The sequence below is a fragment of the Acidihalobacter sp. genome (assembly GCF_037381185.1).
Lineage (GTDB): Bacteria > Pseudomonadota > Gammaproteobacteria > DSM-5130 > Acidihalobacteraceae > Acidihalobacter_A.
This window is the reverse complement of record NZ_JARRQY010000023.1, coordinates 1-44,253: the sequence shown is the minus strand read 5'-3', so window position 1 is coordinate 44,253 and position 44,253 is coordinate 1. Positions and strand designations below refer to the sequence as shown.

Sequence of the window (44,253 nt, the reverse complement as noted above, 5' to 3'; positions counted from 1 at the left end):
CGCATTTCAAAGAAAAAATCGTCGGGAACGATTTTTCGCGCAAGCCCCGAAGGGGTGAGGCGCAGGGATGCGTCGAACAAATCGGCTCGGGCGCGTCACCTCGATCATGCGACCCCCCATGCCTCAAATCGCGCCCGAAACCGATCACCCAAGCCAGCAACTACGTCGCCTTCACTCACGCAAAATCGAAAACCTTGATCGCCGGTGTGCACCTGAAACGGACCCCATGATTTAGCGATTGGAGAAGAAACGCCCATTAGCGCGAGGGACAAACCTCAGCTCGGAAGAGCGCACAACCAGACATCGCCAATCAATCCAACCACTGCTCCACGGCCTTACGGTCCGGCACCCCGCCGGCATGCACCACCTGCCCGTCGATGACCACGCCCGGCGTGGACATCACGCCGTAGGTCATGATCTCGGCGATGTCCTCGACCTTGCCGAGTTCGATATCGACGCCCTTGGCCTTGGCGGTGCTTTCGATGAGCTCCAATGTGCGTTTGCAGTTGGCGCAGCCGGATCCGAGTACTTTGATCGATTTCATGTCTGTATCTCCATTGAACGATGGACAGGGGCGCTGGCGTTTGCGCATGGCATGTGTGTTCACCCGATCAGGTTGAAGCCCCAACCGACCAGGGTGAAGCTGGCGGCGAGGATGGCGCTGTAGATCGCCAGCGCGGGCCAGCGGATCACCTTGCGCAGGATCAGCATCTCCGGCAGCGACAGGGCGGCGATGCTCATCATGAAGGCGAGCGTGGTGCCGAGGGCCACGCCCTTGCCGAGCATGGCCTGGGCGACCGGGATGACGCCCGTGGCATTGGAATAGAGCGGTACGCCGATCAGTACGGCGAACGGCACCGACCACCAGCTATGGCCGCCCAGGTGTTCGCTGACCCAGGCCTGGGGTGCATAGCCGTGAAACAGCGCGCCGATGGCGATGCCGGCAAGCACCCATTTCCAGATGCGTCCGACGATCTCGCGCACCTCGCCCAGCGCGTAGCGGTGTCGTCCGGCGAAGCTGGTGTCGGGCTGCGTCTGGGTCGTCTCGCCCATACGGATCTGCCAGACATAGTCCTCGACCCAGCGCTCCGGGCGGAAGCGTTCCATGAGCATGCCCCCGAACCACGCCACCACAAGGCCTGCCGCGACGTACAAGGCCGCCAGCTGCCAACCGAGGATGCCGATCAACAGCACCACCGCGACCTCGTTGATCATGGGGCTGGCGATAAGAAAGGAAAAGGTGACGCCCAGCGGAATGCCGGCTTCGACGAAACCGATGAACAGCGGCACCGAGGAACAGGAGCAGAACGGCGTCACGGCGCCGAGCAGGACGGCGAGCATCCGCGCCATCCAAGTCGGTCGGCCGCGCACGTAGTCGCGGACGCGTTCCGGCGACAGCATCGCGCGCAACCAGCCCATGACGTAGATCACTGCCAACAGCATGAAGAATATCTTGCTGGCGTCTTCGATGAAGAAATGCAGCGCCTGGCCCAGATGCGAGGAAGAGGAAAGTCCGAGGAGCTGGTAGGTGATCAGATTGGCGAGTGTAGTAAACATGGGGCGACTTCTTCGCTGTCATATCTGATGCTAATAATATACGTAAATACATATATATTCAATACCAGATATAATGGCCACGCCGAGAGAAGAGGACCGATTCAGGCCCTGGATAGCGCTGCAGCGTGGCCGTTGGCGCGAAATGCCGCCTGTATGAACGGCGGCGTTCTTATGCGTCAGCCAAGCAGAGCCTTGCGCAGGAACTCGGGGGTTGCAGCGCAGGCGCGGTGTATGGCGTCGTTGTAGTAAAGCGTCTCAAACGGCCGTTCTTCGCAGGCCTCCTCGCGCGCGAAGGTGATCGGCAGGTCCTTGCCGGCCAGCGTGGCGGTCCACCAGCCGGAGGGATAGCTGGCCTGCGGGAAGTGCAGGGTGAGGGTGTCGAGGAATCCGGCCTTGCGCATCTCGTCGTGCATGGGACGGATGATGCTCTTGGTGTGGTAGAGCGGCGATTCGCTCTGCTGTGCCAGCAGGCCGTTGGAACCCAGGGCGCGCAGGCAGTCCGCGTAGAACGGCGCGGAGAACAGTCCGGCAGCCGGGCCGATTGGGTCGGTGCTGTCGACGATGATGACGTCGATCGAACCCGGCTCTGCGTCCTTGATCCACTGGATGCCGTCGCCGAAGAAGAACTCGGCGCGCGGATCGGCATTGGATTCGCACAGCTCGGGGAAGTACTCCTCGGAGAGGCGTGTCACGCGCTCGTCGATCTCGACCTGCACTACCGACTCGACTTCCGGATGCTTGAGCACCTCGCGCAAGGTGCCGCAGTCGCCGCCGCCGACGATGACCACGCGCCTGGGCGCCGGATGGCTGTACAGCACCGGATGACTCATCATCTCGTGGTAGACGAAGTTGTCGCGCGAGCTGAGCATGACGAAGCCGTCGATAGCCATGAGATTGCCGAACTGTTCGGTCTCGTAGATCTCGATGCGCTGATACGGCGTCTGCTCGTCGTGCAGCTTGCGTTTGATGCGCAGCGAGAATGCGCTGCCGGCTTCTTCGCACACTTCCGTGAACCAGTTCTGATCGAGCGCCATACCGGGAATCTCCATGAGCGGGCGGATGGAAGCGCTATTATACGGACACCACGAATCCAAGGAGCCCTCCGGTATGCCGGATTGGTCGATCGAACAGGCCCGCAAGCTGTACAACACCGGCGTATGGGGCGCCGGCCACTTCGACATCGGGGCCGATGGCAAGCTCTGCGTGCAGGCGCGCGAAGGCGCGAACCTGTGCCTGCACGAGCTGGTCGACAGCCTGCGCCGCCATGGCCTGCGATTGCCGGTGCTGGTGCGCTTCAACCACATTCTGCGCGAACGCGTCGATGCGCTGTGCGGCGCATTCGACCGAGCGCGCCAGACGCTGGACTACGCCGGGGGTTATACCGCGGTCTATCCCATCAAGGTCAACCAGCAGCGCAGCGTGGTCGAAGAGATACTGCGTCACGGCGGTGAGCGTGTCGGTCTCGAGGCGGGTAGCAAGCCCGAACTGATGGCGGTGCTGGCGCTGGTGCGCTGTGGCGGCGTCGTGGTCTGCAATGGCTACAAGGATCGTGAGTACCTGCGCCTGGCGCTGCTCGGGCGCTTGCTCGGGCACCGCATCTACGTGGTGATCGAAAAGCCCGCCGAGCTGGAACGCGTGATCGAAGCCTCGCGCGAACTCGGCGTGCGTCCGCTGCTGGGCGTGCGCGTGCGCTTGTCTTCCATCGGCAGCGGCAAGTGGCAGAACACCGGGGGCGAGAAGGGCAAGTTCGGCCTGTCGGCGGCGCAGGTCATCGCCGTGACCGAGCGCCTGCGCGAGGCTGGCATGCTGGATTGCCTGCAATTGTTGCATTTCCACATGGGCTCGCAGATCGCCAACATTCGCGACATTCAGCGTGGTGTGCGGGAGGCGGCGCGTTTCTACGTCGAACTGCGCCGTTTGGGCGCGGATCTGCAGGTCGCCGACGTGGGTGGCGGGCTCGGCGTGGACTACGAGGGCAGCGGCACGCGCAGTGACTGTTCGATGAACTACAGCGTCAACGAGTACGCCGCCAACATCGTGCGCACCCTGCGCGAGGTCTGCGAGCAGGAAGGCGCACCGCATCCGGAGATCTTCACCGAATCCGGCCGCGCGATGACCGCGCACCACGCTGCCCTGATCACCGAGATCATCGACGTGGAGCGCGCCGCCGACGACACTGCGGAACCGGAGCCGGGCGAGGACGCTCCGCTGATCGTGCGCGACCTCTGGGAGTTGCTGCAGGCGGTCGGGCGCCGCTCCCCCAGCGAAATCTTTCACGATGCCTCGTACTGGCTGAGCGAGGCGCACGGCATGTACACGCATGGCGTGCTCAGCTTGGCCGAGCGCGCCCGCGTCGAGGAACTCTACATCGCAGTTTGCCAGCGCCTGGCTGCGGGGCTGGACGGCCACGGCCGCAGCGCCCGCGAGATGCGCGAAGGCTTAGGCGATCGCCTGGCGGACAAGGTGTTCTGCAATTTTTCGGTGTTCCAGTCCACGCCGGATCTGTGGGCCATCGATCAGGTGTTCCCGGTGGTGCCGCTGCAGCGCCTGGACGAGCGGCCGACGCGTCGCGGCGTACTGCAGGACCTGACCTGCGACTCGGACGGGCACATCGACCGCTACGTGGTCGGCAGCGAGCTGGAGCACACCCTGCCGCTGCATGACTGGAAGCCCGATCAGGGCTATCTGATCGGCATTTTCCTGGTCGGCGCCTACCAGGAAATCCTCGGCGACCTGCACAACCTGTTCGGCGATACGGATGCGGTCAACGTCGACCTGCGTGCCGACGGCAGCTATGAATTGGCACAGCCGGAATTGGGCGACACCGTGGACGAGCTGTTGGGCTACGTGCATTTCGATCCTGAGGAGTTGCGGCGGGTCTATCGAGAGAAGGTCGCGGCCGCCGTGCCGCCGGAGCGGGCCGATGCGGTGCTGGCGGAGCTGAATGCGGGGTTGAGCGGTTATACCTATCTGGAGGACTAGCAGGCAGCTGAAATTCTACTCATGCGGCGCGATAGCGCTTCAGAATCCGGCGCTTGTGCTCATTTGCTCATTTACATCCCGTAAACCGCGCTTTTGGGCAGGCACATTCTTGTGCCCGCCCGATTTTTCCTTCTCTCACACTCGCTTGAGCGACTTTCAACAGCCTGCCGGCCGCCGCCCGCGCAGGATGCTTGCTCATTCGGCCGATGTGTCGGATGCTTCGCATCGGGGAAGAAGTACTTTATTCATGGGCTTCCGACGAGCGCGCAGAATGCGTCGCTGAGGAGTAAACATGTCGGATACGGTGTTGCTGCTCTTTCTGGCGGGATTCGCCGGTGCCGTCCTCGGCATTCTGATGCTCTATGGCGCGGCGTTTCGCAGCGGTTGGTTGTGGGGGATTGTCTGTCTGTTGCTGCCGCCGGTGCTGCTGCTGTTCATCCCCCTGCGCTGGCGGCGTTCGCAATTCGGTCTCTATATGCTACTGGCGGGACTGCTGGTGAGCGGCGCGGCGATGTATGCGGGAGCCGACGCGTCCGTTCAGGCTTGGCTGCAGCAACCGCCGGTGCAGGCCTACATCGCCCGCATCGGCTGGCACGGAGAAATCCGTCTGCCGTTCAAATCCTACCAGCCCCCGCAGTTGCCCAATGCCGCGGCCGCAAAGGCCATTCGGGCCGAGGACAAGGCCGCAGCGCAGGCTCCTCCTCCGGCGCCAGCCTCAAAACCGGCCGCTCCCGCTTCCCCCCAGGACGAGTTCCAGGCGGTCAGTCTGGATGCCTTGAGCAAGTACATCGGCAGCACTGTGCGGATCACCAGCACCGACGGCGGCAAGGTCAGCGGCCAGCTGACGCGGGTGGACAGCATGGGCGTGACGGTGGCGGCGCCGCAGAGTTCGGGTTCGGTCAGCTACCATGTCGCCTGGACACGGCTGACCAGGGTCGAGGTCTATGCCCCGCCGGGCAGCGTGCCGGCTCCGACACCGACTGCGGCGGCGCTGGCTCCCAGTACCTCGAATCCCCCTGCTTCGGTAACGGTCAGTCCCGCGCCGCAGGCGGAGCCGCTGCCCACGGCGGGCGCACAGGCGCCGGTCATGCCCGTCAGTCCGCCGGCTGCCGCGTCCCAGGCACCGTCCGGTGCCGTCGATACCACCACGACTTCCGGAACGCCCTGACATGATGTGTTACGTCTATCGCAGCGAACGCCGCCCCGATACGTATCTGTTCCTGCCCGCCGCGGACGACTTTTCCGGCGTGCCGGACGGTCTTATGGAATTGTTCGGCGAAGCGAGTTTCGCGCTCGAGTTCGAGCTGACGCCCGAGCGTAAACTGGCTCAGGCCGAACCGACCCAGGTCATGGTGAGTTTGCGCGAGCAGGGTTTCTATCTGCAGATGCCGCCGGCGAATCAGTCGCTGGCCTGAGCACGCCGCGCCACCGGACGCTCAGCCGCGCGCCGCGCCCAATGCTTTCGAGGCGGCGGCGGTGCGCGTTTCGACGCCGAGCTTTTCGAACACGTGTTCGAGGTGCTTGTTGACCGTGCGGGGGCTGATTCCCAGGATTTCGCCGATCTCGCGGTTGGTTTTCCCCAGGATGACCCAGTACAGCACTTCCGCCTCGCGGGTGGTGAGGTGAAGAGTGCGCGCCAGCGCCTCGGGTTCCGGCAGAGCCGTGTGCCGCTGTATCAGCAGCAGGCCGGGTTCGAGCTGACTGAACTGCAGGCGTTCACCGTTGTGCCACAGGGCGTAGGGTAGCTCGGCGGGCCCTTGCAGCCACTGGCGTATGGGCAGCGGCAGGCGGTCGTTGGCGTCCATGAGCGGCTGCAGCAGCCGCTGCGCCTGCGGCGTGGCCCAGTTGATGGTGTACTGATCGTCGAATGCGGCAACGGCATGCCCGGTCGAGTCGATCGCGGTGCGGGTGTCGACCAGCAGCCGCGCGGCCTGAACGTGTGTCTCGACGCGCGCCAGCAGTTCCTCGGCCACCACCGGCTTGGTGACATAGTCCACGCCGCCGACCTGGAAGCCGCGCACGATGTGTTCGCTGTCGTTCAGACCGGTCAGGAAGATCACCGGAATGTCGCGGGTGTCGAAATCCTCCTTGAGCTGGCGGCAGGTCTCGAAGCCATCCATGCCGGGCATCAGGGCGTCCAGCACGATCACGTCCGGCAGCTTATGGCGCACGCTCTGCAGTGCGGCGAAGCCGTCGGTGGCAACGCGAACGCTGTAGCCATTGCCGTGCAGAATCTCGTACAGCACGCGCAGATTGTCCGGCGCATCGTCGACCAACAGGATGGTGCCGGTGTCAGGCGCGGGCGGCATGGTCTTCTCCCGCGCGTTCGAGGCTGCGCAAGTACTCGTCGAGACGGAAGTTTTCGACGAAGGTGCGCAGACGGTCGACGAACAGGGCGAGCCCGGGTTCGCTTTCCTCGACCTGTTGCAGACGTTCGAGAATGTCGCTTACGTCGCCGATGACGCCGAGTCCGTGCAGTTCGGTGATGATGTCCGCCGCCGGCAGTATGGGGGTGTCGACGGTGTCCGTGGTGGTCGACACCAGTGCCTGGGACGCCTGCCGCGTATCCGATCGCTCCTCGTCCGGTATCGCGGGCGCTTTGCGTACCACCCATTCCAGATGTAGCTTGGCCGCGATGCGTATCAGCAGCGTATCGACGTCTACGGGCTTGGCGATGAAATCATGTTGCCCGATGCCGGCCTCATTGCTCTTGCCCTTCTCGTGGATGTCGGCGGAGATCACCAGAATGGGGGCGTCCGAAAGGCGATTGGCGCGCAGCAGGTTTGCCGTGTCCCAGCCGCTCAGATCGGGCATGTTGAGGTCGAGCAGAATGAGTTGCGGGCGGAACGTCGAGGCCTTGCGCAAGGCCTCGACGCCGGAGCCGGCCTGATCCAGTTCGAAGTCGAGCGGCTGCAGCATGCTGATCAGGAGTTCGCGATCGACCCATTCGTCATCGACCACGAGAATGCGTCGTCGCGGACCGGCGTAGCCGGTGATGTCCGCCGGCGGCAGGCTGAGTGGGCTGCTTGGGTCGTGCCGGGCTTCCGGCAGGTACAGCCGAAGCCGGAACATGCTGCCGTCTTCCGCGCGGTGGTGGGCGGTGAGTTCGCCGCCCATCAGCGCAGCCAGCATGCTGGCGATGGTCAGCCCTAGGCCTGCGCTGCTGCCGGCGTGGCGGCCGGCGTTGCCTCCGCGCTCGAAGGGCAGGAATATCCGTTTGCGATCGTCTTCCGAAAACCCGATGCCGGTGTCTTCGACCTCGAAGCGCGTCATCTCGCTGCGATAGAACACGCGGAAGGTCACGCTGCCGCGGTCGGTGAACTTGACCGCGTTGCCGAGGATGTTGATGAGGATCTGACCGAGCCGCTTCTTGTCGATGCGTACGCGCTCGGGCAGCTCGCCATGGGTTTCGTACAGGAACTGGACGCCTTTGTCGCGGGCCTGCAGCCTGAACATGTCGGCCAGCTGGCCGACGAACTGCGGAAAGCGCACTTCTTCCGATTCAATGCTCAGTTTTCCCGCCTCGATCTTGGAAATATCGAGCAGGCCGTCGAGCAGCGAGACCATGTGTTCGCCGCTACGGCGGATCACTTTCATGGCCTCGCGCCGGGCCGTGGGCACCGAAGGATCGTGTTCGACGATCTGGGCATAGCCGAGAATGCTGTTGAGCGGCGTACGCAGTTCGTGGCTGATGCCGGTCAGGTAGCGGCTCTTGGCCTGGTTGGCGCGTTCGGCTGTCTGCATGGACGCCTGCAGCTGGGCGTCGGTCTTCTGGTGCGCACCGATTTCGTTCATCAGCAGATGCGTCTGGCGGTTCGATTCGTCCTGCGCGACGTAGCGGCTTTCGATGGTCAGTACCAGCCACCACGAACCGATGCCGGCCAGCAGCAGGGTCACCAGGTACAACTCCAGCAGCATGGTGCGCAATGCGCTGAGCGCATCGGGGTCGATGCCGCTGCCTGCCTGTTGCAGGTAGAACAGCGTGAGGATGCCGCCGAGCACCAGCGCGGTGCTCAGCACCAGCAACGCGTAGTAACCCAGTCGCGTGTTGACGCGGGCCGACAGCGTCAGCGGCAGCAGCCGGCGCATGGCGGCCAGGAACTGATCGGCCAGGTTGGCTCCGGGTCGGCACAGGTCGTGGCAGCGGGCGTCCAGCGTGCAGCACAGCGAGCAGATGGCGCCGCGGTAGGCGGGGCAGTGCGCCATGTCCTCGGTTTCGTATTCTTTCTCGCAGACGACGCAGCGGGCGATCCCGCCGACGGGGTGGCTCGGTTCGCGTGCCAAGTAATAGCGGCCACGGGTGAGCCAAGCGATCAGCGGGGCGGTGAGCATCGCCGTGCCCAGCGCGATGAAGGCTGAAAAGGCCTCGGCCACCGGCCCGAAGGCGCCGCTGAAGGCGGCGATGGAAATCACCGAGGCGATCAGCAGCGCACCGGTGCCAACCGGATTGATGTCATAGAGATGGGCGCGCATGAACTGGATGCCACGCGGACTCAGTCCCAGTGGCTTGTTGATCACCAGGTCGGCGACCAACGCGCCGACCCAGCTGATGGCGATGTTGGAATACAGCCCGAGCACGTGGCTGAGGGCGGCGAAGATACCCATCTCCATCAGCATGAAAGCGATGAGCACGTTGAACACCAGCCAGACCACGCGGCCGGGGTGGCTGTGCGTCATGCGGGCGAAGAAGTTCGACCAGGCCAGCGAGCCGGCATAGGCGTTGGTGACGTTGATCTTGATCTGCGAGACGACGACGAACAGCGCCGCCACGCTCAGGACCCAGGCGGGCGAATCGAAGACGTAATTGAAACCGATCTTGTACATGACCGCTGGTTGCGTCGCCTGCGCTTCGCTGAATCCGGCGCGCAGCGCGAGATAGGCGAGCGTGGCGCCGCCGAGGAGCTTGAGGATGCCCAGCACGATCCAGCCGGGGCCGGCAAACAGGACGCCGGCATACCAGGCGCGGGAATTGGCGCGGTTGCCTTCGGGCATGAAGCGCAGATAGTCGACCTGTTCGCCGATCTGAGCGATCAGCGCCAGCGTAACGCTGGTGGCGGCGCCGAAGGCGAGGATATTGAAATGCGGTTGGGCGCCGTCTTGGCCGGAAAAACCGATCAGCTGATGCACCAGATTGGGTTCCTTCAGGAACACGCAGACGTAAGGCAGCACCAGCAGCACCAGCCACAAGGGTTGCGTCCAGATCTGCAGCCGGCTGATCAGGGTGATGCCGTAACTCGCCAGCGGCAGCACGATCAAGGCGCTGAACAGATAGGACGGCGTGATGCCGACGCCGAGATACAGATGCAGCGCCTGGGCCATGATGGCGGCCTCGATCGCGAAGAACAAAAACGTGAACGAGGCGTAAATCAGAGAGGTGATGGTCGAGCCGATGTAGCCGAAACCTGCGCCACGGGTCAGCAGGTCCATATCGAGGTTGTATTTCGCGGCGTACCAGGCGACCGGCAGGCCAGTCAGAAAGATCAGGAAGCCGGCCGCGAAGGTCGCCCAAAATGCGTTGATGAAACCGTATTCGATGGCGATGGTGCCGCCCATGGCCTCGAGCGCGAGGAACGAAACCGCGCCGAAGGCCGTATTGGAGACGTGCAGTATTGACCAGCGGCGGAAACTGCGGGCGGTGTAGCGCAGCGCATAGTCTTCCAGGGTTTCGTCGGCGACCCAGGTCTTGTAGTCGCGGCGGATCTTGATTACGCGCCTTGGTGGCGGGCGCTCTCCTTCTACCGTGCGATGACTCTTTTTGCGTGATACCCGTCTCACAATACGTCACCTGCGATCTGCGGGGCGGCCGGTAAAAATAGCTTTGAGTCGCCGTTCCTCGGGTCGGAGCATGTGTGGCTAGCGGCTGCATTCCTATACGTAGGATTGCGTATGTACGCCTCTAAAGATGTGTAAAACGTTCCATAAAGTTGTTTGTGTTCAATCGGTTGAGTTGCCGGCTCGGGCGCGGAGAGAGTCGGTCGAATGACGTATTCAGCTCCTGTCGAGCTGTCCGGTACTTTGTCAGCGTCAGACCGGACAGCTGTATCCGCGCGGATTCTCTCGAATCGGTTAAACAACCGATAGGCGCAATCCCGGTAGCGATGGTCTCGGTATCTGACCCCCAATTGCTGGTTGTGCGGCAACCCTATTTGTGAGGCAAGAAACATACCGAGGTACATGATTAATGAGCACACCATCTGCTGCTGTCGGCAAAGGCCGATCGTTCAACAAATTCGTCAGTAACCCGGTCCTGGAGGACTATTCGCTGCGCTATGCGCCTTCTTCGTTCCGCAAGTGGTCCGAATTTGCCGTGGCGTCGACCGCCCTCGGCGGCATCGCTTATCTGGCAGATCAGGCCATCGGCGGCTCCCTGGCAGTCCAGTTCGGTTTCGCCAACGCGTTTTGGGGCATCCTCGCGGCGGCGGTGATCATCTTTCTCACCGGCATTCCGATCGCCTACTACTCGGCGAAATACAACGTCGACGTCGACCTGCTGACCCGTGGCGCGGGTTTTGGCTATCTGGGCTCGACGATCACGTCCATCATCTATGCATCATTCACATTCATATTCTTCGCCCTCGAAGGCTCGATCATGGCGCAGGCCTTCGAAATCTACTTCCACATACCCTTGCCAGTGGGCTATGCGCTGGCCTCGCTGATCATCATTCCGTTGGTGGTCTTCGGCATGACCCTGCTGTCCAAGCTGCAGGTGTGGACACAGCCGGTCTGGCTGCTGCTGCTGTTCTCGCCACTGATCGCAGTGTTGACCGGCGATCCCAAGGCTATTTCGGATTGGACCTCCTTCGCCGGCCAATCGACCAGTGCAGGCTTCAATCCGCTGCTGTTCGGCACGGCCGCGGGCGTCGCGCTGTCGCTGATCGCGCAGATCGGCGAGCAGGCGGACTATCTGCGCTTCATGCCGACGAAGACGGGCAGTAACTCCAGGAAGTGGTGGTTGGCGGTCATGTTGGCCGGCCCGGGCTGGGTCATCCTGGGCGCCAGCAAGCAGCTGATGGGGTCACTGTTCGCCTCGGTGGCGGTGTCCAACGGTACCGCGTTGGCCAAGGCCAACGAGCCGATCCAGATGTACATCTCCGGCTTCCACTACATGTTCGGTAACGCCGCCATCGCGCTGACCATCGCCACCTTCTTCGTCATCCTGTCGCAGATCAAGATCAACGTCACCAACGCCTATTCGGGTTCTCTGTCCTGGTCGAACTTCTTCTCACGCACCCTGCACACCCATCCTGGGCGCGTGGTCTGGATCTTCTTCAACGTCGGTATCTCGTTGACGCTGATGGAGGCCAACATGTTCGCTGTGTTGGGTAAGATCCTGGGCTTCTACTCCAACGTCGCGGTCGCCTGGATCGGCGCGGTGGTGGCGGATCTCGTGATCAACAAGCCGCTGCTCAAGCTGAGCCCGTCCTATCTCGAGTTCAAGCGCGCTCACCTGTATAACTTCAATCCGGTGGGTTTCGGCGCGATGGTGATCGCCTCGATCATCTCGATCCTGGCCTTCTTCGGCTTCTTCGGTGCCTATGCCCAGGCCTTCTCCACCTTCATCGCGCTGGGTGTGGCCTTCGTACTGTCGCCGATCATCGCGATCGTCACCAAGGGCAAGTACTACATCGCCCGCGACCCGCACTACCACGCCGGCTCGCATCACGATGTGCTGAGCTGCACCTCCTGCGGTTTCGAGTACGAAAAGGACGACATGGCCTGCTGCCCGCACCATGAAGGCCCGATCTGCTCGCTGTGCTGTTCGCTGGAGTCGTCCTGCCACGACATGTGCAAGACGAGCAGCGAACTCAACGGGGTGCCCGTTGTCACCATGCCTGCCCGTTGCGGCTGAGCGGTTCACCTTAGACAAGCCGTTCTGGCGCACGCCGCGCATTCATCCGGCGTGCGCCCATCCCCCCGACGCCCTTCATTTCAATGAAGACGAGGAGAAGCTCCTGATGGAAACGCTTATCAAAGTCGACATCAACAAGTCCCCGGAAGAGCAGGCCGACGTACTGCATAACCGCTGGCATCCGGATATCCCGATGGTCGCCATGGTCAAGCCCGGCGCCGAGTTCCGCGTGGAATGCATCGATTGGACCGGCGGCCAGATCGGCAACAACGACAGCGCCAACGACGTTCGCGACGTGGATCTGACTAAGGTGCATTACCTTAGCGGACCGGTCGGCGTGGAAGGCGCCGAGGCCGGCGATCTGCTGGTGGTCGACATTCTCGATGTCGGCGTGCTGGAAGACTCGGCCTGGGGCTTCAACGGTCTGTTCGCGTTCGAAAACGGCGGCGGTTTCCTGACCGACCACTATCCGGAGGCACGCAAGTCCTGCTGGGACTTCCACGGCATCTACACGAGTTCCCGACACATCCCCAACGTCAGCTTCGCGGGCGTGATGCATCCCGGCCTGATCGGTTGCCTCCCCTCGCACGAACTGCTCGCGGAATGGAACAAGCGCGAGGCCGAGCTCTACAACACCGAGCCCGAGCGGGTGCCGGCGCTGGCCACCCTGCCCTACGCGGACACCGCGTTGATGGGACAGATGAGCGGCGACGCCGCGGCCAAGGCGGCGGCGGAAGGTGCGCGCACGGTGCCGCCGCGTGAACACGGCGGTAATTGCGACATCAAGGATCTCACCAAGGGCTCGCGCGTCTACTTCCCGGTCTACGTGGACGGTGCCGGGTTGTCGATGGGCGATATCCATTTCTCCCAGGGCGATGGCGAGATCTCCTTCTGCGGCGCCATCGAAATGGCCGGCTATCTCGACATCCGCGTCAACCTCATCAAGGGTGGCGTAGCGAAATACGGCATCAAGAACCCGGTGTTCAAGCCCAGTCCGCTGTCGCCCAAGTACGATGATCATCTGATCTTCGAGGGCATTTCGGTAGACGAGAAAGGCAAGCAGCACTATCTCGACGCTCACGTGGCGTACAAGCAGGCCTGCCTCAACGCCATCGAGTACATGAAGAAGTTCGGCTACACCGGCGAACAGGCGTATTCGATTCTCGGCACCGCGCCCGTGCAAGGGCACATCAGCGGCATCGTCGACATTCCCAACGCCTGCGCCACGCTGTGGCTGCCGACCGGCATTTTCGATTTCGACATCAACCCCGATGTCGAGGGGCCGAGCATCATGGTCGATCCGGGCGTCGACATGGCGAAGACCAGCTGAGGAGGTCCAATCCATGCCCCTGTACGAGTATGCCTGTACGAGCTGCGGCACGTTCTCGCAGTTCGCCCCGCTGACCCGCTCGGCTGAGCCGGCCGACTGCCCGGAGTGCGGAGAGTCGGCGCCGAAAGTGATCGGCGCCCCGGCGTTGGCGCTCATGCCCGCCTCGCTGCGCGCGGCCCACGCCAGCAGCGAGAAGAGCGCGCACGAGCCGCGGCGAGCCAAGCGCGGCTGCGGCTGCCACGGCGGAGCGCACACCTGCGGCACCGGCAGCAGCGGTGCCGCGAAGCCGGCGCTGAAGGCTCCTTCCTCCGCCGCCACGCGCCCCTGGATGCTTGGCCACTAGCGTGCGATACCTCTGCGGGACCGGTGTACGCGGTCACTGCGGGGGGCGTCGCCGAGACTTGCGAACCGCTATTTCAAACTCGATTCGGAGAGAGTTTTGTCATGAGACATGGTGATATTTCGTCCAGCGCGGATACCGTCGGCGTCGCCGTCGTCAACTACAAGATGCCGCGCCTACACACCCGCGCCGAGGTTCTGGAGAACGCCAAAAAGATCGCGGACATGGTGGTGGGCATGAAGCAGGGCCTGCCGGGCATGGACCTGGTGATCTTCCCCGAGTACAGCACCCACGGCATCATGTACGACGCCAAGGAGATGTACGAGACGGCATCCACGATACCCGGCGCGGAAACCGAAATTTTCTCCGCGGCCTGCCGCGAGGCCGGCACCTGGGGCGTGTTCTCGCTGACCGGCGAGCAGCACGAGGAACACCCCAACAAGGCGCCCTACAACACCCTGATCCTGATCGACGATAAAGGCGAGATCGTGCAGAAGTACCGCAAGATCATGCCCTGGTGCCCGATCGAGGGCTGGTACCCTGGGGGCAAGACCTACGTCACCGAAGGTCCCAAGGGCCTCATGGTCAGCCTGATCATCTGCGACGATGGCAACTACCCGGAGATCTGGCGCGACTGCGCGATGAAGGGCGCCGAGCTCATCGTACGCTGCCAGGGTTATATGTACCCGTCGAAGGAGCAGCAAGTCGTGGTCGCCAAGGCCATGGCCTGGATGAACAACAGCTACGTGGCCGTCGCCAACGCGACCGGTTTCGATGGCGTGTATTCCTACTTCGGCCATTCGGCCATCGTCGGCTTCGACGGCCGCACTCTGGGTGAGTGCGGCGAAGAGGAATACGGCATCCAGTACGCGGAGCTGTCGGTCTCGCAGATCCGCGACGCGCGCAAGCACGGCCAGTCGGAGAACCATCTCTACAAGCTGCTGCACCGCGGTTACACCGGCATGATCAATTCCGGGGACGACATCAACGGCGCGCTGGAATGCCCCTACGAGTTCTACACGACCTGGGCGACCGATCCGGCGAAAGCACGGGAGAACGTGGAGAAGATCACGCGGGCCACGCCGGGTACCGCACAATGCCCGATCAGCGGCATTCCCAACGAGGAGACGCTGGGCGAGCACAAATAGTCGGCGGCGCCGCAGCCGACCAGCGAGGAGAAGCCATGCCTCTGACCCTGCTCTCGATCGCCGCCTTCGCCGCGCTCGGCGCCTGGACGCGCTACGGCCAGACGCTGCTGGTGCAGGCGATGTTCGGCCGTGCCTTCCCCTGGGCGACGCTGTCGATCAACGTGCTGGGCTCCTTCCTCATGGGTTTTCTGTTCTTCGCCACGCTCGAGCGCGTCAACCTCAGTCCCGAGTTGCGCACCGGCCTGCTGACAGGCGGGCTGGGCGCCTACACCACGTTTTCCACGTTCTCGCTGGAGACCACGAATCTGTTCGAAGGCGGCGAAGCCCTGCGCGGCCTGCTCTACATCGGTGCTTCGGTACTGCTGTCGCTGTTCGCCGCCATGCTCGGCGCCTTCCTCTCGCGCAATCTCGGAGCTTGAAATGCCCGCCGCCAAACTGGTCCGCATCTATTTCAAGGAAGGCGACAAGACCGATGAGCATCACAGCCTGATGCGGGAGCTGTTCCAGTTGCTGCACGACGAACATCGGGTGCGCGGCGTCACCGTCTTCCGAGGGGTGGCCGGTTTCGGCGATCACGGCATCGTGCAGGCCGAGGATCTGTTGGGCTTGAACGTTCACCTACCGCTGGTGCTGGAGCTGTTCGACGCGCCGGACGTCGTCGATACGGTGCTACCGTTGCTATGCGAGCGCGTGCCGGCCAAGCACATCGTCTGTTGGGACGTGGAAGTCGTGGACGCTTGAGCCTGTGAGTGCCGTGCCACAGATGAACCGTGTTAGAGAGCGGGAGGTGCGGTCGGAAGCCGTCGTGTTTTTCGGCGAAATGCGGCGCCGGCTACAGCTCTATCTGACGGCATTGTGGGGGCGCTCGTTCGCGCTGGATGCGCTGGCTCCGGACGATATGGGGCAGGTGCGGATTCGAGGTGAGGTCGTTCTTTTCCCCGCGGCATTATCGGCGGAGGACGTGTCCGCCGCGCAGGCGTGCTATCGGGCGGCCGCTGCCCATGCGGCGGCGCACCTGATGTATTCGCAGCCGCTGAGCAGGGAGGCCCTCAAGCCCCGCCAGATGGCGTTGATCGAGCTGATCGAGGATGCGCGCGTCGAACATCTCGCGTTTCGCCGTTTCCCGGGCTTGCGGCGGCTGTGGCTGCCGCTGCATCCTCCGGCCGCCGCGGGCGGGGATTTCGATGCTCTTGCCGGGCGCCTGGCAAGAGCCTTGATGCAACCGGAGGATGCCAAGGACTCGAACGAGTGGGTTGCCAAAGGGGTGCGTTTGTTTCTGGAACATCGGCACGAGCTGGACGAGCCGGCCGTGTCTCGCAAGATCGGCCTGAAGCTCGCGCATGATCTCGGCCAAATGCGTATTCCGATGAACGAGGGCATGCGGCCGTGCGCCCCGTATCGGGACGACAACGCACATCTATGGCTGTCGCCGCAGGCCGAGCTTGCCGAGGATGAACCGGCGGCGCCTGCCACCTCAGGTCTGCACGAGACCGATCGGCTGGAAGAGGCGGGGCGAGGCAGAAGCGTGGCGTTCACCGAGTCCGCGGACGATCTGGGCGGGAGCGATGCGGGCTATCGAGTGGAAGACTGCGGGCAGTCGGCGCGGCTGAGCTATTTCCAGATGCGGCACGACCGGCAGGCAGTATGCACGGCGCACTACCCGGAGTGGCACGAACGCATCGGGGTCGCGCGTCAAGACTGGTGTACGGTGGTGGAGCGGTATGCCGAGCGCGGCACCCCCTGCGTCTTGCCGCCGGATAAGCAGGCGTTGCTGGCGAGCTTGCGGCGGATCGTCGCTGGGGTGAAGGTACAGCGCGTCGCGCGGCTGCGCAGACAGGAGGATGGCGATGATTTCGATTGGGACGCGGTCCTCACCGCGGTCACCGATCTGCACATCGGTCGCGAGCCCGATTTCCGCGTCTTTCAGCGCATGCGTCATCATGACGTGTCGCGGCTCGCCGTTTCCCTGCTACTCGATCTGTCGGCGTCCGCGAACGCCATCGACGACGCGACCGGCAGGCGCATTCTGGACGTGGCGCGCGAGGCCTGTCAGTTGTTGGCCCAAACCGCGGTCGAGCTAGGCGATCCACTGTCCGTCAACGGCTTTCGCTCCAATGGCCGCCAGCAAGTCGAATTCCTGCGGGTCAAAGGTTTCGCCGATGCCTACGACGATGCAGCGAAGGAGCGCCTGGGCGGGCTCGCGGCCGCCTACTCCACGCGCACCGGCGCTGCCATTCGCCACGCCGTCAGCGCCTTGGCTGAGGAGCCTGCCGAACACCGCCTGTTGCTGATTCTGACCGATGGCGAACCGGCCGACATCGATGTCTTCGATTCGCTGCACCTGCTGCACGATGCCCGCCATGCCGTGGCCGAGGCGAGCAGGCGTGGGATAAGGGTTTTCTGTGCCAGCCTGGATCCCAACGCCGAGTCGTACGTGGCGCGGGTCTATGGCAGAGGGCGCTATCTGATCCTCGACCGGCTGGATCGCTTGCCGGAGAAGTTGGCTCGATTGTTGTTGGCCTTGAACCGTGCGTATTCGGAGATCAGTTGATGGGGGTGACGAAAGGCTGGCATGCACGTCTTGAGCTCGGTTATGCGCCGAGTGCCGGACGCACCATGCCGGTGCATCGGCGCCATGTCGGCCCGCTGTTGGTGCAGCGGGCGTTCCACCCCGAGGGCGAAGTCTGTCACAGCTATCTGCTGCATCCGCCGGCCGGGGTGGTGCAGGGCGATACGCTGGAGTTCCGGGTCGATGCCGCGCCCGGCTCGCATGCGCTCGTCACCACGCCCGGAGCCGGCAAGTTCTACCGCGGCACGGGCGAGGCATGCGTCTTGCAGAATTTCCACGTCGCCGAGGACGCGGCGTTCGAGTGGCTGCCGCAGGAGACGATTCTCTACGCCGGCAGCCGCGCGCGTCTGGAAACACGGGTCAGCCTGCAAGGCACGGCGCGCTATCTCGGCTGGGAAATCGTCTGCCTCGGTCGTCCCGCGGCGGACGAGCGTTTCGAAAGCGGCCGCCTCGTGCAGCGCCTGAGCGTGGAGCGGGACGGCCGGCCGCTGCTTTCGGAGCAGTTGGTGCTCGACGGCGGTGGTGCGCAGCTCGACAGCCCGTGGGGGCTGCAGGGCCAGCCGGTGACGGCGACGCTGCTCTGCACCGTGGATTTCGATGCCGCAGCCGGCGAAGCCGTGTGGGATGCCGCGGGCGAGCCGCAGCAGGGTCTGGCCGGCGTCACCGTTATGGACGGCCTGCTGGTGGCGCGCTACCTTGGCCCGCAAGCGCGCTATGCGCGCGACTGGTTCATCCGTCTGTGGGCGGCATTGCGCCCGGCCACGTTTGGGCGCGAAGCGTGTGCGCCGCGAATTTGGGCAACATAAGGCGGGTATGCGGATTCGAGCGCATCGGCAGAATGGAGTGCAGTGATGGATCTGTTTTCATTAGCCAGCATCGCGCTGGCCTTCTTCGTGGTGGCGGTATCGCCGGGGCCGGCGAATATTTCCAATGCAACGCTTGCGATGAGTCGGGGCAGGCGCGCCAGTTTGATTTATGGCGCCGGCCTCTCGACCGGGTTGGTGTTTTGGGGCGTTATCGCAGCCAGTGGCTTGGGTGTCGTGCTTCAGCAATCGCTCCATTTGATGATGGTTTTGAAAGTCCTCGGCGGGCTTTATCTCATCTGGCTGGCTTTTCTGTCAGGCCGGGCGGCACTCGGACCCCGCGCCGACTTGCCGACGATCAACCCCGACTCGACCTCGTACTGGGATTTGTTCATCAAGGGCATCGTGCTCAATGTGTCTAATCCCAAAACGGTCATCGCATGGATGGCGGCACTTTCCATCGGTTTGGACGCGCATGCCAATACCCTGGCGCTCGTTTTCGGGGTGGGCGTTTGCATTGTCGTGGGCTTTGCCGTCAACGCCATGTATTCAATCGTTTTTTCGTTTAAAGGTGTGATGACTGGGTATCGACATGCCAAACGGTGGATCGATGGAGTCGTTTCGGGGCTGTTTGCCTTGGCTGGGGCGGGATTGATTCGCTCGGCATTTGGCCGATGAGCGAAATAAGCTCGCTCGGCTAAATGGACTGTGTACGCCCAAAAACCTCTACTCCGGATAGTCAATAGAACTCGGGACAGACGATGGAACTCACCCCCCGCGAAAAGGACAAGCTCCTGCTGTTCACCGCCGCCCTGCTGGCCGAGCGACGCAAGGACCGTGGCCTCAAGCTGAATTACCCTGAGGCGGTGGCCTACATCTCCGCCGCCATTCTGGAAGGCGCGCGCGACGGACGCAGCGTCGCCGAGCTGATGGACTACGGCACCACGCTGCTGGCGCGCGAGGACGTCATGGACGGCGTGCCGGAAATGATTCCCGAAGTGCAGGTCGAGGCCACCTTTCCCGACGGCACCAAGCTGGTGACCGTGCATCAGCCCATTCCTTGAGGAAATTCACATGACCCGTGAAGAAGTGACCGCTGCCGTCCTGGAGGCCAAGCGCGCCAAGGGTCTCACCTGGGCGCAGATCGCCGCGGCCGTCGGCCGCCATCCGGTGTGGACCACTTCCGCGCTGCTCGGCCAGCAGTCCATGAGCGAGGACGAGGCGACCGCCGCGGCCGGCCTGCTCGGGCTCGACGCGGCCTGCGTCGCGCCGCTGACCGACTGTCCGCTCAAGGGTTCGCTGGAGTCCGAGATTCCCGCCGACCCGCTGATCTATCGCCTGCACGAGATCACCCAGGTCTACGGTTCCACGATCAAGGCGCTGATCCACGAGGAATTCGGCGACGGCATCATGAGCGCCATCGACTTCGAGCTGGATATCGAGCGCGTGCCCGACCCCAAGGGCGATCGCGTGAAGATCACCTACAACGGCAAATTCCTGCCCTACCGCAAGTGGTGAGCCGCCGATGATTCCCGGAGAACTGCTGCCCGCCGAGGGCGAGATCGAGATCAACGCCGGTCGCGAGACCTGCATGCTGGAAGTCGCCAACCGCGGCGACCGGCCGATCCAGGTCGGCTCGCACTACCACTTTTACGAGACCAACGCGGCGCTGGAATTCGACCGCGACGCCGCGCGCGGCTTCCGCCTCAACATTCCGGCCGGCACGGCGGTGCGCTTCGAGCCCGGCCAGGTGCGCGAGGTCGAGCTGGTCGCGCTGGCCGGCGCGCGCTTCGTGTACGGCTTTAACGGCCGCATCATGGGAGGGCTGGACGCATGAGCCGCACGATCGACCGCCGCGCCTATGCGGAGATGTACGGACCTACCGTCGGCGACCGCGTGCGCCTGGCCGACACCGCGCTGGTGCTGGAGGTCGAGGAGGACCGCACGATCTACGGCGAAGAGGTCAAGTTCGGCGGCGGCAAGGTCATCCGCGACGGCATGGGCCAGAGTCAGCGCCCCGCGGCTGAAGTGGCCGACACCGTGATCACCAACGCGCTGATCCTCGACTGGTGGGGCGTGGTCAAGGCCGACATCGGTCTCAAGGACGGCCGCATCGCCGGCATCGGCAAGGCCGGCAACCCGGACATCCAGCCGGGCGTGGACATCGTCGTCGGTCCCGGCACCGAGGTCATCGCCGGCGAGGGCCAGATCGTCACCGCCGGCGGCATCGACGCGCACATCCACTTCATCTGCCCGCAGCAGGTCGACGAGGCGCTGATGTCCGGCGTCACTACCATGCTGGGCGGCGGCACCGGCCCCGCGGCAGGCACCAACGCGACCACCTGTACGCCCGGGCCCTGGTACATGCAGCGTATGCTGCAGGCCGCCGAGGAGCTGCCGATGAACCTCGGCTTTCTCGGCAAGGGCAACGCCAGTCTGCCGCTGGCGCTGGAGGAACAGGTCGGGGCCGGGGCCATGGGACTCAAGCTGCACGAGGACTGGGGCACCACGCCGGCGGCCATCGACAACTGCCTGAGCGTGGCCGAGCGCGAGGACGTGCAGGTGGCGATTCACACCGATACGCTCAACGAGTCGGGCTTCGTCGAGGACACCCTCGCCGCCTTCAAGGGCCGCACCATCCACACCTACCACACCGAGGGCGCCGGCGGCGGCCATGCGCCGGACATCATCAAGGCCTGCGGCGAGCCCAACGTGCTGCCGTCGAGCACCAACCCGACGCGGCCCTACACGGTCAACACCGTGGACGAGCATCTCGACATGCTCATGGTCTGTCACCACCTGAGTCCGGCGATCGCCGAGGACGTGGCCTTCGCCGAATCGCGCATCCGCCGCGAGACCATCGCCGCCGAGGACATCCTGCACGACCTCGGCGCCTTCTCCATGATCGCCTCCGACTCGCAGGCCATGGGCCGCGTCGGCGAGGTGGTCACGCGCACCTGGCAGAGCGCGCACAAGATGAAGGTGCAGCGCGGCAGCCTGGGCGAGGATCCGGCGCGCCACGACAACTTCCGCGCACGGCGCTACGTCGCCAAGTACACCATCAATCCGGCCATCGCCCACGGCATCGCGCACGAGGTCGGTTCGGTCGAGGTCGGCAAGCTGGCCGACCTGGTGCTGTGGAAGCCTGCCTTCTTCGGCGCCAAGCCGTCGATGATCATCAAGGGCGGGATGATCGTCGCCGCGCCGATGGGCGACCCGAACGCTTCCATCCCGACGCCACAGCCGGTGCACTACCGGCCGATGTTCGGCGCCTTCGGCGCGGCGCGCACGGCGACCCGGCTGACCTTCGTCTCGCAGGCTGCGCTGAATGCCGGTGTTGCCGAGGCACTCGGCCTGCGCTCGGGCGTTTCCGCGGTCAAGGGCACGCGCAGCGTCACCAAGCGCGACATGAAGCTCAACGACTACATGCCACACATGGAAGTCGACACGCAGACCTACGCGGTGCGCGCCGACGGTGAGTTGCTGACCTGCGAACCGGCCGAGGAGCTGCCGCTGGCGCAGCGCTACTTCCTGTTTTGATCCGTGTTGTTCGGACCGATCAGGGCGCAGGCCGTAGCGGCTGCTTCCAGCGCGCCCTCGAGGTAGCCGCCATGCCCGGCGGACGCCTCGCTGCCGGCGAACAGCAACCGGCCGTCCCATGCCGTTCGCAACGCCTCGGGCAGACCGTAGGCCGGATGACCGGCGGGCGGCACGGCGTCGGCCGCGGTGGCGGTCAGCGGGTCCTCGCTCCAGTCCTTGAGTTCCCAGCCGCGCGTTTGCAGCGCCGCGTCGCCGAACAGGCGCTGCAATTGTGCGAGGCTGCGCCCGGCCAGCTCCTTGCGGCCCAGTGTGCGCCGCGCGTGGGCCGGCAGGCCGAAGAAGCCGAACAGCGCGTAAGGGCCGCCGCGCACGGGCGAAGCATCGTAGATTTCGGTCAGCGGGCCGCGGCGGCTGAAGACCTCGCCGGACAGCCTGGCTTCGCGCCAGAACGGCGCGTCGTAGAAAGCGATGAACTTTGCGTGCGCGGCCATCCAGGTCGGCGTGGCGGCGAAGGATTCCGCGTGGCCAGCAGGCAGCGCGGGTTCGAAGCGCACGCTGTCGGCGAGCAGGCGCAGGGGAAGCGTGGAAACGACATGCGGCGCACCGAAGCTTTCCTCGCGCCCGTCGTCCGCGACGGTGCGCACCTCGATGTGGTCCGAACGCTGGTGCAGTTCGGCGATGCGTCGGCCGGTGCGGATCGTGTCCGGTGCCAGCCGTTCGGCCAGCGCCTCGATCAATCTGAAGGTGCCGCCGGCGATGCGGTAGGAATGCGCGTTCGGCGATTCGCCGTCGATGCGCAGCGGTGCGGGCTGGTTGGGATCTTCGTACAGCGCGGCGCCGCCGGTCTGCTGCGCGAACAGATCGATACCGAGCGTGCGCGTCAGCCCGGCGATCAACGGTTGGAATTCGGGCCAGAGCCATGTCGGGCCGAGGTCGAAGCGCGTTTCGTCGTCGTACGGACTGATGCCGAAGATGCGTCCGCCGGGACGCTCGCGTGCTTCGAGCACGGCGCAGCGCAAACCGCGTTGCTGCAATTGCAGGGCGGCGTACAGGCCGCTCAGGCCGGCGCCGAGAATGAGGCAGTCGTATTCCATGAGGCGTATAGAGTAGCAGGCGGTTCAGGTTTGCCCAGGTGAGTGCGAGAGATATGGAAGAGTCGGAGGGATAAGCGCAGGTGTATGAGCTGTGATCAGGCGTTGTGAACGTAATTTCGATGCCCAATCGCGCCACATGAGTAGAATTTGAACGGTCTGTTATGCAACACGGAGAGGGCAATGGGTCATTCGCGCATCTACATTGTTGCGGGACCACGTGCGTGCGGTAAGTCAAGTTTCATTGAACGATGCGCGGTAGGGGAAACGACTCATTTTCTTCCTGCGACACTTTTCGGGTTGGCAACGGCGCGCGGTCCGGTCTATTTCATGGACTTGGCCGATCAGGAACCCGCCGAAGCGGAAGAGTTACTGGTTCATGTCGATCTACTGACTCCGTTTGCAGATCAACCGATTTCATCTGAGGAGGAGTTGAGATCAACGGTTCAATCACGAGCATTTTCAGAATACCCGGGAACTTCGCTCTTTCGTGACTGCACAGAACTGGCAGTCCTCACATTAAGGGTTCCACGGATCACAACGTTGCGGCGATGGCTCCAGCGCAGTGCAGAGCAAGGCAGGACGAACGTACGCAGGACGGCAGCGCAAATATACTCTGATGCCTTTGCCGAAACAGGCTATTCGTTGCTCTACGACGCATGGGATGAGTATGTTGCCGGTTTGCCAAACGCCACAAACTGGAATGTTTTCGAATCGGCAGATGGTCGTAGCTACTCAGTTATTCGGGCTGACGCGGGGCAAAATATCGCGAATTCTGCAAGGGCTGAGCGTGTTTGTGACAGCCAGTAGGCGCCACGAATGTAATTGCTAAAAGAGGCACTATGAGCAAGACGATGTTGCGCGTCGGCGAGCGCGTGGAGGGCATGCCACCGGCGCAGGAAACGCTGACGCTGTCCTTCGAGTTTCGCCAGAAGAGCCGCTTGCTGACGCGGCTCGACAGCGGCGAGGAGATCGGCCTGTTTCTGCCGCGCGGACAGGTGCTGCGCGGCGGCGAACGGCTCCGCGCCGAGGACGGTCGCGTGATCGAAGTGTGTGCGGCGGCGGAGACGGTGTCGACGGTCAGCGGCGGCACGCCGCTGGAGCGTATGCGCGCCGCCTATCATCTGGGCAACCGCCACGTGCCGCTGCAGGTCGCCGAGGACTGGCTGCGTTACGTGCACGACCACGTGCTCGACGACATGGTGCGGGAGTTCGGCCTGGAAGTGACGGTCGAGCAGGCGTCGTTCGAGCCCGAAGCGGGTGCCTACGGCGGCGGTCACCACCACGCACATGCCCCCTGACGCGGCGCTGCTGCGCCTGCTGCAGCTCGCCAGTCCGGCGCTGCCGGTCGGGGCCTACGCCTATTCGCAGGGGCTGGAGTACGCGGTCGAGGCGGGCTGGGTGAAGGATGAGGCCGGTACGCTGACGTGGATTCGCGGCGTGCTGGGCGATGTGTCGGCGTGGACCGATCTGCCGATGCTGTTGCGGCTGCATGCGGCCTGGTCGGCGGGCGATGTCGCCCTGGCCGGAGATTGGAACGCGCGCCTGTATGCGCTGCGCGAGACGGCCGAGCTGCGCGCCGAGGACCATCAGCTGGGCAGCGCGCTGGCGCGTGTTCTGCACGATCTCGGCATCTCTGCTGCCGGCGATTGGCTGGAGGCGCGTCCGGCCTGCTTTGCGACGCTTTTCGGGCTGGCGGCAGCCGAGTGGGGTATCGCGCCGCGCGAGGCGATGCTGGGTTACGCCTGGGCCTGGGTGGAGAATCAGGTCGCCGCGGCGATCAAGCTGGTGCCGCTGGGGCAAGCCGCGGGGCAGCGTGTTTTGAGTGCCTTGCAGCCGGCTTTGACGGATGCGGTCGATGTGGCGTTGGCGGTTGGAGACGAGGATCTCGGGCGGTCGATGCCGGGGATGGTAATGGCGAGCGTGAAACATGCGCGGATGTATTCGCGGTTGTTTCGGTCGTGATGGATTTGTTGGAGTGGGAGGGAGGTTTTTTGGTTTGAGTTGGCGATCGGCGCTTTTGAGCTTGGGTGAGAGAAGGTGACGCACTTGCTGGCCGCGGTGTCTTGTTTCGTGCGCGAATCGGCGTTGGATGGCACTGGTCTTACGTGAGTGACGCGCCCGAGCCCCTTTCTTTGCACGCCCAAAGAAAGGTACGAAAGAAAGGCGCCCGAAAGGCCTTGTCCCTACGGGCAGACCTCGAGCGCCCACCCCGGCCCGGGGCACCGCAGGCACTTGCCATCCTGGCAAGGCCTGCGCGGGCGGCCTCCCTGCCGCCCGACCCCGCGCCGGGGCGCACGCTCGAGGCAAGGCCAAACGGGAAGCGGGGAGTCAAAACAGAACGCCTCCCAAACGCTTGGGCTACGTATTCGGCGATCGAAGCGTAGGTTGGGGTAAGCGAAGCGCACCCCAACGCGGGCGGTGCAGATCATGTTGGGGTTCGTTGCACTCACCCCAACCTACGGCAGCCGTGTTTTGACGTTGAGTCCCCCCCTGATCGCTTGCCTCGCGAACGCACGCCTGGGCGGGGACAAGCGATCCGCGGGGCGCGTTTCTTTTGCATCTTTCTTTGCGCGATCAAAGAAAGATGCTCGGGCGCGTCACTCCGATTGATCTGAGCCCCAAACGTCGAATCGCGTCCGAAACCGGTCGCCAAGGCTAATCATTCCGTCGCCTTCAGTCCCGCGAGCGCCAAAAACAGGAAAAGGCCCCACCGCATAGCCAACAGAAACCACGAACAATCAGCGAAGGCGATACCCACATCCAAATCACTCACAATAAGAACCAGACACTCGACAACAGCGATCTTCCAATGCGCATACCCCGTATCTACACCGGCCCCATCAACCTAAGCCCAGGCACGGAAATAGAACTCCCCGACAACGCCTTCCGGCATACCGTGCAGGTGCTGCGTCTGCCTCCCGAGGCGCCACTGGTACTGTTCAACGGCGACGGCAACGACTACCCGGCCACCCTCACCAAGGTCGAAAAACGCCGCGCCAGCGCCGCGGTCCGGGAATGCTTCCCGAACGCCAGCGAATCGCCGCTCGCGCTGCACCTGGTGCAGGCGATCAGCAAGGCCGAGCACATGGACGTCACCGTGCAGAAAGCGGTCGAGCTGGGCGTGCACGTCATCCAACCCGTACTGAGTACGCGAGGCCTGAAACTCCCGCCCGAACGCCTGACCAGAAAGCTGGAGCATTGGCGCGCGGTCGCCGTTAGCGCCTGCGAACAATGCGGCCGTAGCCGTATTCCCGAACTGCGTGTCCCCCTGAAGCTCGACGCATGGCTGCAGTCTCCAGCCGCCACAGGAGACCGAAGGCTACTACTCGACCCACGCGCGGAATGCGGTTTGGAAGCACTGCAGCCGCCGACAGGCGCAGTCGAACTTCTGATCGGCCCGGAAGGCGGCTTCGCGCCCGAGGAACTGGAGCAGGCTGCGCATGCCGGATTGCTGGGCTTGAGCCTCGGCCCACGCGTGCTGCGTACCGAGACGGCCGGTATCGTCGCCACCGCCCTGTTGCAGGCGCGGTGGGGGGATCTGCGGCGCTTCTAGCCCTCGAGTTCGGCCCGCTCGCGCAGCTGCTTCAGATACCCCCCGTCCCGGCGCAGCAGCCGGCGCAACTCGGCCTCCGGCATAGGACGGCTCAGCCAGAAGCCCTGGCCGTAGTCCACGCCCAATCCCTGCAGCAGGCGCCACTGCTGAACGTTCTCGATGCCCTCGGCGATCGTCTGCCGTCCCAGCGCCTTGGCCAGCGCGACGATGGCGCGCACGATTGCCAGATCCTCGGGATCGGTGTCGATGTCGCGCACGAAACTCTGATCGATCTTGATGGTCTTGGCCGGCAGCCGGCGCAGGTAAGCCAGCGAGGAATAACCGGTACCGAAATCGTCGATGGCTAGACTCAGACCGACCGCGTGCAAGCCATTCAACACGCCCAGACTGCGCTCGACGTCCTGCATGACCGCGGTCTCGGTCACTTCCACCTCGATACTGGCGGGCGGCACTTCCGAGGCACGCAACTCTCGCCGCAGCTTGCCGATCAGATCGGGACTGTTGAACTGGGCCGCGCTCAGATTGACCGACACGCGCAAATCGGAACCGGCCCGCCGCCATGACGCCGCCGCCTGGCAGGCTCGACGAAACACCCAATCACCGATTTCGCCTATACGCCCCGTCGATTCGGCCAACGGAATGAACTCGCCAGGCGGCACCATCCCCTTCTCAGGATCGTTCCAACGCACCAATGCCTCGACGCTGACGATCCTGCCGTCGCGCATGCGCACAATAGGCTGATAGTGCAACAGGAACTCATCACCGTCCAGCGCGCGCTCGATCGCATGCTGGAAGCTAACGCGTGCGTTGCTCAGGTCGCCGGAGGAAGGATCGTACAGGGCGATCGCCGACTTGCCCTCGCGTTTGGCGTTGTACAGCGCGCTATCGACCACGCGCAGCAAACCGGCGCTGTCCTGAGCGTCCTGCGGATAACAGCCGATGCCGATGCCTCCTTGCAGACGCAGGATACGGCCATCAATCTCCATCGGCGCCCCAAGCCCGCTCAACAAGGCACGCGCCAGGCCGTTGGCGTTGATCAGCGTGGCACCCGGCAGGGCAATATCGAACTCATCACCGCCTCCATGCGCTACGAAACCGCCCGCGGCCTGACCGATCGCAAGTATCCGCCGTGCCGTTTCCAGCAGGGTCTGGTCGCCGGCATGGGGACCGAGCGCGGTGTTGATGTCGTGAAAATCGGCCAGATCCACGCGCAGCATGACCAGCGACGAAGGTTGTTGCGCCAGACGCTCGTCTAGCCACTCCATCAAGGCGAAACGGTTCGGCAGGCCGGTCAACGGGTTGCGCCGGGCCCGTTCGGCCAGTTCCATCGCGTGCCTGCGTTCACGTACGACCTGCATGCGCGTGAGGCTGACAAGACCGATCAGACTCAGCAACCCCAGACCCAGGAATGGCGACACACTGCTCCACCAACGCAATATCACCAAAGTCCACGGAACGCTTGCGTAAGCGACCAGTGGAAAACCAGGCAAGCGCACGTACTCGCCGATCTGGTGTCGTCCGTCGACGTCGACCACGCCCTCGTAGGCGCCCGAGCGCTTCCGCGGATCGGTCCTCAGAATTTTTTCCAACGGCCCCGTCATCCTGGTGCCGTAGAGACGCTGCGGGTTCGGCGCCGGCACTCTTGCGATCTGCAGTCCGTCCACGCGCAGCAAACCGAGCGCCGTACTGGATAACTGGGGATCACGCACCCACTGGTCGATCAGGTAGCGGAGCAGCACGCTGGCCTGCAGAATCATGCGGGCATTGCCGTACTGGTCCCGAATGACGTAGCGCACCGGAATACGCCACTGGTGCAACACCAGTCCCCGCTGTGTCTGCCCGATCCACACACCCGGCACGTTGAGCGTATTCTGCAGACTCTTCAGAAACGCCGGATGCTCTCGCAGGTCCGGCAAGCCGATGCTGCAGCATGACCTGGCCGTGTTGAACAGCATTTGGCCATCCGTCGCAAACAGCACGAAGCTGGCCACATAGGGGTGGTGATCCTGGTAGGTCTTGAGCAGAGCATAGTCATCGGCCAGGGATGTCCCTCCATGGTCTCTGAGTTGCAAGGCTAGGTACGGCAGGTCGTCGGTCAGCCCCTGGAAAACGCTCCTGGCGCTATTGGCTGTAAGGCGCGCCTCGATGTGCAGCTTGTCGCGGATCTGCTGCTCGGTCTGCAGCCAGCCCCAATATCCGAAGCCCCCGATCACAAGCAGCCCGGCCGCCACGAAATACCAGATCACGCGCCGCCAGACACGAATGCTGTCGAATTCAGAGGACGGGCTATAGCGCATACTGCGTATTTCTCCAGCCAGCACCACCCAGGGCGCAATGAACGGAGGACTCGCTCACCAGGCAGTGTAGCGACCGGAGTGCGTTCTTATTCCTTAGAACTTTGTACACACCCCATGGCAGGTATCTGCCATGACGCAGCAATAATAGACTCTGGCACAAACGGAGCCAACCGACCCAGCGGTCTGAAGCCGATGTTTTGCGCTAGAATTCGCAGTCTACCGCGGACGACGGCAATGATCGCCCCGCCCCTGTCCGCAAAACCCCACACTTTTCGCTATAGGATGCGGAATGCCAATCGCCTATTCCTCCGCACTGCAACGCCTCGAGACGTTCCTGATCCACTGCGATGCGCGGCTGCTGCGAGAAAATGTCATAGGCCTTGAAAAAGAGGCCCTGCGCGTACGCCCCGACGGCGGCATCTCGCGCGCACCGCACCCCCAGGCATTCGGCTCGGCACTGACCCATCCCTACATCACCACCGACTATTCCGAAGCCCTGCTCGAGTTAATCACGCCACCCTGCAGCGGCGGCGAACCCGCGCTGGAATTTCTCTGCGACATTCACCGCTACGTCTACGACGGTCTGGGAGAGGAATCCCTGTGGGCGACCAGCATGCCTTGCGTGCTCAACGGCGAGGCCGGGATTCCCGTCGCCGAATACGGCCCGTCCAATCCGGGGCGCATGAAGCACATCTACCGCATCGGCCTAGGACTCCGCTACGGGCGCGTCATGCAGGTCATCTCCGGCGTGCATTTCAACTTCTCGATCAGCGACGAAGCCTGGCAGGCTCTGCACGCGCTGGACGGTGAACGCGGCCCGCTGCAGGACTTCATCTCTTCCCGCTACATGGGTCTGATACGCAACCTGCAGCGCATCGGCTGGCTGGTACCCTATCTGTTCGGCGCCTCGCCGGCGGTGTGCGAGTCGTTCTTCGTCGGCCGCTCCAGCAGCCTGCCTCGCTTCGACGAACACACGCATTACGAGCCCTACGCCACCTCGCTACGCATGGGTGACATCGGCTACACCAATGCCAAGGAAGGCGAGAACGGCATCAAAGCCAACTACGACTCGCTCACCTCCTATATCGACAGCCTCGAATGCGCGATCAGCACACCCTGCGCCCGCTATGCGCGCATCGGCGTCAAGGTCGACGGCGAATACCGCCAACTCAACGACCATCTTCTGCAGATCGAGAACGAGTACTACAGCACTATCCGACCCAAGCCCCTGCCGCAAGACGACGAACGCCCAACGGTGGCCTTGCGCCGACGCGGCGTGCGCTATGTGGAACTGCGTTCGCTCGACGTCAATGCCTTCGACCCGCTTGGCGTCAGCCGCGAACAGTTGCATTTCCTCGAAGCACTGCTGCTGTTCTGCCTATTTGCTGAAAGTCCCCCCATCAGCGTGACCGAGCGTGAGGCGATCGACCTCAACTTCACGCGCGTGGCGCACCGCGGCCGTGAACCTGGACTTAAGTTGCAGGAGAACGGCAACGAGCGCACCCTCACCGACTGGGCCAGGGAAGTACTGGAGAGCATGCAGGGATTCTGCGAACTGCTCGACAACGGCAGCGGCGGCGACTATTGCCGTTCACTGGCGCAGCAACATGACAAGGTCCGCGACCCCGAAACGACGCCGTCGGCCCGCATGCTGGCCGAAATGCGCGGACACGGTGAAGGTTTTCACGCCTTCGCGCGCCGCCAGTCACTGAAACATCGGGACTTCTTCCTATCCCGACCGCTGGCGCCGCAGCGACGCGCCGAATTCGAAGCCATGGCACGCGACTCGCTGGAACGCCAGCAGGCCATCGAAGCCGCCGACGACGGCGACCTAGACAGCTACATCCAGAGCTACTTCACCCAACAGGCCTGAATCAGCCCATACCCTGGCGCTCGCGACAGCGCCCGAAAGCCGCTGCGACCATTTCCGCCACCGCGAGCGCCAGGCCGACCAACCCACCGTCATAGCCCGGCGGGAACACCGGCTTGCTCGCCCACGACAGTTGCGCCAGTTTCACGATCAACCAGAACCCGGCCAGCAGCGTAAGTACGTAAGCGGGGATCCAGCGCGGCATGACGTGCAGCCCTCACCACAGCCAGACCGAAGGCATCGCCGAGAAAACCCATGCTAACGGTTACAACGACCGACGACAGCGAAAATCCCAGGCCATCGAGAACACAGCCCCGGGATAGCGATAGACCAGTCCTTCGACCTCGATCGCTGCGGCCACGGACGGACTCAGGATGGCGGCAGGGTGAGGTCGTCGAAAACGCCGCTGTCGGGATCGGCGATGGAGTCACCCGGCATTTCGAGAGTATCGCGCGTACGCGTCTTCTTGAGGTCCTTTACACCGCCACCGAAATGGACGCGCCACTCGAGATCGCCTCCCGAATCCGCGTTGTCCATGGCATCCTTGAGCGTGATCCTACCGCTGCGGTACAGCTCGTACAGCGATTGATCGAAGGTCTGCATGCCCGAGGTCGTGCCCTTCTCCATGACGTCCTTGAGCCCGCTGAAATCGCCCTTCTTGATCAGCTCGGCAGCATACGGTGTGTTGATCAACACCTCGACCGCGGGAATGCGCGAACCCTCGACCGAGGTCACCAGCCGCTGCGAAACGATGCCGCGCAGATTCAGCGACAGATCCATCAGAATTTGCTGCTTGGCCTCGATGGGGAAGAAGTTGATGATGCGCTCCAGGGCCTGGTTGGAGTTGACCGCATGCAGCGTCGACAGGCACAGATGACCGGTGTCGGCATAGGCCACCGCAGCCTCCATCGCGGTACGGTCGCGGATCTCGCCGATCATGATCAGATCCGGCGCCTCACGCATGGCCTCGCGCAGAGCGTTTTTGTACGACCAGGTATCCAACCCCACCTCGCGCTGACCGACGATCGATTTCTTGTGCGTGAACACGTACTCGATCGGATCCTCGATGGTGAGAATGTGGTTGGCGCGCGTCGCGTTGCGGTAATCGATCATCGACGCCAGGGTCGTCGACTTGCCCGCGCCGGTGGAACCGACCACCAGCACCAGTCCGGACGGATAGCTGACCAGATCCTTGAGCACGGGCGGCAGATTCAGCGACTCGATGGAGGGAATTTCCGTCTTGATGTAGCGCACCACCATCGAGACTTCGCCGCGCTGCAGGTAGACGTTGATACGGAAACGCCCGACCTCGGGCAGGGAAATGCCGAGATTGAGTTCCTTATCCTTCTCGAAATCGGTGATCTGCTCGTCGCCGAGAAGACTGTAGGCGAGTTGCTTGATGGTACCCGGCATCATCGCGTTGCGCCCCACCGGGCGCATCGCCCCCTCGATGCGTACCGTGGGCGGTGCGCCGGTGGTGAAGTACATGTCCGAGGCGTTGTGCTCGCCCATCAGACGCAGATAGGGGTCCATCTTCATCGGCGCACACCGCTGATGCGCATACCGCGCACTATTCGCTCTCCGCCATACTCAGAATCTGCGTGTCGCCCAACGGATCGGAATCGTCGACGCGCTTGCTTTCGAGCTTGATGCGCAAACGCAGGTCGTTGACCGAATCCGCGTTGCGCAGCGCATCCTCGTAGGTGATCAGACCACGTTCGAACAGGTCGAAAAGCGACTGGTCGAAGGTCTGCATACCCTGCTCGTTCGACTTGGCGATCAGGCCCTTCATCTCGTACACCTGGCCCTTGAATATCAAGTCCGCCATCAACGGCGTGTTGATCAGAATCTCCACCGCCGGTACGCGCCCCTTGCCGTCGGCGCGTGGAATAAGACGCTGCGAAATTACCGCCTTGAGATTGAGCGACAGATCCATCAACAACTGGTGCCGACGGTCTTCGGAAAAGAAGTTGATGATACGGTCCAGCGCCTGATTGGTATTGTTGGCGTGCAGCGTCGACAGGCACAGGTGCCCCGTTTCGGCGAAGGCGTTGGCGTACTCCATGGTCTCGCGGTCGCGGATCTCTCCGATCAGGATGACGTCCGGGGCCTGGCGCAGGGTGTTCTTCAGCGCGATCTCGTAGGAATCGGTGTCCACGCCCACTTCGCGCTGGGTGACCAAGCAGTTGCGGTGCGAGTGCACGTACTCGATCGGGTCCTCGATGGTAACGATGTGGCCGAAGCTGTTCTCGTTGCGGTAGCCGAGCATCGCCGCCAGCGAGGTCGACTTGCCCGAGCCCGTGCCGCCGACGAAGATCACCATGCCGCGGCGGGTCATGGCGATGTCGCGCAGGATCGGCGGCAGGCGCAGCTGCTCGAAAGTCGGGATCTCGGTGTTGATCACGCGCAGCACCATGCCGACGCTGCCGCGCTGTGTGAAGGCGTTGACACGGTAGCGGGCGACGCCGGGCAGGCTGATCGCAAAGTTGCACTCCTGACTGCGCTCGAATTCGGCGGCCTGCTTGTCGTTCATCACCGAACGCACCAGCACGCGGGTGTGCGAAGCGGACAGCGACTGATTGGTCAACGGCATCATCTTGCCGTCGACCTTGACCGACGGGGGTGCACCGACGGTAATGAACAGATCCGAGCCGCCCTTGCTCGTCAGCATCCCGAGCAGGTCGTGCATGAACCGTATGGCCTTTTCGCGCTCCATAACCTCACACCTCAACCGTCCGCCGACACGGCGAACCCTATATCAGCGCGGCCGAAAATGCCCGCGTATCCATCGTTTCCCGAGCGAGACCGCCCACTACAAAGAGTCCGGGTTGGTGGCCTTGCGCCGTGCGTCTTCCTTGCTTATCACGCCCTTCTGCAGCAGATCCTTCAGCGACTGGTCCAGGGTCTGCATGCCCAGGGTATGTCCGGTCTGGATGGCCGAATACATCTGGGCAATCTTGCTCTCGCGGATCAGATTGCGGATCGCCGGCGTGCCGATCATGATCTCGTGCGCCGCCACGCGCCCGCCGCCGATTTTCTTGAGCAAGGTCTGCGAAATAACCGCGCGCAGCGACTCGGACAACATCGCGCGCACCATTTCCTTTTCGCCCGCTGGGAAAACGTCGACGATGCGGTCGATGGTCTTGGCCGCCGAGCTGGTATGCAGCGTGCCGAACACCAGATGACCGGTTTCCGCTGCGGTCAGCGCCAGACGGATGGTCTCCAGATCGCGCAACTCGCCGACCAGGATCGTATCCGGATCCTCGCGCAGCGCCGAGCGCAACGCCTCGTTGAAGCCCAACGTATCGCGGTGCACCTCGCGCTGGTTGATCAGGCTCTTCTTGCTCTGGTGCACGAATTCGATCGGATCCTCGATGGTGAGGATGTGACCGTATTCATTGTCGTTCTTGTAGTCGATCATCGCCGCCAGCGTGGTCGACTTGCCAGAACCGGTCGGGCCGGTGACCAGCACCACCCCTCGCGGATAGTCGGAGATCTTCTCGAACACGCGCGGCGCGCCCAACTGCTCCAGAGTGAGCACCTTGGACGGGATCGTTCGGAACACCGCGGCGGCTCCGCGGTCCTGGTTGTAGGCATTGACGCGAAAGCGCGCCAGCCCCTTGATCTCGAAGGAGAAGTCCGTCTCGAGGAATTCTTCGTAATCCTTGCGCTGACGGTCGTTCATGATGTCGTACACCATGTCGTGAACCGTTGTATGATCCAGCGCCTCGACATTGATACGGCGAACATCGCCGTCGACACGTATCATTGGCGGTAGCCCCGCCGACAAGTGCAGGTCAGAGGCCCCGTTCTTTACGCTGAAGGCCAATAGCTGCGTGATATCCATTCGGCTTGATCTCCAGTGTGCCGACTCCGGCAACAGGTCCACGCTCTGCTACGCTGAGGCATGCCCGCCAACCATACGCCAGAATACCGGCCGGCCATATACACTAGGGCCTGTTATCGCAATTATGTTTGTTCGAATTTCGCTCCAAGGCCAATACCGGCACTGAACCTGGAAACATGTCCGACTATAGCACAGCACCATGACCGACACCTGCGACAGAATCCAGTCCGTACAGGACCGCATCGACACCGCCGCCCAACGCTTCGGCCGCCCGCCGCACGGCATCCAGCTGCTGGCGGTCAGCAAGACCTGGCCCGCCCAATCCGTGCGCGAGGCCTGGCGTTGCGGTCAGCGCGCCTTCGGCGAGAACTACGTCAACGAACTGACCGAAAAAGCCGAATTGCTCACCGACCTCGACATCGAATGGCACTTCATCGGGCATCTGCAGTCCAACAAGTCCCGCGCCGTGGCCGAAACCGCGGCCTGGGTGCACAGCATCGACCGCTACAGCATCGCCCAGCGTCTCAATCAACAACGCGGCAGCGAGCGTCCGCCGCTGCAGATCTGCCTGCAGGTCAACCTCAGCGGTGAGTCAAGCAAGTCCGGCGTACCGCCCGACGAAGTGCCCGGCCTGCTGCACCTGCTGCGCGATCTGCCGAACCTGCGAGCGCGCGGGCTCATGGCGATCCCCGAACGTGCCGCTGACTTCGCCGCCCAGCGCGCCGCTTTCGCCCGCCTGCGCGCACTGCTCGAAGATGCCAACAATGAAGGCCTCCATCTGGACACGCTGTCCATGGGCATGAGCGGCGACCTGGAGGCGGCTGTCGCCGAGGGCGCCACCATCGTCCGCGTGGGTACCGCCATCTTCGGAGAAAGACAACCGAGATGAAGCCCTCGCCCCGCCCAGCGCTTGCCGCGGAGTCCGCGGCTCGCTAGTGTAACTACAGATTTCATAACGAGATTACGTTTTCCGAAGCATCGCCCCGTCAAGGAAGCCCGCATGACCGAACGAACCACCATCGCCTTCATCGGCGGCGGCAACATGGCAATCAGCCTGGCCGGCGGAATGCTGGCCGACACCGCCCCACCGCAGGTGATCATCTCAGAGCCCAAACAGGAACAGCGCGACCGACTGGCCGCACGCTTCCCGGCCGCCGAACTCACCGGCGACAACGCCGCCGCAGCCGCTCGCGCCGACGTCGTCATCCTCGCCGTCAAACCACAAGCCATGCAGAGCGTGGCCGAGAGCCTCAAGCCGGCGCTGGACCACCACCCGCTGATCCTGTCCATCGCCGCGGGCATTACCGCCAAGCGCCTGGACGACTGGCTCGGCGGCGAACAGGCCATCGTGCGCGCCATGCCCAACACGCCGGCCCTGGTCGGCAGCGGTGCGACCGGCCTGTTCGCCAATGCCCGCGTCGACGCGAAACAGCGCGGCGCGGCCGAGCACATCATGCGCTGCGTGGGTCTGGTGCAGTGGTTCGACGATGAAGACGAACTCGACGCCGTCACCGCGCTGTCGGGCAGCGGCCCGGCCTACGTCTTCCTGCTCATGGAGGCCTTGGAGGAGGGCGGCACGGCGCTCGGCCTCGCCTCAAACGTCGCGCGCCTGCTCGCACTGCAGACTGTGTTCGGCGCCGCCAAGCTGGCGCTGGAGAGCGACGCCCTCCCCGCCACACTGCGCGAGCGCGTCACCTCACCGGGCGGTACCACACAGGCGGCTTTACAGGTCTTCGAGGACGGTAAGCTGCGCGAGCTGGTTGCCCAGGCCATGCAGGCCGCCGCCACGCGCGCGCGGGAACTGGCGGAGGGTCGGTCATGAATGCCGGCACCCAGATCGGCCTGCTGCTGATCAACGCGTTGTTCTCGTTCTACATCGTCATCGTCATGCTGCGGCTGTTATTCGCCCTGGTCCGCGCCGACTTCTACAACCCCATATCGCAATTCGTCGTCACGCTGACCAACCCGCCGCTACGCCCGCTGCGCCGCATCATCCCGCCCGTGGGGCGGGTCGACAGCGCGTCCATCCTGCTGCTGCTCGTACTGCAGCTCGCCGAGATCTACCTGATCAGCGTCCTGCAGGGTTTTGTGCCGCCGCCGCTGGCGGCCTTTATCTTCAGCATCCGTGAACTACTGATACTGCTGGTCTACATCTACATCGGCGCCATCATCATCCAAGCGCTGATGAGCTGGGTCGCAGCGGCCGGCAGCGGCTACAACCCCATAATGGGCTTGCTCGACAGCCTCACCCGCCCGATCCTTGCTCCGATCCGCCGCGTGATCCCGCTGATCGGCATGATCGATCTCTCGCCGCTGGTCGCCCTGCTCGCGCTCCAAGCAGCCCTCATCCTCCTGCGCAGCGTGTTCGGCGGATAGGCCGGTGGAAGCACCATTCCACCGCTGGCATGGCGACACCCTGGTGCTGCGCCTGCGCGTGCAGCCACGCGCCAGCCGTAACTCCCTGGGCGACCTTTTCGGCGACCGCATCAAACTCTATCTGACCGCACCGCCGGTCGACGGCAAGGCCAATACCGCCCTGATCGCCTATCTGGCGGAGGCCTTCGGTACGCCCAAGAGCCGTATCCGCATCCGCCGCGGTGAACTGGGAAGGGAAAAAGACATCGAAATCGAGGCACCGACCCGCCTGCCACCGGGCATACCGCCCGCAACCGCGCCCTGAGCAGCTCGGCAGCCGCACGGGACAACGACAAAAGAACGATCCGGAGATACCGAAAATGCCAGACAACACGCCACCGCCGTTTCGCAGGCGCTTTTTTCCCCGCGACGTACAGCAACGCCTGCACACGCGCCTCAACGGGCTTGCGGTGCTGGTCGGACTGATAGCGGGCCTGGGCGCGGTCGTGTTTCGCGATCTGATCGGCCTGTTCCACAATCTGTTGTTCTTCGGCCGCTTCGACCTGCATTACGACACCCTGAAGCACACCGTGGAAAGCCCCTGGGGCGTGGGCATCATCCTCGTACCCGTTATCGGCGCCCTGGTCGTCGCCTTCCTGGTGCAGACCTTCGCACCGGAAGCCAAGGGACACGGCGTGCCCGAGGTGATGCACGCGATCTACTTCAAACGCGGGGTGATCCGTCCCCAGGTGGCGCTGTTCAAGTCGCTGGCCTCATCGATATCCATCGGCTCGGGCGGCGCGATCGGCCGCGAGGGGCCGATCATCCAGATCGGTGCGGCCTTCGGCTCGGCGCTGGGACAATGGACGCGCATCCCCGAATGGGAACGGCTCGCGCTCATCGCCTGTGGTGCCGGCGGCGGCATCGCCGCCACCTTCAACACACCGTTGGGCGGCATCCTGTTCGCCGCCGAGCTGATGCTGGTGGAGATCAGCGCACGTACGTTGATCCCCGTGATGCTCGCCACCGGTGCGGCCACCTTCGTTGGGCGCATCTTCTTCGGCAACGAAGCCTCTTTCATGATCCCGCCGCTACCGTTGACATCGACCACCGCCACACCGCTGTCGGCCTACGCCGCCTATGCCCTACTCGGCGTGTTCACCGGACTGATGGCCACCGTCTACACCAAGTCGATCTATGCCTTCGAGGACGCCTTCGACCGCATGCCCGGCAACTACTACACGCGGCACGTCATCGGCATGGCGCTGGTCGGCGTGCTCATGTACGCGACCATGCAACTGTTCGGGAACTACTACATCCAGGGCGTGGGCTACGCGACCATCCAGGACGTCCTCAACGGCACGCTCAACTATGCCTGGCTGCTGCTTCTGCTGGTCGGGCTCAAGCTGCTGGCTACCTCACTGACGCTGGGTTCGGGCGCCTCCGGCGGCGTGTTCTCGCCCTCGCTGTTCATCGGCGCCGGCCTTGGCGGCGCTTTCGCCCTGGCGGCACGCTGGTTCGTACCCGACCTGCCGATCGACATGGCGAGCGCGGCGGTGATCGGCATGGCCTGCATGGTGGGTGCGAGTACCGGCGCCGCAGTCACCGCCGTGGTGATGATCTTCGAGATGACGCGCGACTACTACGTCATCATCCCACTCATCATCGCCGTCTCGCTCGCCTACGGCGTACGGCGCCTGTTGCTGCCCGAAAGCATCTACACGCTCAAGCTCAGCCGCCGCGGGCAACACCTCCCCTCGTCCATCCAAAGCCACCTGTATCTCATGCGCGGGGCGCTGGAGCTGATCCAGGAACCCTTCGTGAAACTCCCGGCGCATACGCTGCTCTCCGACACCCACATGCTGCGGCGCCGCCGCCTGCCCCACATCGTATTGGTCGAAGAGGGGAAAATCGGCGGCATTGTCCCCTCCAGAGTGCTGGAGGCGGCATTTACCCACACCGCAGGAGACACACCGCTGCTCAAACTGGCCGACACGCGCTTCATCATCGTTGACGACCACAGCTCGGTTTTCGACCTGATCGCACGCCTGCGCGGGGACGCCAGCGAAAGCGCGGTGATCGTCAGCGGCGAATCCCACGACAAGCCACAGGACATTCTCGGAGTGATCACCCGCGCCGATCTCATCCACTCGACCAACCTGCCGCCGGATCTCGCCACCTGCCGCAAGCAAGGCAACTGAACCGGCCGGCCCTGCGCACCACGATGGTGCGCAGGGTCACCTCCCCGCACCGTACGCCTCCCCCTCCCGCAGTCACGCCCGCACGGCGCCCCCGGAAACACGTGGCGGCATTTTTGGCACGCATCTTGTTGACGCACTCTCCCATCGATTTGCAGCAAAACCGGGGGTACGAACAACATCCTAGTATTACGCGCGGTTTAGAGATTGGACAACGACCGCTAAAACGTAGCCGTCGCCGGGCACAAAATAACAACCAGCGGCGCTACAGCTTCGATAGTGACAATTTAAGGGGGTACAACATGAAGTTCGCCAAGATCATGGCCGCCAGCGCGGCCATCGTAGGCCTGAGCGTGGCCGCCAGCGCCCATGCGGGCAAAACCTTCGACGCCGTGAAGGCCAAGGGCTACGTGCAGTGCGGCGTGAGCACCGGCCTGCCGGGCTTCTCCAGCGTCGACAGCTCCGGCAAGTACACCGGCCTCGACGTCGACGTATGCCGCGCCGTAGCCGCCGCCATGTTCGGCGATGCCAGCAAGGTGCACTACACGCCGCTGACCGCCAAGGAGCGCTTCACCGCCCTGCAGTCGGGCGAGATCGACATGCTCTCGCGCAACACCACCTGGACCATGACCCGCGACGCTTCCCTGGGGCTGACCTTCGCCGGCGTGAACTACTACGACGGCCAGGGCTTCCTGGTGAAGAAATCGCTCGGCGTGAAGAGCGCCAAGGAACTCGACGGCGCCACCTTCTGCATCCAGGCCGGCACCACCACCGAGCTGAACCTGGCCGACTACATGCGCTCGCACAACATGAAGTACCAGGCGGTCACCTTCGACACCTCCGACGCGACCTCCAAGGCCTTCGACAACGGCCGCTGCGACGTGCTCACCTCCGACCAGTCCCAGCTCTACGCGCTGCGCACCCAGCTCAAGAATCCCGACAGCGCAATGGTGCTTCCCGACATCATCTCCAAGGAGCCGCTGGGTCCGGTGGTGCGTTCCGACGACATCCAGTGGTTCAACGTGGTCAAGTGGTCGCTGTTCGCGATGAAGAACGCCGAGTGGCTGGGCGTGACCTCCAAGAACGTCGCCGAGATGAAGAAGAGCAACAACCCGAACATCCAGCGCCTGCTCGGCACCTCGGGCGAATTCGGCAAGATGATCGGCGTTTCCAACGACTGGGCCTACAACATCATCTCCCAGATCGGCAACTACGGCGAATCCTTCGAACGCAACGTCGGCATGGATTCCCCGCTGAAGATTAAACGCGGCCTGAACGCGCTGTGGACCCAGGGCGGTATCCAGTACGCTCCGCCGGTCCGCTGATCGAAATGCGTCTGCGGGGGCCTCGCGCCCCCGCAGTCCGTCTCAACCAATTTCTCGGACGCCATGAGCAACCATCGAGTCAACGACACTCCCTGGTGGCTGAACCAACGCGTGCGCGGTTTGCTCGCGCAGCTGCTGGTCATCGCCTTCGTCGCCGGATTCTTCGCGTATCTGGCCTACAACACGCATGTGAACATGCAGGCCCGCGGCATCAGCAATTCACTGAGCTTCATGGGCCAGGAAGCCGGCTTCGACGTGATCCAGTCGCTGATCCCGTACAACTCGACCTCGACCTACGCCCGCGTGTTCCTGGTCGGACTGCTGAACACCTTGTTCGTCGCCGCAATCGGCATCGTGTTCGCCTCCATCCTCGGACTGATCGTCGGCATCGCCCGGCTGTCGTCCAACTGGCTGCTCGCGCGCCTGGCCGGCGCCTTCATCGAAACCTTCCGCAACATCCCCCTGCTGCTGCAGATATTCTTCTTCTACTTTGCGGTCATGCAGGCACTGCCGACCGCGCGCCAGAGCCTGGACATCGGCGGACTGTTCTTCCTCAACAATCGCGGCGTCTACCTGCCGCGACCGGTGCCCGAGCCCGCTTTCTGGGCCGTGCTCGCCGCCTTCGTCATCGCCGCCGGCCTGACCGTCTGGCTGCGCCGCTGGGCGCACCGCCGGCAGGATCTCACCGGCCGGCCGTTCCCCATGTTCTGGGTCGGCCTCGGCATCGTCGTCGGGCTGCCGCTGATCGTGTTCTTCGCCGCGGGCATGCCGCTCGGCTGGAGCATTCCCCACCTGCGCGGCTTCAACTTCCAGGGCGGCTTCGCGGCCATCCCGGAATTCACCTCCCTGCTGCTGGCGCTGACCATATACACCGCCGCCTCGATCGCCGAGATCGTTCGTTCGGGCATTCTCTCCGTCAGCCACGGGCAAACCGAGGCCGCCCGCTCGCTCGGACTGCCCAACCGGCGCGTGCTGCAGCTCGTGGTGCTGCCGCAGGCGCTGCGCGTAATCATCCCGCCGGTGACCAGCCAGTACCTCAACCTGACAAAGAACTCCTCGCTGGCCACCGCCATCGGCTACCCCGACCTGGTTTCCGTATTCGCCGGCACGGCGCTCAACCAGACCGGCCAGGCCGTGGTCATCATCGCCATCACCATGGGTGTCTACCTAGCCATCAGCCTCACCATCTCGCTGCTGATGAACTGGTACAACCACCGCGTGCGGCTGATTGAAAGATAGGACACGATCATGAGCTACGTCCTCAAGGAACGTCATCCGGACCTGCCGCCGCCGCGCAGCGAGGTCGGCGTCATCGGCTGGCTGCACCGCAACCTGTTCTCGACCTGGTACAACACGCTGTTCACCCTGGCCGCGCTGTACCTGCTCTACCGCGCCATTCCGCCGTTCATCGACTGGGCCTTCATACAGGCGCACTTCACCGGCACCGGCCGCGCCTCCTGCCAGGGCGGCGGCGCCTGCTGGGTGTTCATCTCCGAGCGCCTGCCGCAGTTCTTCTACGGTTTCTACCCGGACGCCGAACAATGGCGCGTGAAGCTGGGCTTCGGCATCTTCGCCCTGTTGCTCGCCTACCTGCACCTGCCGCGCGTGCCCGCCAAGCTGTGGGTCGGCGCACTCACTCTGTTCGTCTATCCGGTATTCGCCTTCGGGCTGTTCTCCGGCGGCCCGCTCGGCCTGGCGCACGTACCCACCACCCAGTGGGGCGGCCTGATGCTCACCCTGATCCTGGCTTTCACCGGCATCGTCGCGGCGCTGCCGCTGGGCGTGCTGCTGGCGCTGGGACGGCGCTCCAAACTGCCGGTGCTGCGCAGCGTATGCGTGGTGTTCATCGAGGTCTGGCGCGGCGTACCGCTGATCACCGTACTGTTCATGTCCTCGGTGCTGCTGCCGCTGTTCATGCCCGCACACGTCGACATCGACAAGCTGTTGCGCGCACTGATCGCCATCGCCCTGTTCCAATCCGCCTACATTGCCGAAGTGGTGCGCGGCGGCCTGCAGGCGATTCCCAAGGGCCAGTTCGAAGCCGCCGATGCACTGGGTTTGTCCTACGCGAAGTCGATGTCTCTGATCATCCTGCCGCAGGCGCTCAAGATCGTGATCCCCGGCATCGTCGTGACCTTCATCGAGCTGTTCAAGGACACCAGCCTAGTCGTCATCATCGGCCTCATGGATCTGCTCGGCATCACCCAGGCCGCGCTCAACGACCCCAAGTGGCTGGGTTTCGCCGTCGAGGGCTACCTCTTCGCCGGCCTGGTCTACTGGATCTTCTGCTTCGGCCTGTCGCGCTACGGGCTTTTCCTCGAACGCCGTTTCCACACCGGACACCGACGCTGAGAACACCGTCATGAACCAAACTTCCGAACGACGCATCGCCGCCCAGGACCTCGTCATCCGCATTCAGCAGTTGCACAAATGGTATGGCGAATTCCACGTACTCAAGGGCATCAATCTCGACGTGGCGCGCGGTGAGCGCATCGTGGTCTGCGGGCCTTCAGGCTCCGGAAAATCGACCATGATCCGCTGTATCAACCGCCTGGAGACTCACCAGCAGGGCACCATCGAGGTCGACGGCATCGAACTCGGCGAAAACCTCAAGCACATCGAGACCATCCGCAGCGAAGTCGGCATGGTGTTCCAGCACTTCAACCTGTTTCCACATCTGAGCGTGCTCGACAACTGCACGCTGGCTCCTGTCTGGGTGCGCAAACAGCCCAAACACGAAGCGGCCGAAGCGGCCATGCACTACCTCGATCGCGTCGGCATCGCCGAGCAGGCCAAGAAATTTCCCGGCCAACTTTCCGGTGGCCAGCAGCAGCGCGTGGCCATCGCCCGCGCGCTATGCATGCATCCCAAGGTGATGCTGTTCGACGAGCCGACCTCCGCACTCGATCCGGAGATGATCAAGGAAGTGCTGGACGTCATGGTCGGCCTGGCCGAACAGGGCATGACCATGATCGTGGTCACCCACGAGATGGGCTTCGCGCGCAAGGTGGCCGACCGGGTGATCTTCATGGACCGCGGCGAGATCGTCGAGGAGAACGCGCCGGAGCCGTTCTTCACCGATCCGCAGTCCGAGCGGACGAAGTTGTTCCTGAGCCAGATATTGCACCATTGAGGCGTTTGGTGATGGCTGGAGATGGTGTTCGGGCTATTTCGGCTTTGCTTGGCATCACGCGCGATAGCTCCACGTCCGTTGGCTCATGGGTCGATTTCGAGCGTGAATCAGAGTTTGTGGTTTTGATCTTGCGTGGTTAAAGGCGACGTGTTTTCTGGCTTTGGGAAGCTTGTTTCGGGCGCGAATCAGCGATAGGTGATTTTGATCTGAATCGGTGACGCGCCCGAGCCCCTTTCTTTGCATGCCCAAAGAAAGAGGCGAAAGAAAGGCACCCGAAAGGCCTTGTCCCTGACGGGCAAACCTCGAGCGCACACCCCGTCACGGGGCACCGCAGGCACTTGCCCTCCTGGCAAAGCCTGCTCGGGCGGCCTCCCTGCCGCCCGACCCCGCGCCGGGGCGCACGCTCGAGGCAAGGCCAAACGGGAACCGAAGGTCAAAACAGAACGCCTCCCAAACGCTTGGG

General features: G+C 63.6%; 42 protein-coding genes. 31 read left to right on the top strand and 11 right to left on the bottom strand.

Translation table 11 applies throughout. The features are described 5' to 3' along the window. Nucleotides 1-230: hypothetical protein (locus P8014_RS09565; RefSeq protein WP_337817087.1), on the top strand; the 230-nt coding region annotated here is incomplete at its 5' end. 80 nt (nt 231-310) lie between these two features. On the opposite strand, the gene P8014_RS09560 is transcribed toward P8014_RS09565, so the two are convergent. From P8014_RS09560 to speE, 3 genes are all read right to left on the bottom strand, one after another. Continuing rightward, nucleotides 311-544 carry a thioredoxin family protein gene (locus tag P8014_RS09560; protein ID WP_337817086.1) on the bottom strand — a complete coding sequence of 78 codons (234 nt, stop codon included), beginning with the start codon at nt 542-544 and terminating at the stop codon, nt 311-313. Nucleotides 545-603: 59 nt separating this feature from the next. Further along, the gene (locus P8014_RS09555) at nt 604-1,557 is read right to left on the bottom strand and encodes a permease (protein WP_337817085.1); all 954 of its coding nucleotides are present in this window, start codon (nt 1,555-1,557) and stop codon (nt 604-606) included. 176 nt (nt 1,558-1,733) lie between these two features. Beyond that, a complete protein-coding gene (speE, locus tag P8014_RS09550; RefSeq protein ID WP_337817084.1) occupies nt 1,734-2,591 on the bottom strand; it encodes a polyamine aminopropyltransferase in 858 nt (285 codons plus the stop codon). Nucleotides 2,592-2,664: 73 nt separating this feature from the next. Here speE and speA point away from each other — a divergent pair, with 73 nt between their 5' ends. From speA to P8014_RS09535, 3 genes are all read left to right on the top strand, one after another. Further along, on the top strand, nt 2,665-4,539 hold the full coding sequence (speA, locus tag P8014_RS09545; RefSeq protein WP_337817083.1) for a biosynthetic arginine decarboxylase: 1,875 nt from the start codon (nt 2,665-2,667) through the stop codon (nt 4,537-4,539). A 292-nt stretch (nt 4,540-4,831) separates the two neighbouring features. Beyond that, nucleotides 4,832-5,707 carry a hypothetical protein gene (locus tag P8014_RS09540; protein ID WP_337817082.1) on the top strand — a complete coding sequence of 292 codons (876 nt, stop codon included), beginning with the start codon at nt 4,832-4,834 and terminating at the stop codon, nt 5,705-5,707. 1 nt (nt 5,708) lies between these two features. Further along, the gene (locus P8014_RS09535; RefSeq protein WP_337817081.1) at nt 5,709-5,954 is read left to right on the top strand and encodes a YcgL domain-containing protein; all 246 of its coding nucleotides are present in this window, start codon (nt 5,709-5,711) and stop codon (nt 5,952-5,954) included. Between the two features lie 21 nt (nt 5,955-5,975). On the opposite strand, the gene P8014_RS09530 is transcribed toward P8014_RS09535, so the two are convergent. Both P8014_RS09530 and P8014_RS09525 read right to left on the bottom strand, forming a co-directional pair. Beyond that, complete coding sequence (locus tag P8014_RS09530) at nt 5,976-6,848, bottom strand: response regulator transcription factor (protein WP_337817080.1); 873 nt, start codon at nt 6,846-6,848, stop codon at nt 5,976-5,978. Next, nucleotides 6,832-10,314, bottom strand: a complete 3,483-nt coding sequence (locus P8014_RS09525) for an ATP-binding protein (RefSeq protein WP_337817079.1) — start codon at nt 10,312-10,314, stop codon at nt 6,832-6,834. The genes P8014_RS09530 and P8014_RS09525 overlap by 17 nt, the downstream gene beginning before the upstream one ends. A 406-nt stretch (nt 10,315-10,720) precedes the next feature. Here P8014_RS09525 and P8014_RS09520 point away from each other — a divergent pair, with 406 nt between their 5' ends. The 13 genes from P8014_RS09520 (at nt 10,721) to ureC (ending at nt 22,118) form a co-directional block, all read left to right on the top strand. After that, nucleotides 10,721-12,388 (top strand): hypothetical protein, encoded by a 1,668-nt coding sequence (locus P8014_RS09520; protein WP_337817078.1) that lies wholly within the window; start codon nt 10,721-10,723, stop codon nt 12,386-12,388. A gap of 106 nt (nt 12,389-12,494) precedes the next feature. Beyond that, on the top strand, nt 12,495-13,718 hold the full coding sequence (gene fmdA / locus P8014_RS09515) for a formamidase (protein ID WP_337817077.1): 1,224 nt from the start codon (nt 12,495-12,497) through the stop codon (nt 13,716-13,718). A gap of 13 nt (nt 13,719-13,731) precedes the next feature. Next, nucleotides 13,732-14,061 carry a zinc ribbon domain-containing protein gene (locus tag P8014_RS09510; RefSeq protein ID WP_337817076.1) on the top strand — a complete coding sequence of 110 codons (330 nt, stop codon included), beginning with the start codon at nt 13,732-13,734 and terminating at the stop codon, nt 14,059-14,061. Nucleotides 14,062-14,162: 101 nt separating this feature from the next. Next, on the top strand, nt 14,163-15,206 hold the full coding sequence (locus P8014_RS09505) for an aliphatic amidase (RefSeq protein ID WP_337817075.1): 1,044 nt from the start codon (nt 14,163-14,165) through the stop codon (nt 15,204-15,206). A 35-nt stretch (nt 15,207-15,241) separates the two neighbouring features. Continuing rightward, nucleotides 15,242-15,625, top strand: coding sequence for a CrcB family protein (locus tag P8014_RS09500; RefSeq protein WP_337817074.1), 384 nt, complete (start codon nt 15,242-15,244; stop codon nt 15,623-15,625). A gap of 1 nt (nt 15,626) precedes the next feature. Then, nucleotides 15,627-15,947: a DUF190 domain-containing protein gene (locus tag P8014_RS09495; RefSeq protein ID WP_337817073.1), complete on the top strand. Its 321-nt coding sequence runs from the start codon at nt 15,627-15,629 to the stop codon at nt 15,945-15,947. Between the two features lie 22 nt (nt 15,948-15,969). Next, a complete protein-coding gene (locus P8014_RS09490) occupies nt 15,970-17,757 on the top strand; it encodes a VWA domain-containing protein (protein ID WP_337817072.1) in 1,788 nt (595 codons plus the stop codon). Further along, on the top strand, nt 17,757-18,581 hold the full coding sequence (locus P8014_RS09485; protein WP_337817071.1) for an urease accessory protein UreD: 825 nt from the start codon (nt 17,757-17,759) through the stop codon (nt 18,579-18,581). Before P8014_RS09490 ends, P8014_RS09485 begins: the two co-directional genes overlap by 1 nt. A 45-nt stretch (nt 18,582-18,626) precedes the next feature. Further along, nucleotides 18,627-19,256 carry a LysE family translocator gene (locus P8014_RS09480; RefSeq protein WP_337817070.1) on the top strand — a complete coding sequence of 210 codons (630 nt, stop codon included), beginning with the start codon at nt 18,627-18,629 and terminating at the stop codon, nt 19,254-19,256. A gap of 83 nt (nt 19,257-19,339) precedes the next feature. Then, nucleotides 19,340-19,642, top strand: coding sequence for an urease subunit gamma (ureA, locus tag P8014_RS09475; protein ID WP_337817069.1), 303 nt, complete (start codon nt 19,340-19,342; stop codon nt 19,640-19,642). 4 nt (nt 19,643-19,646) lie between these two features. Next, nucleotides 19,647-20,096 (top strand): cyanase, encoded by a 450-nt coding sequence (cynS, locus tag P8014_RS09470; protein WP_337817089.1) that lies wholly within the window; start codon nt 19,647-19,649, stop codon nt 20,094-20,096. A gap of 7 nt (nt 20,097-20,103) precedes the next feature. Further along, a complete protein-coding gene (locus tag P8014_RS09465; RefSeq protein ID WP_337817068.1) occupies nt 20,104-20,415 on the top strand; it encodes an urease subunit beta in 312 nt (103 codons plus the stop codon). Beyond that, entirely contained in the window at nt 20,412-22,118 is a 1,707-nt protein-coding gene (gene ureC / locus P8014_RS09460; RefSeq protein ID WP_337817067.1) for an urease subunit alpha, read from the top strand. Before P8014_RS09465 ends, ureC begins: the two co-directional genes overlap by 4 nt. Here ureC and P8014_RS09455 read toward each other — a convergent pair. Continuing rightward, entirely contained in the window at nt 22,103-23,212 is a 1,110-nt protein-coding gene (locus tag P8014_RS09455; RefSeq protein ID WP_337817066.1) for an FAD-dependent oxidoreductase, read from the bottom strand. The two genes, ureC and P8014_RS09455, sit on opposite strands and share 16 nt — an antisense overlap. Nucleotides 23,213-23,392: 180 nt before the next feature. On the opposite strand from P8014_RS09455, the gene P8014_RS09450 reads away from it, so the two are divergent. The 4 genes from P8014_RS09450 to P8014_RS09435 all read left to right on the top strand — a co-directional run bounded on the left by P8014_RS09450 (nt 23,393) and on the right by P8014_RS09435 (nt 26,765). Continuing rightward, nucleotides 23,393-24,019: a hypothetical protein gene (locus P8014_RS09450; protein WP_337817065.1), complete on the top strand. Its 627-nt coding sequence runs from the start codon at nt 23,393-23,395 to the stop codon at nt 24,017-24,019. A gap of 44 nt (nt 24,020-24,063) precedes the next feature. Next, nucleotides 24,064-24,510 (top strand): urease accessory protein UreE, encoded by a 447-nt coding sequence (gene ureE / locus P8014_RS09445; protein ID WP_337817088.1) that lies wholly within the window; start codon nt 24,064-24,066, stop codon nt 24,508-24,510. Beyond that, entirely contained in the window at nt 24,470-25,174 is a 705-nt protein-coding gene (locus P8014_RS09440) for an urease accessory UreF family protein (RefSeq protein WP_337817064.1), read from the top strand. The genes ureE and P8014_RS09440 overlap by 41 nt, the downstream gene beginning before the upstream one ends. A gap of 847 nt (nt 25,175-26,021) precedes the next feature. Then, nucleotides 26,022-26,765, top strand: a complete 744-nt coding sequence (locus P8014_RS09435; RefSeq protein ID WP_337817063.1) for a 16S rRNA (uracil(1498)-N(3))-methyltransferase — start codon at nt 26,022-26,024, stop codon at nt 26,763-26,765. On the opposite strand, the gene P8014_RS09430 is transcribed toward P8014_RS09435, so the two are convergent. Next, nucleotides 26,762-29,062: an EAL domain-containing protein gene (locus P8014_RS09430; protein ID WP_337817062.1), complete on the bottom strand. Its 2,301-nt coding sequence runs from the start codon at nt 29,060-29,062 to the stop codon at nt 26,762-26,764. The two genes, P8014_RS09435 and P8014_RS09430, sit on opposite strands and share 4 nt — an antisense overlap. Nucleotides 29,063-29,351: 289 nt before the next feature. On the opposite strand from P8014_RS09430, the gene gshA reads away from it, so the two are divergent. Continuing rightward, nucleotides 29,352-30,935 (top strand): glutamate--cysteine ligase, encoded by a 1,584-nt coding sequence (gshA, locus tag P8014_RS09425; protein ID WP_337817061.1) that lies wholly within the window; start codon nt 29,352-29,354, stop codon nt 30,933-30,935. A 1-nt stretch (nt 30,936) separates the two neighbouring features. Here the strand turns inward: gshA and P8014_RS09420 are convergent, their stop codons facing one another. The 4 genes from P8014_RS09420 to P8014_RS09405 all read right to left on the bottom strand — a co-directional run bounded on the left by P8014_RS09420 (nt 30,937) and on the right by P8014_RS09405 (nt 34,779). Beyond that, a complete protein-coding gene (locus P8014_RS09420; protein WP_337817060.1) occupies nt 30,937-31,137 on the bottom strand; it encodes a hypothetical protein in 201 nt (66 codons plus the stop codon). 164 nt (nt 31,138-31,301) lie between these two features. Then, nucleotides 31,302-32,471, bottom strand: a complete 1,170-nt coding sequence (locus tag P8014_RS09415; RefSeq protein ID WP_337817059.1) for a PilT/PilU family type 4a pilus ATPase — start codon at nt 32,469-32,471, stop codon at nt 31,302-31,304. A 31-nt stretch (nt 32,472-32,502) separates the two neighbouring features. Continuing rightward, nucleotides 32,503-33,648 (bottom strand): PilT/PilU family type 4a pilus ATPase, encoded by a 1,146-nt coding sequence (locus tag P8014_RS09410; protein WP_337817058.1) that lies wholly within the window; start codon nt 33,646-33,648, stop codon nt 32,503-32,505. Between the two features lie 96 nt (nt 33,649-33,744). Beyond that, nucleotides 33,745-34,779, bottom strand: a complete 1,035-nt coding sequence (locus P8014_RS09405) for a type IV pilus twitching motility protein PilT (protein WP_337817057.1) — start codon at nt 34,777-34,779, stop codon at nt 33,745-33,747. A gap of 199 nt (nt 34,780-34,978) precedes the next feature. On the opposite strand from P8014_RS09405, the gene P8014_RS09400 reads away from it, so the two are divergent. From P8014_RS09400 to P8014_RS09360, 9 genes are all read left to right on the top strand, one after another. Continuing rightward, on the top strand, nt 34,979-35,668 hold the full coding sequence (locus P8014_RS09400) for a YggS family pyridoxal phosphate-dependent enzyme (protein WP_337817056.1): 690 nt from the start codon (nt 34,979-34,981) through the stop codon (nt 35,666-35,668). A gap of 111 nt (nt 35,669-35,779) precedes the next feature. Continuing rightward, nucleotides 35,780-36,601, top strand: a complete 822-nt coding sequence (gene proC / locus P8014_RS09395; protein WP_337817055.1) for a pyrroline-5-carboxylate reductase — start codon at nt 35,780-35,782, stop codon at nt 36,599-36,601. Then, nucleotides 36,598-37,155 (top strand): YggT family protein, encoded by a 558-nt coding sequence (locus tag P8014_RS09390; protein WP_337817054.1) that lies wholly within the window; start codon nt 36,598-36,600, stop codon nt 37,153-37,155. Before proC ends, P8014_RS09390 begins: the two co-directional genes overlap by 4 nt. A 4-nt stretch (nt 37,156-37,159) precedes the next feature. Continuing rightward, a complete protein-coding gene (locus tag P8014_RS09385; RefSeq protein WP_337817053.1) occupies nt 37,160-37,459 on the top strand; it encodes a DUF167 family protein in 300 nt (99 codons plus the stop codon). Nucleotides 37,460-37,514: 55 nt separating this feature from the next. Then, nucleotides 37,515-39,335, top strand: coding sequence for a chloride channel protein (locus P8014_RS09380; protein WP_337817052.1), 1,821 nt, complete (start codon nt 37,515-37,517; stop codon nt 39,333-39,335). Between the two features lie 299 nt (nt 39,336-39,634). Further along, nucleotides 39,635-40,657: an amino acid ABC transporter substrate-binding protein gene (locus P8014_RS09375; RefSeq protein WP_337817051.1), complete on the top strand. Its 1,023-nt coding sequence runs from the start codon at nt 39,635-39,637 to the stop codon at nt 40,655-40,657. A 63-nt stretch (nt 40,658-40,720) separates the two neighbouring features. Further along, nucleotides 40,721-41,896, top strand: a complete 1,176-nt coding sequence (locus P8014_RS09370) for an amino acid ABC transporter permease (protein WP_337817050.1) — start codon at nt 40,721-40,723, stop codon at nt 41,894-41,896. A gap of 9 nt (nt 41,897-41,905) precedes the next feature. After that, the gene (locus P8014_RS09365; protein WP_337817049.1) at nt 41,906-43,009 is read left to right on the top strand and encodes an amino acid ABC transporter permease; all 1,104 of its coding nucleotides are present in this window, start codon (nt 41,906-41,908) and stop codon (nt 43,007-43,009) included. Between the two features lie 10 nt (nt 43,010-43,019). Next, nucleotides 43,020-43,790: an amino acid ABC transporter ATP-binding protein gene (locus P8014_RS09360; protein ID WP_337817048.1), complete on the top strand. Its 771-nt coding sequence runs from the start codon at nt 43,020-43,022 to the stop codon at nt 43,788-43,790. Nucleotides 43,791-44,253 lie beyond the last annotated feature (463 nt).

Coding starts and splice junctions, on each gene's coding strand:
- speE (WP_337817084.1), bottom strand. CDS start 2,591: ATGGCGCTCGATCAGAACTGGTTCACGGAAGTGTGCGAAGAAGCCGGC.
- P8014_RS09375 (WP_337817051.1), top strand. CDS start 39,635: ATGAAGTTCGCCAAGATCATGGCCGCCAGCGCGGCCATCGTAGGCCTG.
- P8014_RS09555 (WP_337817085.1), bottom strand. CDS start 1,557: ATGTTTACTACACTCGCCAATCTGATCACCTACCAGCTCCTCGGACTT.
- proC (WP_337817055.1), top strand. CDS start 35,780: ATGACCGAACGAACCACCATCGCCTTCATCGGCGGCGGCAACATGGCA.
- P8014_RS09430 (WP_337817062.1), bottom strand. CDS start 29,062: ATGCGCTATAGCCCGTCCTCTGAATTCGACAGCATTCGTGTCTGGCGG.
- P8014_RS09365 (WP_337817049.1), top strand. CDS start 41,906: ATGAGCTACGTCCTCAAGGAACGTCATCCGGACCTGCCGCCGCCGCGC.
- P8014_RS09405 (WP_337817057.1), bottom strand. CDS start 34,779: ATGGATATCACGCAGCTATTGGCCTTCAGCGTAAAGAACGGGGCCTCT.
- P8014_RS09560 (WP_337817086.1), bottom strand. CDS start 544: ATGAAATCGATCAAAGTACTCGGATCCGGCTGCGCCAACTGCAAACGC.
- P8014_RS09390 (WP_337817054.1), top strand. CDS start 36,598: ATGAATGCCGGCACCCAGATCGGCCTGCTGCTGATCAACGCGTTGTTC.
- gshA (WP_337817061.1), top strand. CDS start 29,352: ATGCCAATCGCCTATTCCTCCGCACTGCAACGCCTCGAGACGTTCCTG.
- P8014_RS09530 (WP_337817080.1), bottom strand. CDS start 6,848: ATGCCGCCCGCGCCTGACACCGGCACCATCCTGTTGGTCGACGATGCG.
- P8014_RS09360 (WP_337817048.1), top strand. CDS start 43,020: ATGAACCAAACTTCCGAACGACGCATCGCCGCCCAGGACCTCGTCATC.
- P8014_RS09500 (WP_337817074.1), top strand. CDS start 15,242: ATGCCTCTGACCCTGCTCTCGATCGCCGCCTTCGCCGCGCTCGGCGCC.
- P8014_RS09415 (WP_337817059.1), bottom strand. CDS start 32,471: ATGAAGATGGACCCCTATCTGCGTCTGATGGGCGAGCACAACGCCTCG.
- P8014_RS09420 (WP_337817060.1), bottom strand. CDS start 31,137: ATGCCGCGCTGGATCCCCGCTTACGTACTTACGCTGCTGGCCGGGTTC.
- P8014_RS09380 (WP_337817052.1), top strand. CDS start 37,515: ATGCCAGACAACACGCCACCGCCGTTTCGCAGGCGCTTTTTTCCCCGC.
- P8014_RS09490 (WP_337817072.1), top strand. CDS start 15,970: ATGAACCGTGTTAGAGAGCGGGAGGTGCGGTCGGAAGCCGTCGTGTTT.
- ureC (WP_337817067.1), top strand. CDS start 20,412: ATGAGCCGCACGATCGACCGCCGCGCCTATGCGGAGATGTACGGACCT.
- P8014_RS09450 (WP_337817065.1), top strand. CDS start 23,393: ATGGGTCATTCGCGCATCTACATTGTTGCGGGACCACGTGCGTGCGGT.
- ureE (WP_337817088.1), top strand. CDS start 24,064: ATGTTGCGCGTCGGCGAGCGCGTGGAGGGCATGCCACCGGCGCAGGAA.
- P8014_RS09485 (WP_337817071.1), top strand. CDS start 17,757: ATGGGGGTGACGAAAGGCTGGCATGCACGTCTTGAGCTCGGTTATGCG.
- P8014_RS09535 (WP_337817081.1), top strand. CDS start 5,709: ATGATGTGTTACGTCTATCGCAGCGAACGCCGCCCCGATACGTATCTG.
- fmdA (WP_337817077.1), top strand. CDS start 12,495: ATGGAAACGCTTATCAAAGTCGACATCAACAAGTCCCCGGAAGAGCAG.
- P8014_RS09520 (WP_337817078.1), top strand. CDS start 10,721: ATGAGCACACCATCTGCTGCTGTCGGCAAAGGCCGATCGTTCAACAAA.
- P8014_RS09480 (WP_337817070.1), top strand. CDS start 18,627: ATGGATCTGTTTTCATTAGCCAGCATCGCGCTGGCCTTCTTCGTGGTG.
- P8014_RS09540 (WP_337817082.1), top strand. CDS start 4,832: ATGTCGGATACGGTGTTGCTGCTCTTTCTGGCGGGATTCGCCGGTGCC.
- P8014_RS09505 (WP_337817075.1), top strand. CDS start 14,163: ATGAGACATGGTGATATTTCGTCCAGCGCGGATACCGTCGGCGTCGCC.
- P8014_RS09400 (WP_337817056.1), top strand. CDS start 34,979: ATGACCGACACCTGCGACAGAATCCAGTCCGTACAGGACCGCATCGAC.
- P8014_RS09435 (WP_337817063.1), top strand. CDS start 26,022: ATGCGCATACCCCGTATCTACACCGGCCCCATCAACCTAAGCCCAGGC.
- P8014_RS09455 (WP_337817066.1), bottom strand. CDS start 23,212: ATGGAATACGACTGCCTCATTCTCGGCGCCGGCCTGAGCGGCCTGTAC.
- P8014_RS09370 (WP_337817050.1), top strand. CDS start 40,721: ATGAGCAACCATCGAGTCAACGACACTCCCTGGTGGCTGAACCAACGC.
- P8014_RS09410 (WP_337817058.1), bottom strand. CDS start 33,648: ATGGAGCGCGAAAAGGCCATACGGTTCATGCACGACCTGCTCGGGATG.
- ureA (WP_337817069.1), top strand. CDS start 19,340: ATGGAACTCACCCCCCGCGAAAAGGACAAGCTCCTGCTGTTCACCGCC.
- P8014_RS09495 (WP_337817073.1), top strand. CDS start 15,627: ATGCCCGCCGCCAAACTGGTCCGCATCTATTTCAAGGAAGGCGACAAG.
- P8014_RS09510 (WP_337817076.1), top strand. CDS start 13,732: ATGCCCCTGTACGAGTATGCCTGTACGAGCTGCGGCACGTTCTCGCAG.
- speA (WP_337817083.1), top strand. CDS start 2,665: ATGCCGGATTGGTCGATCGAACAGGCCCGCAAGCTGTACAACACCGGC.
- P8014_RS09465 (WP_337817068.1), top strand. CDS start 20,104: ATGATTCCCGGAGAACTGCTGCCCGCCGAGGGCGAGATCGAGATCAAC.